This window comes from Mogibacterium diversum, assembly GCF_938028775.1.
GTDB lineage: Bacteria > Bacillota > Clostridia > Peptostreptococcales > Anaerovoracaceae > Mogibacterium > Mogibacterium diversum_A.
The window spans coordinates 1-57,671 of sequence record NZ_CALIZG010000012.1; the positions used below are offsets into that span (position 1 = coordinate 1).

Here is a 57,671-nt window from a genome sequence, read left to right on the forward strand (position 1 = left end):
CAGAACGTCGTGAGACAGTTCGGTCCCTATCCGCTGTGGGCGTTGGAAATTTGAGAGGAGCTATCCTTAGTACGAGAGGACCGGGATGGACATACCTCTGGTGTACCGGTTGTTCTGCCAAGGGCATAGCCGGGTAGCTACGTATGGAAGGGATAAGCGCTGAAAGCATCTAAGTGCGAAGCCCACCTCAAGATAAGATTTCCTCCGAAAGGTAAGACCCGTGAGAGACTATCACGTTGATAGGTCAGAGGTGTAAGTACGGTAACGTATTCAGCTGACTGATACTAATAGGTCGAACACTTGACCAAATGGTTTTAAGCATGAGGTGGTTATTCAATTTTGAGGGTACAGCTCTCAAAAGCGTAGAAGATGATAAAGTACATCTTACTACAAAATATGAGTAGATTGCGAAACGCGATTTACATAATCCGGTGACAATAGCAGAGAGGTTACACCTGTTCCCATCCCGAACACAGAAGTTAAGCTCTTTAGCGCTGAAGATACTTGGTGGGAAGCTGCCTGGGAAATTAGGACGTCGCCGGTTTTTTTATGCTTTTATTTAGTCTGCCTTTATTGGCAGACTTTTTGTTTATTTTTTCTGCATAATCTATACTTTAGTTTGCCCTATGTCTTACCTTCTTTACTCGACTTATATTTTAAGGTGTGTTACATTGAACTTAAGTATTTTATTATTCCATTTATGATATGAGAGGAGATTTATTATGTTACATGAATTTACTTTTAAATCCTACAACAAGATAGATGATATTCAGGCTTGGATTTATGTTCCTGCTTGTGAGCCTAAGGGTATTATTCAAATAATTCACGGTTTTGGAGAACATTCTCGTAGATATTTATATATGATAACTGGTCTAATGGATGAAGGTTATATTGTTACTGCTGATGACCATGTTGGACATGGAAAGACTGCTATTATCAACGATAGATGGGGTGATTGGGGTGATGAAGGATTCCATACTATGATGGAAGACGAACATGCACTTATGCAGGTTGTTAAAGAGAAGTACCCTAATCTTCCGTATATGCTTTTCGGCCATAGTATGGGATCGTTTATTGCTAGAGATTTTATGGCAAAGTACGGTAATGAACTCACTGCTGTTACCCTGTGTGGAACTTCTGGGGTATGGCCTGATCTCGAGGAGAGTATTAATAAGCTAAAGCAGCTTGTTGCAGAAGGCAAAGGTAAAGAGTCTGATCCAGCTGTTGCGAGTTCTCTTCTTGGATGGATGTTTGCTCGCTGTGATGAAGAAGTTACAATTGGTAACGAATGGATTTGTAAAGATAAATTTGTACAGATAGACCACGCTGAGGATCCTTTTGATGCGTTTACTAAGCCTACTACTAACCAGGCTTTTCTCTATTTCTGCCAAATGATTGAGTGCATAACTGGACCAGAATGGGCTTCAAAGGTTCCAACTGATATAAAGATTTATAACATCGCTGGTGATCAAGATCCTGTTGGACAGTATGGCAGAGGTGTCTATGAGGTTAGCAACTGGCTAATTGATTCTGGACATGATGTTAAAACTCAGCTATATTCTGGATATCGTCATGAAATACATAACTATCCAGATTTAAAGACAGAAGTTATGTGGAATCTTGCTGAGTTCTATAATAATGTGCTTGGCTGTGGATTTGAAAGCATGATAGAGAAATATAGCTCGTAAATCATTGGCGCTTTTTTACGTAATACATATCTAATATGAATTAGCCTGAGGGATAAATAGTGCGCTTTCTATATCCTTCAGGCTATTTTTTTGATTTAACTTAGTTAGTGTAATAAAGTTTGGTTTAGTGGATAACCTATTTCCACATTCACGTATAAATTTAATCTATAGCTAGGAATAATATATACGAATTAGACGGGGTTTTGTTTTCATTGTATCATTAGGACATCAAAGAGAGAGGAGATATCGCAATGACCTGCGTAACAAATTCACGAGAGATGCGAATGTGCATGTGGACAACAGAATATTTGAATAAGCAGAATGCCATTTGTGATGTTTTATCTGCAAAGAGTTATAGATAATCAAGTCAGCTAGTTACAATAAGAGCTGAATATTGGAGAGCGACTCTTAGCGAAGACAATCATCAAGACTGTAATCGAATGAGCTGTCTGCATGAGATTGTGGGCAGTTTTTTATTGCCTAAAAGTAAAATAAACACGTTAACACTAAATGAAAAAGAATAGCAAGTAAGCAAATAAGAAAGGAACAAACTAACATGAACATTAAGGGAAAATCAAAGATTAGAATTACAGCAGTTGCACTGCTAGTGGTAATACTCGCATCCGTAGGAGTCCTATCTGGATGCGGAAAGAAATCCGAAAAGGTAACAATTGCTATACCAAACGATGCAACAAACGAAGCAAGAGCACTTCTTCTACTTGAGAAGAATGGATACATCAAGCTAAAGAAGGGTGCTGGCATAACTGCTACTATTAAGGATGTTGAGGATGCTAATGGAATTGAGTTTAAGGAAGTGGAAGCGGCTCAGGTTTCAAATACTCTAAAGGATGTAGATTTCGGTGTTATCAACTCAAACTACGCAATCGAAGCTAAGCTTAACCCAGTTAAGGACTCGCTCATAAAAGAAGATAGTGCTGCTGATTACGCGAATATCCTTGCAGTTAAGGAAGGAAATCAGAACAGCGATAAGATTAAGGCGCTTAAGGCTGCTTTAGAGAGCAAAGAAGTTGCTAACTTCATTAAGAAGAAATATGATGGCTCCATAGTAAGCGTTGTTAAGAACCCAACTGATGGTTACGATTCAAGCGTTAACTATGCTGCACTAAAGGGCACAACTATCACAGTTGCTGCATCTCCAACACCACATGCTGAGATTCTACAGGAAGCTAAGAAAATTCTGGCTAAGAAGGGAATTAACCTTGAGATTAAAGAGTTCACAGATTACGTACAGCCTAACAAGGTGGTTGATAGTGGAGAGGTTGATGCTAACTACTTCCAGCACGTACCATATCTAGATGACTTTAACAAGAAGCAGGGTACAAAGGTAGTATCTGTAGCTGCAATCCACAATGAGCCAATGGGTCTATACGCTGGAAAGTCAGATTCTCTAGATAAGCTTAAGAAACTCAAGTAAATCAAAATTAAACTAATAATCCGGCGGACAACGCATGCGATGAGCAAGCTGCTTCTAGCAACTAGCGCGTACAAGATGCGATATGGCGCCGGATTGTTGAGTTTAGGGAGGATGATAGAGCATGATAGAGATAAAGAATTTAAACAAGACGTTCAAGACAGAAGTTGGTACTGTCGAGGCATTAAAAAACATTAATTTTACAGTAGAAGACGGTGAAATCTACGGAATTATCGGAATGAGTGGTGCGGGCAAGAGCACGCTCGTGCGCTGCATAAATATGATAGAAAAACCAACGTCGGGAGAGGTTTTAATCGATGATATTGATCTAACCAAACTTCAGGATTGGCAGCTTAGGAAAATTCGCCGTGATGTTACGATGATTTTTCAAAGCTTCAATCTACTTATGCAGAAAAACGTTAGAGAAAATGTCGCACTGCCATTAAAGTTTGCAGGCGTTAATAAAAAGAAGTCGAGAAAAGCTGTCAATGAACTTTTGGAGCTAGTAGGTCTAGAAGATAAGGCGTCTGTATTTCCAGCACAGTTATCTGGTGGACAGAGGCAGAGAGTTGCGATTGCAAGAGCGCTAGCAACTAATCCTAAGGTTCTGCTCTGTGATGAGGCGACAAGTGCACTCGATCCAAAGACGACAGGCCAGATACTAGACCTCATTCGTGATATCAATAAAAAACTTGGGATTACAGTGGTTATAATCACGCATCAGATGTCGGTTGTACAGAGTATTTGCGACAAGGTTGCCATAATCGATCATGGAGAGATTGTTGAACGCGGTAAGGTTTCTGAAATTTTCGCAAATCCAAAATCTGAAGCAGCGAAGAGATTAGTATTTCCCGAGAGACAGGAAGCTATTGTGGCTTCAGAAAGCTCGGAGACAATAGAAGTTTTATTTAATGAATCTGAGACTACACACGCTCCGCTGATCACTTCTCTCGCGCAAGATAAAGGGATTTGTGCTAGCATTATCTATGCGTCGACAAAGTCTGTAGAAGGAAAAGCTTTTGGAAGGATTGTGCTAGAGGTCCCAAATGATCCAAAGATTGTAGATGAAGCTGTTAAATATCTCAGTGCAGCTCATGGTGTAACTGTTACTGTTGGCAGCTCTAAATACAGAGGTGATAAAAAAACCATAGAAAACAATGATATAGGAGGTGAGGCGAATGTTTAGTCCCGAATCTACAAAACTTGCGCTTGATATATTGCAAAATGAAATTCCGTTCGCCATATGGGAGACTGTATATGTAACGATAATCTCGACATTCCTCGCACTAGTTGTAGGTCTTCCGCTAGGCGTATTGCTTGTAGTCGGAGAAAAGGACGGAATATTGCCATTACCAAAGCCTATACTATCGGTGCTTAATGCGGTCATAAACTTGCTTAGGTCCATTCCGTTTCTTATTCTGATGATTATGGTTTTTCCGGTTACAAGGTTTTTCGCACATACAGTTGTCGGGACAGTACCAACTATAGTGCCACTTGTATTTGCAGCATTCCCATTTGTAGCTAGACTTGTTGAGAGTAGCCTCAGAGAGGTGGATGGCAATATCATAGAAACCGCAGTGAGCATGGGGGCAAGTCCTTTTCAGATCATCTTCAGGGTTTTGATCCCGGAGAGCGTTCCATCGCTGATATCAAATATAACAATTGCACTTACAACAGTGCTTAGCTACTCTGCTATGTCGGGAATTATCGGCGGCGGTGGTCTCGGTAAAATTGCGATTAACTACGGTTATTACCGTTCAGAGAAGCTTGTAATGTTCATCGCTGTATTCTTACTCATTGTGCTAGTACAGATATTCCAGACTGTTGGAACGAGAATGGCAATAAATGATGATAAGCGGATAAGAAGGTAGTAATCTTGCGCAAATAATACGTAAAAGAAGGTAATTGAACATACAGATCGAACTAAAAAGGGGTGCTAATACTGGCAGAAGAGGCTGGTATTACGAAGTTCGTAAAAAGGGATACATAAAATAATGAAAGGAGAACCAGGGTGTACTTTGCCATGGTTCTCCTTTTGTTTTGCTGGTGTTCGATTCTGAAAATCTTTGCACTTAGATTAATCTGTGAGTGATGCTGGGTCTGGCGTTGGTGAGTTGAAGAGGTTTAGCATCTTTTGCCTCGATAAGTCGTTCCCGACAAATAAAATCACGTCGCCTACCTGCACCCTCTCATAAGGTCCAGGTGATATGTTGGTCTCGTCACCGCGCTTTATCGCTACGATTGTGGCTCCGGTCTGTTGCCAGATATCAAGTTCTCCAATTGACTGTCCTATAAAGTTGCAGTTAGCATCTATTTTCATATCGTGTGGAGTCAGGTAAGATGTGTTGTGATCTCTAGTGTTTCGAGCTACTAACTCATCAAGGAGCTTAGCGAGATGCTCAAGATCACGGCGCTGAGTAGCTATGGCATCGACAATCTGTTCCCTAGTCTGCGCTATTGATACAGCATCGTGGAATTTCTCAAAGTATAGCTGAGCTTTTTCACGGGAAGCTACATATGTTCCACTTCCGTGCTTTACTGTAACTATTCCCATATCAACGAGGACTTGCATGGCCTTTCTAGCAGTCTCTGGTGATACATGAAATGTTGTGGCTATAGTTGAGCGTGAGGTGATTCGGTCACCTACTTCATACCAACCTTCGGCGATTTTCTCAGCCATTTCAACAGCAATCTGCTGGTATCTCGATTCGTAAACTCTAGTATCTTCGATTGATGACATAGGGTGACCTCCTGTAAACACAAACCATGTTATTAATTATATCATAATAGTGGTAGGACTAATATAATTGAGGTTTCTTTTTAAAATAAAACAATCCCTTAAAGCGATAAAAGGGATTGTTTATAACATTCTTAGTCAAATAATTGAAAAACAAATACAAATGACCTATAGAATAACCTATTCAGACTCTTTGTTCTTTTCAGCTTCCTTTTTCTCAAGCTGTTCTCCCCAAAAAGATTTTTCAGGAGTGACAACTTTGCCTTTTATGTACTCGACTTTGAATCCCCAGTACTTAGCCCATTTTTCACCTTCACTACCCTTAGGAGTCTTGATTATTGGGCCTTTGGTGTCAGGTGCAGGGAGGTAAAGATTGCTGAAATCTGTAAGTGTACCAGGAATCCTGATGTACTTAAGAGGACGATCACTACCAATTGACTGTGCAATCTGATCGTTAAGCAAAGTATAATCGTTCAGCGTGTTACCCATATGCTGCATGCTGTCTGGAATATCTATGAACTCGATAGGAGAGTTTATAAATAATTTTCCGCCAGTTTTTTCCACAGAATCTCCTAGGTGAATAAATCTGAGCTTGTCATTATTAACAAAAGCACTATCACCGATTTCCTTCACAGTATTAGGAAGGACAATTGCCTCAGCCTTATCCAAATTGGAAAGACCTGATACTGCAACAACAGTTTTCTTAACGTTCCCATCAACTGTCTTAACGGTGATAGTCTTGGGAACTACAACAACCTTAAGTTTATCATCATCAGGAGTCTTTATACCTGTAATCTTGATATGATTAACATCTCCATCATCAGCAAGGGTGTACTCGAATAGTTTGCCATCAGTAGCAGGGAATTTCTTGAAGTTGCTCTTAGTAACTTTTGAGTTGTTATCAAGCTTCTTTGAATCTGAACTAGATCCCCCGCCACCGCCGCAGCCTGTCAGCATAACGATGCATACTATTAAAAATGCAATAAGTTTTCTTTTCATTGTTTCCTCCATAGTAAATAAAATCAATTTTATCAATTGAAAAACAATACCTTATTAAATTAATAAAGTATGTTAAAACAATTCTATTAGTTTTAAGCGACTTGTCAAGGTGATACAAACAATTAGAGCAAAATAATAAAAAGAATATAGATAGTAATAGATACAAAAAATCTTCACACAATAAACTTTTGACAAAGTGAACATATCAAGATACAATAATGTTGTCAGTAGATATTGTCACTTGGAAATCTTGCATTATAAATAGCTATTTCATGTTATTTCATTAATATAATACGTCTATCAATTAATGGTTTTATAGATTTAATTATATATCAAAGTATACGAAAGAAACATAACATCGATTATAAACATTTGAAAGGGTGTGTCTTAAATGACGAAAAAATCCGAATTCGACAAGGTATTATCTTCGAAAGATATATTAGTGATAGCTTTTGGCGCGATGATTGGTTGGGGATGGGTAATCTCAACTGGTGATTGGATAAGTAGAGGCGGTGCTCTAGGAGCAGCAATTGGATTCGCACTTGGTGGCATAATGATTTTCTTTGTTGGACTAACTTATGCAGAGCTTACTGCTGCGATGCCACAGTGTGGCGGAGAGCATGTGTTCAGTTATAAGGCGATGGGAGCAACTGGGTCATTTGTCTGCACATGGGGAATTATACTTGGGTACGTCGGGGTTGTTTGCTTTGAGGCATGTGCATTTCCAACGATTATCTCGTACATTTTTCCTGGATTCTTGAAGGGTTACCTATATACTGTTGCAGGCTTCGATATCTACGCATCGTGGCTTGCTCTGGCTTCTGTCACAGCTGCCTTGATGACTTTTGTCAATATCATGGGTGCTAAGACTGCGGCGATATTTCAGACAATACTTACGGCTATAATCTTTGGCGTAGGCGTGCTTCTCATCGGAACATCAACGGTTAGAGGTGATATGGGCAACCTTATGCCACAACTTTTTGCAGGAAAGGGAAACCAGTCGACTCTAAGCCATGTGATGCATGTAGCGGTAATGACACCTTTCTTCTTCATAGGTTTTGACGTAATACCACAGGCTGCTGAGGAGATTCAAGGCTCGCTCAAGAAGATTGGCAAAATTCTAATCATGTCAATTGTTATGGCGGTTGCATTTTACTCGCTCGTAATACTTGCAGTTGGATATATGATGAGTTCTTCGGAGATTAATGCATCGATGAGTGGAGCAGGGCTGGTAACGGCTGATGCCATGGCAAAAGCTTATGGAACGAAGAAGATGGCGGATGTAGTTATCATCGGTGGTCTGTGCGGGATCGTAACTAGCTGGAACTCGTTTATGATCGGTGGAAGCCGTGCGATGTACTCGATGGCTGATTCGAACATGATACCAAAGTTGTTCGCAAAGCTGCATCATAAGTATAAGACACCTGTAAATGCACTGCTATTAATCGGAGTTATATCGATGCTCGCTCCTCTTGCGGGTAGACAGATGCTCGTGTGGATATGTGATGCAGGCAATCTCGGGTGCTGTCTAGCTTACTGCATGGTGTCGATTTCTTTCCTAATACTAAGACGGAAAGCGCCAGATATGCCAAGACCTTACCGAGTAAAGCACTATAAGTTTGTAGGTATTATGGCGACTGTCCTATCTGGAGGAATGGTCTCGATGTACCTGATTCCAGGATCGGGAAGTACGCTTAAGGTACAGGAGTGGCTGATGGCCGGCGGATGGGCCCTGATGGGAGCAATATTCTTTGCACTAAACAAGAGGAAGTACGGAGAGCAGTTTGGTAAACATCTAGATATCGCGGTAGAGTATTCTGTAGAAGATCTCGAAGCGCTGAGATCTCATAGAGAAGTGCGTTTGGCAAATGATGTGAGAGTTTCGTAAATAGGAACAGAAGAGAGTAGATAAATCAAAAGAGATAGGTTGCTGTCAAGAGAAATGCTTGACAGCACTTTTCGCTTGTGTTATATTCTTACAGTATGAAAGAAAATATAGACAATGTTGAATATGCGAGCTTGATGTACGACTTTTATGGCAATCTTCTAGATGAGAACAAGCGCGAGATTATGGATCTCTATCATGAGGATAATCTGTCGCTGACAGAGATCGCAGAAGAACTCGGGCTCAGTAGGCAAGGAGTTCACTACGCGCTCAAGAAAGCAGAGAGTAGCCTTGAGAAGTACGAAGCTGCATTAGGGCTCGTTGCGGAGTGGAAGGCTAATAATGCTCTGATCTTTGAAGCTGATAACCTGCTGGAAAGCATGAGTTCGGTGGATGATGCGGAAGAGCTTCGCGGAGCACTTTCAAAGATGAATGAATTTATGCATAAGGCTCTGGGTCTATAAGAGCCTTCATATATGGAGAGATAAGATAAGATATGGCATTCGAAGGTTTATCGGAAAAATTACAAGAAACATTTCGAAATCTACGAGGCAAAGGCGTTGTAAGCGAGAAGGACATCGATGCAGCGATGCGCGAGGTAAAGCTGGCGTTACTCGAGGCTGATGTTAACTTCAAGGTTGTAAAGCAGTTTGTTGCTACTATTAAGGAGAAGGCGATGGGTGCAGATGTACTCAAGAGTCTTACCCCAGGACAGCAGGTGCTCAAGATCGTGAAGGAAGAGCTTGTAGACATGATGGGTGGTGCGAACAGTAAGCTCACCTTTTCGCCAAGTGGATTTACGGTTTATATGATGGTTGGTCTCCAGGGTACTGGTAAGACAACAACCTGCGGAAAGCTGGCAGCGTGGCTGAAGCAGAACGGCAAGAAGCCGATGCTCTGCGCCTGCGACGTGTATAGACCAGCAGCTATAGATCAGCTAGAGGTAGTTGGTAAGGCTGTAAATACTCCAGTGTTTACCATGAGGGAGTCGAATGAGCCACTAGTTATCGCTAAGGCTGCTTTAGAAGAAGCTCAGCGTAAGGGATGTAACGTTCTGATTGTCGATACGGCAGGACGTTTGCAGATAGATGAAGCGCTAATGGAAGAGCTGGTTCAGCTGAAGAAGGGAATTAGACCCCACGAGATTCTACTTGCGGTTGACGCACTCACAGGTCAGGATGCGGTTAACATCGCAGAGGGGTTCAATGAGAAGCTCGGCATAGATGGCATAATCATGACCAAGATGGATGGAGATTCCCGCGGAGGTGCTGCACTATCAACAAAGATGGTGACTGGCAAGCCAATTAAGTTCATGGGTACTGGTGAGAAGTATAATGCTCTCGAACCATTCCACCCAGACAGGATAGCTTCGAGAATTCTCGGAATGGGCGATGTCATGAGCCTCATCGAACAGGCTGAAAATGCTTACACCGAAGAAGAAGCTGCAAGAATGGAAGCGAAGTTTAGGAAGAATCAATTCGACCTCAATGATTTCCTAGAGCAGATGGGACGGATCAGCAAGATGGGCGGAATTGCGAAGCTTATCGATATGATTCCAGGAATCTCAGCAGCTGATAAGAAACAGATTGATTTCGAGAAGGGTAAGAAAGACCTCGATAGAATGAAGGCGATTATCCAATCGATGACCAATGCAGAGCGTGAGAATCCAAACATTTTAAACGCAAGTAGGAGAAAACGTATCGCGGCTGGAAGCGGCCAGACGGTGCAGAGCATCAACCAACTTATCAAGCAGTTTGATGAGATGAAGTCGATGATGAAAAAGTTTAATAATCCGGCGGCACTTAAGAAGAATAAGCTTTTTAGAGGACTAATGGGTTAGCTTATAACAAATTTATTTGTTAAGCATAAATATTATATTTTTAAGATAATCAGGAGGAACAAATGGTTAAGATCAGATTAAAGAGAATGGGAGCTCACAAGAAGCCTTTCTACAGAGTAGTAGTTGCAGATTCAAGAACTCCAAGAAACGGAAGATTTATCGAGGAGATTGGTACATACAATCCTCTTAAGGATCCAGCAGAGATCAATATCGATAACGAGGCTGCACAGAAGTGGCTTGCTAACGGAGCACAGCCTACCGACACTGTAAGAGCGCTGCTCAAGAAGTCGGGTTGCTTGAAGTAGGAAGGAAGAGATAATGGCCGGCTTAGTTGAATCAATTGCCAAAGCACTAGTATCAAGGCCTGCCGATGTTGTCGTGACTGAAGAAGTGAACGGCAACGAGATAGTGATTAAACTCAGCGTTGCAAAAGAAGACATGGGTAAGATCATAGGCAAACAGGGACGCATTGCCAAAGCAATTAGAACTGTTGTGAAGGCAGCCGCAATCAAAGAGAACAAGAGAGTCACTGTTGATATCGTTGAAGAATAGCGCGACTCGGGCAATTATCATTATCAAGGCATGCGTGGCTCACGCATGCTTATTTTCTATAATGAGGAAAATGGATTTTTAGTGTGGATAGAGGGTGTGAGTGCATCCAAGGAGGAGAATATGTCACTAGCAAAAGACAATACAATGGTTAGTGTTGGAAAAGTGGGAGCTGCAGTTGGCCTAAAGGGGGAGACCAAGGTACGTCTCTATGCGGAGGAATCCGAAAATCTCTATGAAGGGGCGGTTCTGCTTGTAGATGGCAAGAAATACAGAGAGCTTGGAGGAGATAATGCAGTTTATGGAGTAGATGGGTCAATAGAGCTCGAGGTTAAGAGCATAAGGTACCAAAAGGGAAGGCCTGTAGTGAAGTTCTATAATGTTGCAGATAGGACTGCAGCTGAGAAGCTAACAGGTGCAGAACTTTACATACCAGAAAGTGAACTTGCTGAACTTGAGCCAGGACACTACTATTACCGTGATTTAATCGGTCTACGTGCTCGCGATTCTGAGAGTGGGGAAATCATCGGGGATGTAAATGACATGATTGATAATCCATCTCAGACGTTACTAGAGGTGGTTCTAGCTGAGGATAGCAGGAAGGTGTTAATTCCGTATGTTGATGCTTTTATAAAGGAAGTTTCGCTGGAAGATGGCACTATTGATATCACACTAATTCCAGGGTTAATTTAATAATAGATAGAGAATGTAGTAGATGAAAATTAATATTATGACCCTCTTTCCAGAGATGTTTGAACCGATTAGGTCAAGCATGATTGGAAGGGCTGCCGATAATGGAATTATCGAGTTAAATATTGTTAATATAAGGGATTATACTGAGGATAAGCACTGCCGCGTCGACGACACGCCTTTTGGAGGCGGCGCAGGCATGCTTATGCAGGTTCAGCCTATCATTTCTTGCTATAGGCAGAATGAGTTCGCAGGCAGGATTATCTACATGTCGCCTCGCGGGCGCAAGCTCTCTCAGGAGGCTGCTGAAGAGCTTGCTGGTGAGGGCGAGCTCACAATCCTGTGCGGGCACTATGAGGGTGTTGATGAGCGAGCCCTCACCGAGCTCTCCGCCGAGGAGATTTCGATTGGTGACTATGTGCTGACGGGCGGAGAGCTGCCCGCGATGGTGCTAGTAGATGCGGTTGCAAGATTTATTCCGGGCGTGCTGGCATCAGACGAGTCAGTGCTAGAGGAATCAATCTATTCGGGACTTCTAGAATACCCTCAGTATACAAGACCTAGGACCATGGAAGAGGGTGAAGTTCCAGAGGTTCTGCTCAGCGGCGACCACAAGAAAATCGGTCTCTGGAGATTTGAACAAGCCATGAGATTGACGAAAGAAAGAAGACCGGATATGTGGCAGAAATTCGTTGAGAAATTTAGAGCGGATGAAAAGGCTTACTCTAAGAAAGAACGACTCTTAATCGAGTCTTTGATTAGGGATTAGCTGCTGATAAAGCATTGTTATAGCACGCTGTTTCGTGTAAAATCATTCTGTAGAGGTGTGAATGATGAAGAAAAAAAAGACTATGTTCTGGGGAGCGATATATGTGATTGCATTGATTACCGTTTTGGTAATCGTATATGTGCTGCCTTCGGTTGCAGGTCTTTTTGATAGATCTTATGTAGCTAAGTACGGAAACGTTGAAGTTAAAGACGAGACAGAAGGCTACATAGTGAGAAATGAGACTGTTTACACAGCTGGAAAAGCAGGGACTGTTAAGCGCACAGTTACTGAAGATGAACTGGTAAAGGGAAACTCTAAAGTTGTCAAGATCTCTGGAGAAGGAGCTAGTAGTTCTAGCGATAAGTATGATTCTCTTCTTAAGAAGATGAAGAAGGAAGATGCGGCTATAAGCACTGATAGTGGAAACACCGAACATCCAGGTTATATCATCTATAAGCTGGACGGACTTGAATACCTTAACTCAGATAATATTTTTAACATGTCAGAGAGCGAATTTGAAAAGCTGGGAAAGTCAAAAATTAATGAACTACCTGACGGGAAAGTAGCTAAGGGTGATCCTGTTTTTAAGGTAATCGAAAATGGTAGCTGGTGGTATATTTTTTATGCGGATTCAGAGACGGCCAACCACTATGCTAAAGGGCAAAATGTCAACATTTCCATTGCTAATAAGAATATGAATGCGGTTGTCGTTGGTCTCCACAAAGGAAAAGGGAAGAGTACACGCATAATCCTTAGATGCAGACAATATTTTGACGGTTTTACTACAGGTAGATTTGAGAAAGCTAATGTTACGGCAGCAAGTTCAGACGGCGTCGTGATTTTGACTAAGAGCATTGTCAAGAAAGATGGCAGAAAAGGTGTTATTACCAAGGATAAAATCGGCAGGCTGAAGTTCAAGGCAATCAGCATAAAAGCTGATAATGGTGAAAAAGCTGCCGTGTATGAAGATATATTCATGGATAGCAAAGGTAATTATGTCAAGACGATTAGCACTTATGATGAAGTTGTTAAATCGCCTAGCAGACGCGATATAAAAAATGCAAAGGATGTTAGCAAATAATGAGTATTCGGGATAATTACTTAGGAATATTAAAACGCAAGGATGCGGCTGCAAAGCGCTCGGGGCGTAATCCGGAGGATGTAATGCTCATGGCTGTAACGAAGAAACATGAGCCAGATGAACTCAGGGAAGCCATCGATGCAGGGGCTACTGACTTTGGTGAGAACAAGGTTCAGGAATTACTGAGCAAATATGATGAAGTCCATCCGAAGAGGTGGCATCTCATTGGTCATCTACAGACTAACAAGGTTAGGCAGATAATCGACAAGGTGACCATGATTCATTCGGTCGACTCGCTAAAGCTTGCAAGAGAAATCAACAAGAGGGCAGCGGCAGCTGGTGTCGTAATGGATATTCTGATTGAGATTAATCTTGCTGAAGAGGAGTCTAAAACAGGAATCTCCAAAGGAGAAGTTCAGGAGCTCATAGAGAGTATTGTGTCTGAATGCGAGTCTGTGCGAGTTCGCGGTATTATGTGCATTCCGCCTAGGGCAGATGACCCAGAGGATTCTCGTAAATACTTTAGGGAGGCGAAAGTGATTTTTGAGGAACTCAAGGAATTAGATTTTCCGAAGGACCGAGCAGATATCGACACACTGTCGATGGGAATGTCTGCAGACTTTGAAATCGCAATTGAGGAAGGTTCTACTATTGTAAGAGTAGGAAGTTCAATTTTTGGACAGCGCGATTACCGTTAATGTGGTAAAATAAGATGATATGGGTGAGAAAATCTCACGTAATTTTCATTGAACTATGAAAATTAAGCATATAATAGTATGGATATTAAATTGACGTAAATGGAGGAAAGAGTCATGGGTTTTAAGGATGCTCTTAAAGCGGCAATCGGTATGGAGTCAGAGGACGAAATCGAAGTTTCAGAAGATGAAATCGCTGAAGAAATGGACAAGATGAGAGGTGACGAGAAGCCAGTCGCTCCAATGAGCCAATCTCGTCCAGAGACCGGTATTCACAAGTCAGATGCGGCTTATGATAAGATTGAGCCACTAATTTCAAAGGGACCACAGAATAAAGCTTATTCGATGAATGGTTCTGGTCCTTTCAAGATGCTCGTAATCGAGCCTAAGAATTTTGACGAGTGTACCAAGCTCGTGGATAATCTTAAGTCGAGAAAGCCTGTGATTATTAACCTAGAACATGTTGAGACTGAACTGGCTCGCAAGATGTTCGATTTCCTTAGTGGCGCAACATACGCACTTAATGGAAATGTTCAGAGAGTGACATCTAACATATTTATATTTGCACCTGCTAATGTTGATATAGCAGCTAAGGTTAATCGCGAAAGCGCTGAAGGCGGACAGCTTGGTGAGAAAAGCAGCCCTTGGAGGTAGTCGATGGATTTAGTTCTGATAAGGGCCATCACGTGGTTTTGCTCAATACTACAGATGATGCTTGTAGTGACGGCGGTTTTAAGCTGGTTTGCAGGAACTAGTGAGTTCATGAGAGGCTTATATCAGATGGGAACCCAACTTACAAGTCCGCTTGTCGATCCGATAAGAAAGATCTTACATAAGAATGGCCACGTGCAGATGGGACTAGACTGGGCACCGATGATTGCATTTTTGCTAATCAGAGTTTTCCAGATGCTAGCTACAAGGCTGATAACGAATGTTTTTTAGGCGAAAGCCATGATCATATTTGATTAAGAGAGAAATAGAAGGGAAGGTACCGATACTATGATAATGCCAATAGATATCGATAAGAAAGATTTTACTCGTGACAAAAAAGGATATAACTCAAGAGAGGTTGACGAATTTCTAGATCTTATCATTGTCGACTACGAGAAGGTTCTTAACGACAATAGAAATATGGCTCATAAGATTAAGTTCCTCGAGAAGCAGCTTGAGGAGTCACAGAAGTCTGATACAGCAATGCTTGATACTCTTGAGACAGCTAAGAGACTTATGGCAGATATCTCTGCAAGTGCTGAGAGAAGAGCTGAGCTCATGATGAGAGATGCCGAGCTAGAGGCTGAGAGTATGCTTCTAGAAGCGAAGACTACTGTGAAGAAGCTCAATGATGAGCACCTCGTGCTTAAGCAGAAGGTTGAGAGACTGAGAGGAAATTACAGAGCTATGCTTAAGCTAGAGATGGAGAAGCTGGATAACGATGAGTATGGTCTTCTTCCTGACCTAGATAGAAGCGACATTCCTGATATTGATAAGGAGCTCAAGACTCCATTTGGCGGAGACGAGGCTGCAGTTACTCAGGATACTCTCGTTATCAAGAAGAAAGAGGAGAAAGCTGAGGAGAAGACTGAAAAGGCTACAGTTTCAGATCTCAGTGAGAGCCTCAAGAACCTAGCTAAAGAGCAGGGTTCAATCGACGACACTATTATCCTTAAGTAGAATAGAGAAGATTCATGATGCTGGTAATTATAGCGAGTGGGCTGCTGATTATAGATCAGATTACTAAATTCGCTGTGAGAAGCCGCATGGAGATTGGAGAAACGCTCCCCGTTTTCCGTGGCGTATTAGACTTTACATACGTCCAGAATCGGGGAGCTGCTTTTAGCTTATTCCAGAACTCGCAGCTCATCACAGTAATTTTGCCTGTAATAACAATGATAGCAGGGGTGATGTTCTTATTGCACCTCAGAAAGAAAAAAGAGAGGCTCGCAGAGCTTGGTGTACTTCTGATAATGTCTGGAGGCATTGGGAACCTCATTGATAGAACCGTCATGGGTTTTGTGACGGACATGATTTCAGTGGGAAGTTTCCCTGTGTTTAATGTTGCTGATATCTGCGTAACGGTCGGATGTGCAGTTTTGATACTGTGGGTAATAATTGGAGACAGGAAAGATGCTTAAGCCAAGACAGGATATACAAGCTAATAGACTTCGTGATGGGGATGATAAGCTAGAAAAAATTATATGCAAAGAAACTGAAGCTGAAGTTTTTACTCAAACTGAGATGGATTATACCGAAGATGGCGATATCGAAAGCGATGGCGATATTGGTGAAGGTTTCGGATCGCAAGCTGGTGAAATTCCAGAGGTGCGAACTGCAGAGGTCAAGACTCTTACCCCTTCAGAAGCCGAAAAAGGTAAGAGACTTGATGCCTATATAGGCGAAGTGACCGACCTCTCGAGGAGCTATGCTCAGAACCTCATCGAGGACGGTCTGGTCAGCGTCTCTGGCAAGAAAGTAGCTAAAAAGTACAAAATTAAGGCAGGCGAGACCATCATGATATCCATTCCAGAGGCGAAGCCAATCGGAGCTGCCCCTGAAGATATCCCAATAGATATAATATATGAAGATGAGGATGTAATAGTGGTTGAAAAGCCGCGCGGCATGGTTGTACATCCGGCTATCGGAAATCCTAGTGGCACGCTCGTCAATGCTATAATGTATCACTGTGGAGATTCGCTCTCGTCCATAAATGGAGCAATAAGACCAGGAATCGTCCACAGAATCGATAAGGATACGAGCGGGCTTCTTATGATAGCCAAGAATGACAGTGCCCACGAGTCGCTCGCCGCGCAGCTCAAGGAGCATTCAGTTACTAGAGAATACATAGCGCTAGTCTTTGATAATATCAAGAAAAATAAGCTGACCATAGATGCACTAATCGGCCGTGATGATATCAATAGACTCAGAAAGGCTGTTAATGGAATAGGCTCAAGAGATGCGGTCACGCATATTAGAGTACTGAAGCGTTACGGTAAATACACTCTTGTATCTGCAAGGCTTGAGACAGGGCGTACGCATCAGATTAGGGTTCATATGGCTTCTATCAAGCATCCACTTGTTGGGGATACACTATATGGACCGAAGAAGCAGCCATTTGGACTGAATGGGCAGCTCCTTCACGCCAGGCAGCTAGGGTTCGTGCATCCTAGGACTGGAGAGTACATGGAATTTTCTAGTGCGATACCTGAGTATTTTCAAGAAGTGCTTGATAAACTAGATGATACGGAGAATAAATGAGCAATAACGAGAAAATCAAGATAAAGCCAGGAACTCTGCTTTATCCGTTACCAGCTGTTATGGTGACTGTTGGTAACGCAGAGAATAATAATATTATCACGATTGCTTGGACTGGAATTATTAATTCTGACCCTGCGATTCTGTACATTTCTGTAAGAAAATCAAGGTACAGTCATGCGATGATTTCAGAGAATGGAGAGTTCGTAATAAACCTTACCACTGAGAAGCTCGCAAGAGCAACTGATTTTGCTGGGGTGAGATCTGGACGTAATATCGACAAGGCAGGCGAACTCGGTCTTACCTTGATCCCTGGAGTGACCAATGATACTCCGATGATTGCAGAATCACCAATTAACCTTGAGTGCAAGGTTCTGGAAGTTAGAGAGTACCCCACTCACGACATGTTCATAGCTGAAGTCGTAGACGCGCATATAAGTGCTGAATTTGTGGATGAGAACGGTAGCTATGACTTCGGACGTATGAATCTTATAGCTTTCAATCATGGTGGCTACTATGGACTTGATGATCAGGATATGGGGAGATTCGGCTTTTCTGTCATGAAGGAGAAGACTAAGCGCCGCAAGGAGAAGGAAGCAAGGGGCGCTAGAAGGCAGCAATCAAGAAATCGTAGGGGTTCCAGCAAGAAACATAATAATGCTATCAAAGCTTCTAGTGATATAAATAAAAGAAAAAACTATAAGTGATTAAGCATGGCAGCTTAATCACTTTATAACTATTGCTAAACAGAACACCTTATGATATGATGACACCGAAGAATAGTTAGATGAATCTAACTAAAAGGGTTTAAATATAAAGGGGGTTAAAAATCTCATGAGAGAAATTCCGCCATTCAATTGATCTTTCCAAATGCCGCGATAATTCGCGGCATTTTTTCATGCTTTTAGAACCCGAAGAGAAAGAGATAAATCCAAGAAAGTATTTAATTCAAAATCTCAGTTCAGTGAAAAATATGAATTAAAACCAATTAAAGCTTAAAGACATTTAAAAAAGATTTTAATATTCTATTTTTTTTTGATACAATAGAAAAGTAATTTATTAACAGTAATTATAGGAGGCGACTATGTTAATTATTGGAGTATTTATAGGTCTGTGGGTGGTGCTATTTGCTGCATTTATGGCTTTTTACAGCAAGAAAAAGAAGAACAATGCAAGTTTTGTAAGCGAAAATAGCAATAAGGCTATAGTTCATCTGCACTGCAAGAAGATTAAAATCAATGGACAGGATATTTCCACTTATAATCCTATAACAGGAGAGTATCTTGAAAAAGTGGTTGCACTTGAGCCAGGAAGGTACACAATCTCCGGTATATATCAGACTACAGATAATAGATTAAACAAAACTATAAATGTTAAGTCAGATGATGTTGAGTTTGAACTTGATTTAGAGGGAGGCTGCACTTATTCAGCAGCTATGTATATGTATTCTCCTGAAGAGAGGGAGCAGTACTATAACGGCGATACAGATGAAGCTGTAGCAAGTGTTCCTCTAAGCATTGTTGAAGGAAGCGACTTCATAAAGGCATATGTTATCTGCTACAAAGAAAAATAATAAACAAAAGGGAGCTATCACTGTGATAAAGTGCTTAGCTCCTTTTCGGTTTTATGTTTGTAATGCATTATCAGGATGATAATGCATTTTGTATTTTTTGCATTGAAAAAATTTAGATATGAAAAGCTAGTCCTTGGCGGTACTACCAGGTAGCTTCGGCGTGACATAAACCGTAGAATTATGCGTGAAAATCACCATTCCTGGCTTTGCGCCACTTGGCTTCTTGACATACTTTACTAGCGTGTAGTCGACCGGTACGTTGTCGCTGTCCTTACCCTTGCTGTGATAGGCAGCTATGGAAGCAGCCTCGTATATGGTCTCGGCTGTAATATCCTGAAGTGACTCACCTGACTCAGTTACGAGAATCACGTGTGAACCAGGAATTTCTTTGGTATGAAACCATATATCGGTACGACTAGCGGTTTTGGTGGTTAGCTGGTCGTTCTCCTTGTTGTTTCTACCGACGAATACATGGTGCCCATCAGACAGTCTATATTCGCGTGGTGCCTGCTTTTGTTTATTTCGTTTATGGCCCGGCTTACTTCGGTACCTGATGTAACCAGTCTCAACTAATTCTTCTTTAATCTGATCAATCTCTCCTTCAGTGCTAGCTGCCTCAAGGCTCTGCATTACGCTATCAAGATATGTTATGTCAGCCTCAACCTCTTCAAGCTGAACCGCCTTCTCCTTGATGGCTGTTCTAGCCTTCGAATACTTCTTGAAGTATTGCTGTGCATTCTTAGCTCCAGAAAGTTTCTCTGAAAGCGGAATAGTTATATTAGAACCATCGTAGTAATTTACAACCTCTACAGAGCGGGCGCCAGCCTGAATCAGATGGATGTTAGCTGTCAAGAGCTCGCCGTACAGGCGATACTTATCGGAGTTCTCGGCCTTCAGCAGGTCCTCGGATAGTCTCTTTTTCTTGAGTAATGCCTTGTCCAGCGCCGATTTCACAATCTTGTGTAAAGGTACTGATTTCTGCTTTATTATATTAGTACTTGCGCGGTGTTGATAGTAGAATTCAATGCAGCTGCTAAGGCTGTCAAATGCCTCTTGCCTAAGCCCGCAGTATTCCGACAAATCCGTTATGTGAAATTCGCGAGGCGCATCATCGTCGTCAAAATAGATAGTAGGTGTAAATGAACCAGTCTCCGCAGATTCAACAATCTCAGCTAGACGAGCTGCAGGCTCTTTAGAAGAAAGGAGCTCTCTAGCGATGGCTGGAGAAATTCCCGATATGCGGTTCATGATTAGTTTTTCGCTAAGAACCACACCTTCGCTGTTAACAAAGTCTTCTGTTGATGCTGATTTAAATGGCGTCTTGTCTTGCTTAGGCGGATACACGTATATAACGCCTGGAAGCAGCTGCCTATACCTATTTACATCTATGGAAATTCTCTTGATAGAATCTATGATTTTGCCGGATTCGATATCGATGAGAATTATGTTGCTGTGCTTGCCCATAATCTCAACTATTAGCCTCTTGGATGTGGTGAAACCGAGCTCTGTCTGAGCTTCGATGTCTATCTCTATGATTCGTTCAGAATCTTGCTGCCTAATCGCTGTTATGCGCCCACCTTGAATGTGCTTTCGCATTAACATGCAAAAGTTAGGAGGCCGCATCGGGTTACTATACTTGTCCTCAGTGAGGCATATGCGCGCCGACTGGCTGCCGCAAGATGCGAGGAGCTTTACATTGCCTTCTCTTGTATGAATCTGTATTAATAAATCTTCGCCAGTTGGCTGGTAGATTTTCTCAATCTTACCTAGCATAATGGTGTTCGACAGCTCTGTGGCTATCGCAGATGTGATGATGCCGTCAAATGCCAATTCGTATTCCTTTCTGGCATCAGAAAAATCAGCTCTGATGCCGACACGATGCTAAATAGCATATCACGGAGGTTCGCATTTTTCAAGCTACGTAGACTTTGCGCGCCGAGGATTTGATGATGATTTCATATGCAAGTTAGCATGGGGTTTTATAGATTTTCTAACATAATTCATATTTCTGTAACATTAGCGACTAAATCGTTAATTGTTTACTTTAAAGTGCGTAAAGGATATAATAAATTGGTTAAACACAAGGAGGTGGACACATGGTAAGAAGCATGACAGGCTACGGTAGAGGCATATATAGTGATAACCAGAGAAGTATAACCGTAGAGGTTAAAGCTGTAAATCACAGATACTGCGATATAACCGTAAAGATGCCTAGAAAATACTCTTTTGCAGAAGAGAAAATAAAAGCGGCAGCAAAGGAAGTCATGAGGCGTGGGAAAATTGAAATCGGTGTGTCCATAGATAATTTTGGCAAGAGTGAAACAGATGTAAATCTCAATCTAGAAGTGGCAAAGCGCTATTACGATGCGCTCACTGAACTGAGTCAGAGCTTTGAACTTTCTGGTGATGGGCAGGTGCCACTAAGCCTCCTCGCTGGGATGACAGACGTGCTGACTACCGTACCGGCTGCGGATGATGAAGAGGAATTTACAAGAGAGTTGATGGCGGCTCTCAAGGAAGCTCTCGAAGGCATTAGCGCGATGAGAACTGTCGAGGGAGAAAAATTGGCGCTAGATATACTCAAAAGAGCTGATATCATTGAAAATACCAAGAATCTTATAGCAGTGCGAGCGCCTAAGATTGAAAGGGAATACAAGGAGAAGCTAAAAGCGAGAATTACCGAGCTTCTAGATGGAAGTGTGGAGGTTCCAGAGGATAGACTTGCGCTCGAGGCGGCTATTTTCGCTGATAAAGCGAATATAACAGAAGAAATCGTGAGGCTCGGCAGTCACATAGACCAGCTCAGGACTTTCATAAATGGCGATGAAGAGACTGTGGGCAAGAAGATTGACTTCCTCGTTCAGGAGATGAATAGAGAGGCTAATACTATAGGATCCAAGTCAAATGATATGGATATTACATCATGGATGCTAGAGCTCAAAGCTGAGATAGAGAAAATACGTGAGCAGGTCCAGAATATCGAATAAAGGAGACGGTCTCGGAAAAGATATTATGGCATCTAGAGTGAGAAGTGTTTTTATGGTATAATATTAGCCAAATATTCAGTACAGGAGACAATGATGGGAAAGTCGAGTCACAATGACGGCAGACTCTTTGTTATATCGGGACCGTCGGGTGCAGGCAAGGGCACTATTTGTAAGAAATTGCTTGAGTCAGTAGATATTTCGATTTCAACTTCGATGACGACTAGGGCGCCAAGGACAGGTGAAATAGACGGTAAGGACTATTACTTCGTTACAGTAGATGAGTTCGAAGAGAAAATTGCTAATGGCGGGATGCTCGAGTATGCGAGAGTGTTTGATAATATTTATGGAACGCCTAAGGACATGGTAATTAAACAGCTCGAAAGAGGCAGAGACGTCATACTAGAGATTGATGTTCAAGGTGGACTGCAGATAAAGAAGAAGATGCCGGAGCAAGCTGTGCTTGTGTTCGTTTTACCACCAGACCTCACAACGCTTCGCCAGCGGATTATAGATCGAGGCACCGAAACTGAAGAAGTAATCGATAAGAGATTTAACGAGGCAATTAATGAGATAAAATTGATTGGTGAGTATGACTACTATGTGGTCAACGATGAGCTTGACGATGCAGTGTATGATCTCAAGGCCATAATTATGGCAGAGAGAAGACGTGTACCGAACAAGATAATGCCAATCGTTAGAGAATACGAGAAGGAAATCTAGGAGGAAATTCATCATGATGCTATATCCAGCAATTAACGAGCTCAACAAGCTAACAGACAGCAGATACACACTGGTTGTGCTGACGGCAAAGAGAGCTAGAGATATCATTGACGGCAAGCCGGTTCTTACAGATGTTGAAGCAGAGAGACCTGTTAGCCTTGCGACTAACGAGATTGCAGAAGGGCTCATCACTTACAAGAGAAGCGATGAACACGGTGAAGAGGCACCAGCATTTGAAAACTTTGAACTAGACATTAACTGTGAGGCTGCTGTGGCTTCCGAGGCAGCGCAGGCAGAGACAAGCGATGAGGTTCAGAGTGACGCTGAAGCAGAGGAACCAGCTGTGGATGAGACAGGTTTGGATGCGTAAGCTTCTGGATGTAATATGGTAACTGAAATGGAAGTCGCTTAGATTTCCATTTTTTATATATAGAATGTATCAGGCGGTACGATGGAGAATTACATTACAAATATTCCATTTAAATTGGCAAGCAGGGAGAATCACCCTGAGAATACCATAATAAGAGTCGGGGACGTCACTATAGGAGAGGGGCTTACGCTTATCGCGGGACCTTGTGCAGTTGAATCGGAGACTGCGCTTTTTGAGCTTGCACAGAAAGTTAAAGCATCTGGGGCGAGCATTCTTCGAGGAGGCGCATTTAAGCCTAGAACCTCACCATATGATTTTCAGGGTATTGGCAAAGAGGGCATAGAGATTCTAGTCAAGGTAAAGGAACTCACTGGTATGCCTGTTGTTAGCGAAATTGTGGATGCCACGGATATAGAACTGTTCAGAGACATAGATATCCTGCAGATTGGATCGCGTAATATGCAGAATTTTAGTCTGCTTAAAGCAGTTGGACGCACAGATAAGGCGGTTCTTTTGAAGCGCGGATATGCCTCGACCTATGAGGACTTACTGCTCGCGGCAGAGTATATACTAGCTGAGGGGAATGGCAAGGTTATCCTCTGCGAGCGCGGAATAAGAAGCTTTGAGAACTATACGAGAAATACTCTAGATATAAACGCTATTCCGGCGCTTCATGAACTGACTCATCTGCCCGTGATTGCAGACCCGAGCCACTCGACTGGGAAATCCTCGCTCGTTAGACCGGCATCTCTAGCAGCTGTAGCAGCAGGTGCTGATGGACTGATCATAGAGGTTCATCAGGAGCCACAGAATGCGTTATCAGATGGTGCACAGGCAGTTACACCAGAGCAATTTGATGAGATAGCAAGCACCGCAAAGAATATCAGAGAGATTGCTTATGGGAAATAGTGTAGAAGCAGACCTTATGAAGCTACTTGCCGCGCTCGGTGAGAAGCAGTCTGATGGTCAAGGCGTATTCATAGAAGAGAAGAAATATGGGCTGATTGGAGGCAGTATAAGTCACAGCTTGTCAAAGAAGCTACATGGATTAATAGGTGGCTACGAATATAAACTAATTGAACTGCGAGATAGTTCAAGGCTAGGAGAAGTCCTGCATATGGCGGGCTTTTACGGCTTCAATATAACTAACCCGTATAAGGAAATCGTGATTGAACATCTTGATGAGCTATCTGAAGAGGCACTGGCTATACAGGCTGTAAACACAGTAAAGGTTATGCCAGATGGAAAACTCAAGGGCTTTAATACTGATTATCTTGGTCTGATGAAGCTGTTTAAAACAGAGGCTGTAACAGGAAAAAAAGTTGCGATACTGGGAACTGGTGGAGCATCTTTATCTGCTGTATATGCTATGAAAAAGTTAGGCGCTGATGAAATTATAAGAGTGTCTAGAAACCGAGATAAAGTAGATAGTTTAGTACAGGTAGAGGAGATTGATAACTCGCAAAAGCTAAGTGAAATATTTAATTACGAAGATAGCGATTGGCGAGATGCAGAGATCATAATCAATGCTACACCGGTTGGTATGTTCCCAGATAATGGCAAGTCTCCGCTAGATGCTTATGATATAAACTGGGAATGCCTAAAGCAAACTGAGATGGCAGTTGATCTCATATACAATCCTCATAGAACAAAGTTTATGCAGGATGCAGAATTAGCCGGGGTAAAAACTATTGGCGGGCTCGGAATGCTCATATGGCAAGGCATACATGCAAAAGACATCTGGGAAGGCAGAGATATGGAGCCGGATTATTCGCTCGCAGCATCTGTCATGGAGAGGCTTCTTAGAGAACAGCTCAATCTGGTGACAGTTGGAATGCCCGGTAGTGGCAAATCATCTATATCAAGACAAGTAGCGCTTGCTATGAAACGCAAATTTATTGATATAGATAGAGCGGTTGCACATGAGGAAGGGTGTGCGATAAATCAGATAATTGAGAAATCTGGAGTCGAAGCATTTAGAAATCTAGAGAGCAAGAAGCTTCGAGAAGTGTGTGCTAGAAATCACCAGGTGATTGCAACTGGCGGAGGATCTATCTTAAAGGAAACCAATAGAGAAATAATTCGTGAGAATAGCCTAGTTATATATATTGATAGACCGACAAACCTCCTTGCTACTAAGAACAGGCCACTAAGCCAAGGGAAAGGTGTCTACAACCTGTACAGGGAAAGGGCGAATTTGTACCATGGGATTGCGGACATAAAGGTTAACAACAAGTATAGGTTTGGACGTGAAAGGCGTATGGCAGACGAACATGTAACCTTTAACAAAAAGCGAGAAGCGGATTCGAAACAATCACAGTACATGCGAGATATAAGAAGGTTTGCTAGAAGTGTAGCTAAAAGATATAAGCTGCATATAAGGCATATCGTTGAAAGAGATATCTATGGAATTGGCAGGTAACAGGCAATTCGGTAATTAAGGGTTATATGACAAAATTATTGGCACTAGCGAACAACACTTTTTGTCATATAATCCTCTAAAAAACGACCCTCAGCTCATGCTGAAGGTCGTTTTATATTATTTATTTAATTTACCGAAACGGATGTCTAAAATTCATTTAATATATAGCTTAGAATAGCTTTAATCCGAAGAATGTATTAAGCTGACCTATAAGTATGAAGAATGTGAATACAGGTGCAACCCACTTGAGGCAGAATCTGTAGAACTTCTCAGACTTAAACTCAGAACCGATATGTACTTCTTCAGGAAGCATATCTGGATGAATCCAGCCAAATATGATAGTAGTTATGAATGCACCTATTGGCATCAGCACACCTTCTGCAAGGAGGTCGAAACCATCTAACCAGCTGAATTTTCCGAACATAGGAGGGAGATACTTTCCAAGACCATCGTATGCAACGAGTAATCCCATGCAGAGGCAAACCAGTCCGAAGCCCCAAGCGAGCTTCTTACGCTGATTTCCATAGCCCTTCTTGAGACCGTAGTCGATGAACGAACCGATGATCGCTTCGAGTACTGACATAGACGATGTGATAGCTGCTATTACTACGAGTCCATAGAACAGAACACCAAATATAGGACCAAGCTTACCCATGCCATTAAATACTGTCTGTAGAGTCATATACAGAAGACCTGCACCACCCTGAGGGCTCTGTCCGCTTGCGAATACTGCAGGCATGATAGCGAGACCAGCCATAAGTGCGATTACTGTGTCGGCAAAAGGTATAACCAAGCTGCTCTTCTCTATGTTCTGATCCTTCTTCATGTATGATCCGTATGTTACAAGGATACCCATACCTAGTGATAGCGAGAAGAATACCTGACCGCCAGCTGCAGCAAGAACTGTTATCCAGCCTGTACCCTTAAACACTTCGAAGTTAGGCTTAAACAGGAATGAGAGACCTGCAGAAGCACCAGGAAGTGTTACACTTCTGATGATGATAACAACTAGCATTACGAAAAGTGCAGGCATAGCTACCTTGTTGAATTTTTCTATTCCTTCAGATAGACCACGTGCAACAACTATTATTGTTAAAACAAGGAATATAGCTGTATAAATTGCTGACTGGGTCTGGTCTGCTGATAGTCTTGCAAAGTACTCAGGGCCAGATACACCGTTTACACCCCAGCTTGCGCCGAATAAATCTCCGAGATTCGCTATGGTGTACTTCAGACAATATCCACCTAGATATGAATAGAATCCTAGTATGAAGAATGGAGCGAGTGCACCGAACCATCCTACGATCGTGTACTTCTTGCTCACCTCTCTATAAGCGAGGATGATGGAGCTGTGTGTCTTTCTTCCGAGAGAAAGCTCAGTCATAATCAGCACATATCCTGCGAATACCGCTAGCAATAAATAAAGTATCAGGAAGGCGAAGCCTCCGTTCATTCCCAGCTTATACGGGAATCCCCACATGTTTCCTAGTCCTACGGCAGAACCGATAGCGGCTAGCATAAAGCCCATCGAGCTACCCCAAGACTCTCTTTTTACTTCCTTTTTAGGCATTTTTGTTCCTCCAATTAAATTTCTCTTTTTCGAATGTTGGTATTATACAAGAAAATTTGATATGTTGTCAACATAAACAAAAAATAAACTCAAATTATTGATAAAAATACAAATTTATTCTTTATTGCGTATAAAAAAATTATCATCAATAAAATATATCTAACTTCAGATAATAATGTTTTAATTTACCTGTTGACACGCATAATAAGAGGTGCTAATATTACATCATCACATTACTACTTCACTGTGCTAAATTACAAAAGCGAAACAATTTAATGAGGTTTTCTCTATAAACTAAATGATGATTTTTATACATATTATATATGAAGGAAAAATGGTGGAGATTAAGCCTTATGCGAACAAGTAGTGACGTATATATGGTAAACAATTTAGTGATTCATTTAAAATCAGAGATGTAATGGAGAGAAGCTATGAAAAGTAAAATAATGAAAAAGAACATGATTAAATGCACAGCTCTTGTGTTAACTGTTATGACAGCAATAGGGCTTGCGGGATGTGGCAAGAATTCTAAATCTGACCTTGAGTATGTCAAGGATAAGGGGACTCTTGTTGTTGGCCTTGATGATACATTTGCGCCTATGGGATTTAGAGATAAGGATGACAAGCTTGTCGGATTTGATATTGACCTGGCTAGGGCTGTCACTAAGAAGATGGGTGTTAAGGTTAAGTTCCAGCCTATCGATTGGTCTGCTAAGGAAGGTGAACTTAAGGCTAAAAATATTGACTGCGTATGGAATGGCATGTCGGCAACTCCTGATAGACAAAAAAGCATGTCTTTATCAAATAAATATCTTAAGAATCGAATACTAATCATGTCGCTCGATCCAAATGTGAAGGTTAATAGTGCCGATGATCTTAAGAATATTAAAATCGGTACACAGGCTGATTCGTCAGCACTAGAGGCGATCAAGAAGAGTGACAAATACAAAGAGTTTAAGAACAATATTTCTGAATATAAGACTTATGACGAAGCTATTCTAGATATGAAGGCTGGCCGCATTAAGGCAGTTGCTATCGACGAGGTTTATGCGATTTATAACAATAAGAACAAGGACAAGCTATATGAGTCGCCGTTTAACTTCGGTGCTGACTACTACGCTGTAGGTTTCCGAAAGGGAGATACCAAACTCACTAAAGAATTTAATAAGGCGTTTAAAGAAGTTATTGACAGCGGTGAAGCTCAGAAAATTAGTGAGAAGTGGTTCGGTAAAAACTTGGTTGTATTTGAGGGATACGATAAATAGGAATATTGTTAGCATTTGGAGTTTGAATAGCCAATGCCTAGCTGGCATTGGCTATAGATATTGAAGGAGATTATGATGGCTTACGTAAAGGAGATTTTGCCTGTATTGATGAGTGGAGCGATGATATCGCTTAAGCTATTTGCGCTTACATTGATTTTGTCACTACCGCTTGGACTACCTGTATGCCTCGGAGAACAAAGCAAAATCGCACCAGTAAGGTGGATATGTAAGACTTTCGTCTTTATATTTAGAGGAACACCGCTTATGCTTCAATTGTTTTTCTTTTATTTCTTCTTTCCTATCCAGCTTGGGATTCGTATGGAGGCATTTCCAACGGCTGTGCTTACGTTCGCAATAAACTATGCTGCATACTTTGCAGAGATTTATAGAGGTGGATTTAACAGCATAGATAAAGGACAGTATGAGGCTGCATATTCTCTAGGGTTCACACAGAGACAAACTCTAACTAAGGTAGTGATACCGCAAATGTTCCGTATAGTAATTCCACCGATTTCAAATGAGGTAATCACGCTTATCAAGGATACCGCCCTCGCTTCAACAATCACGTTAGCTGAGATGATGAAGGTGTCTCAAGGAATTGTCAACCGTGATGGCACACTCATCCCATATGTAATGGCAGCAGGTATATATCTGTTATTTACATTTGTCATGACTCTTGGACTAGGAAGGGCGGAAGCAAAGTATTCACAGTACTAAAAGGTATTTGTTTTTTAATCAGCACGATAATAAAATTAAAAGTTATTGTTTGTATCCAAATGAGTACAAAGCAATTAAGTTGTGCTACAATATAAATAATTCAGAAAATAATTATTTATTTTTACAGAAAGAGATGCGGAGTATGAAATTAAGCAGAAATTCACAGGCGATGGAGTTCTCGCCAATCAGAAAGTTCAGCCCTATTGCAACTGAAGTAAAAAAGTCTGGTGTAAAGGTTTACCATCTTAATATCGGACAGCCTGATGTAAAGACTCCTGATTGTTTTATGGATGCCATTCGTGCATTTGACGCAGACGTTCTTATGTACCAGCAGTCTCAGGGAGATATCAAGTTCTTAGAGTCCATTTGTGATTACTATAAGAGAGAATATGATGTCGAGTATAAGCCAACTGATATCGTTGTTACAATGGGCGCATCTGAAGCTCTCACTATGACATTTACGACGATACTCGATCCTGGTGATGAGATACTAATTGCTGAGCCTTTTTACAGCAATTACCAGACGTTTGTACTTATGATCGGCGGTGTTATTAAGCCTATCCCAACAAGCTCAAAGGATGGATATCGCTATGCATCTAAGGAGAAGCTTGAGTCAGCTCTAACTGAGAAGACGAAGGCAATTGTCTGTATAAACCCGGGTAATCCAACTGGACTTGCACTAACTGCTGAAGAGATGGATGTCGTTGCAGATTTCGCTATTAAGCATGACCTTTGGCTTATCGCTGATGAGGCATATAGAGAGTACGTGTATGATGGTATGAAGCCGCGCAGCTTTGCAAATATAGATAGACTCAAGGATAACTTAATTGTAATCGATTCGGTGTCTAAGAGATTTTCCGCATGTGGAGCTAGAATCGGATTTGTAGCGTCTAAGAATGAAGAATTCATGACAGGAATAATCAAGCTTGCACAATCAAGACTTTGTGTATCTACACTAGAGCAGATCGGATCGACTGAGCTATTTAAGCTCCCTAGTTCATACTATGAAGAGATGAAAGAGGAGTATTGCAAGAGAAGGGATGCCGCTTATGAGGAGATTATGCAAATACCTGATGTAATCTGTCACAAACCTGGTGGAGCATTCTATATGATGATTGATCTACCAATTGAAGATGCTGAAGACTTCCTTATGTTCCTACTTACTGAATATAGAGATAATAACGAGACAGTTATGTTCGCACCTGCGGGTGGATTCTATGGAACGCCTGGTAAGGGCAAGAGCGAGATTAGAATTGCTTACGTGCTTGAGAGTGGATATATTAAGAGAGCTTGTCAATTGATTCGAACTGGCCTCGAGGCTTATAAGGCTAAGATATCCAAGTAACTTAGTTTATAAATGATATATGATAGACTTACATATATACTATTCAGCCGAGACCGCTTCCGTGAGGGAGCGGTCTTTTATTGGTTTTTATATGATTACTAATTATATAAACTCGATTAAGAGTGTATAATAAAACAATATATTTAAATAAAAAATGATTTAAGTCTTAGAAAATATAGGGAGACTCATAGAGTAGGTAGATGGCGAAGGTTAACAGTAAACGAAAAAATATAAATGGTAATGATATAGAGCTCCTGGTTCCAGCTGGAGGTAGAGAGCAGTTTCTGGCTGCGGTAGAGAATGGGGCAGATGCGATATATGTTGGCGGTCAGTTCTTTAATGCGCGTGCTGGTGCTCAGAATTTCAATAACGATGAATTAGTGCTAGCGCTAGATTATGCTCATAAGAGAGGTGTAAAGGTTTATGTTACTATGAATACCTTGCTAAGTGATGACGAGCTTGAACCAGCGCTTAGATACGCTTCATTTCTGCATGATTCTGGAGTTGATGCTATTATAGTGCAGGATCTTGGACTCGGGGAGCTAGTGCATAGAGCGCTTCCAGACCTTGAGCTACATATGTCTACACAAGCGACGATTACTGATGTGGGGAGCGCAAAGGTAGCTCACGAGCTCGGTTATAAGCGAATTGTGGTAGCTCGTGAGCTGGCCCTGCCAGAAATCACTGACATATGCAGGGCCGGATCAGATGGCGCATCAGACTTTGAAGTCGAGGTGTTCGTACACGGCGCCATCTGCATCTGCTACTCCGGCCAGTGCCAGTTCAGCAGATACTATGGCGGCCGGAGTGGCAATCGGGGAAGCTGCGCGCAGCCCTGCCGCCTCGCTTATACGAGCTATGGCGAGGGCGGCAGGCGGCTCGTGGCGGCGAGCCACCCGATGAGCCCGCGCGACATGTGCCTGCTCGATCAGCTAGGTGGGCTCATCGATGCTGGCGCAACTTCCTTCAAAATCGAGGGTAGGCTGAAGTCAGCCGAGTATGTAGCAATTGTGACTTCTATATATCGAAAATACATAGATATGTACCTACAGGAAGGATATATAGAAGTTTCTGATGAAGATCGAGATGCGTTGCTGCAGATATTTAATAGAGGAGAGTTCACTGATGCATATCTGAGAGGTGAAAGTGGAGAGTCTCTCATGTCCGGAGACATAGTCAAGAACCAAGGTATAGAGATAGGTAGAGTCGTTGCTACCAAGAAGGGCTCTACACTAGTGGATATAGAGGTCACTAGTGAACCAGCGATTGGAGATGGAGCCGAGATATATGGCAGCGGCGATGCTCCGCTATCTAGTACAGTGATGAGTTATGTGAAGGAACTGGGGCCTAATAGATATAGAGTTGGAGATTTTAGAGGCAGTATAACAGTTGGTGATACAGTGCGAAGGACCTCTAAGAAGTCTCAGCTTGAAGCTGCGAGGCAGTCATATAGAGGGGCGACCTTCTTTGAAGATGAGGATGCTAGAAAGGTTAAACGCCGCCGCAAGATCGATATGACCTTAAATATAGAAGGGAATATGCTTGTGCTTAAAGCGCACACAGTAAGGCTGGCGGACGATGACAGATGGCCTAGCTGCATAGAGAAGAGCGTAAGTGTGGAAGCTGGACCTTTTGACTTCGATTATGATAGCCCAACGCCACTTGATAGATACAAGTCAGCACTCTCTAAGACTGGTAATACCACATTTGAACTCTGTGAACTCAGGATAATAGGCGATTCTCAGATAAGGGTAAAGACTTCAGAGTTAAATTCGCTTCGCAGATACTGTCTATCTGAACTTAGTAAGGCACTGGAGTTTAGAAGAGATAGCCGTGATATAGGAGAGGCGGTTTCTAGGCTTCATGAAGTAATAGACCAATATTGTGAAGCAAATAGAGGGCAGCAAAAAGGCAAGCATCAAGAACCACAAACCTTTGAACTGTATTTTAGCAGCATGGGAGATTGGCGCACCTTCGAGGCGGATGGTGGGGCTACGAGTCTTAACTCGATAAATGACGATGCTACAGGATTCTCCTTTAAGGCTCTACTACCGATGGCAGGGATAGTGACTGAATTGTATATAGATGGTGAGCCTTTGCCACCAGAAATAGTCCCTTATATAGGAAGCGTGACAAGGGGACGCGAGGAACAGATTTTGCAGGAGAACTATGAATTGGTTGTAAAGCTTGCGCTTATGCGGGGGATATTCGTGTCAAATCTCGGTTGGCTTAACAAAATGGTCGGAATAGGGGCTGATGTTACCGCTGATTTTGGGCTGAATGCTTATAATCACATGAGCGTGCAAGTGCTTAAGGCACTTGGAGCGAGTGATGTCCGCTGGAGCCTAGAGAAGGCTGGAGTTTCGGAAGGGAACTACCCTCTGATGCAGACTGAACACAAATTCACTGCTGCTAGGCTAAAGAGCAGGCGTGAACATGATGTTAGGATTCTTAATAACGAGTTCAGTAGTCAGTCGGTCGTGCTACCTCATGGAGATGATAGCGATATAGGAGAACGAGTGATTAAATGCTTGCATGAAGGTCATTTTAGGCTATATGTTTAGAACAATATCGTAGTATCACTTCGTGCACTTAATTTTATAATTCGTTTGAAGGATACTGGGCACAAGCATATAATTACAGTTTGGAGAAAAGATATGGATACAGGAATCAAATGTTATAAAGAAATTACTGTGACGAAGGAGCTCACGGCAATAAGTTTGGGAAGTGGCGATCTCGAGGTATATGCGACGCCTGCAATGATCGCACTCATGGAGGAAACCGCGTCTGAATCCGTGAAGCCTACACTTGAGGTAGGTCAAGGCTCTGTCGGAACGTGTATCGCGATTAAACATCTTGCTGCCACACCAATCGGTATGCGCGTGAGATGTGAATCTGAGTTAGTCGAAGTGGATGGTCGCAGATTGGTGTTTAATATTACAGCATATGATGAGAAAGATAAGATCGGAGAGGGTACCCACGAAAGGTTTATAATCTCTAATGATAAGTTCCAGAGCAAGGTTAATAGCAAATTAATATAACACACTAGAAGTCTGATATACTGGCGGATAACTATGCTGCAAATGAGGTATGAAATGAACGAAAAGACTAATAGAAATGGAATAATCATCAGGACTAGCATCATCGGCATAATTGCCAATGTGGTTTTGGCAGGATTCAAGGCAGTCATAGGAACTGCTACAAACTCTATTGCTATCGTCATGGATGCTCTGAATAATCTGAGTGATGCATTATCCTCTATTATCACGATTGTGGGAACTCGGCTTGCTGGCAAGGCTCCAGACAGGAATCACCCAATGGGACATGGAAGATATGAAGACCTTACAGCTATGGTAATCGCGGTAATCGTCCTGTATGCTGGCATTACAGCTTTTCAAGAGTCGTTGAAGAATATTTTAAGCCCAGAGACACCGTCATATTCGAATATCTCGCTGGTCATTGTAGGAGCTGCGGTTGCTGTAAAGCTGTTGCTTGGAAGATATGTAAAGTCAGTTGGAACCAAGGTTAACTCAGAATCACTTATAGCATCGGGAAGTGATGCACTATTTGATTCTATTATCTCGATTTCCACACTAGTAGCTGCAGGGATATACATTGTGTCTGGTGTAAGTCTCGAGGCATATCTAGGTGCGCTTATCGCTGTATTTATCATTAAAGCCGGAATAGATATGCTTCGCGAGAACATAAGTAAGATTCTAGGTGAGAGAGCCGATAGCAGACTTACGAAAGAAATCAAAGATACAATCCTAGAGATAGATGGGATAAATGGGGCATACGATCTGCTCCTTCATAACTATGGACCTAATACTGTGATCGGAGAGATTCATATTGAGGTGCCAGATACAGTTACTGCCGCTACGATTGATGAGCTGACGAGACAGATTCAGGAAAAGGTTTATAATAAATACGGCATTGCCATTGCTACAGTCGGTGTATATTCGATGAATACGACTGATGATAAGGCGCTCAGAATCAAGAGCGATATCACGAGGCTCGTGATGTCGGAGGAGTTTGTGCTTCAGATGCACGGCTTTTATCTTGATGAAGAGAAGATGCTGATGCTATTCGATATAATTGTGGACTTCGACGCCCCAGACAGGATGCAGGTTCGCGATAATATACTAGATAAGATTAAGTCCAAATACCCAGAATACGAAGTGAAAATCACACTTGATCTGGATATAAGTGATTGATCAAAGCGTAAGGGGGTAAGGAATGGAAGTTATTGCTATTGTAGTGTTCGTGGTCGTTATCGGGCTTATAATCAGCGAAAAGGTGAACAGCGCAGCAGCCGCACTAGCAGGCGCTATGGCTCTGGTTGTCACCGGTGTTATGAGTGCACATAAGGCGCTCTCGTACATAGATTTCAATACTATCGGTCTGCTAGTGGGCATGATGGTGCTCGTTGCCATAATAAGGCAGTCAGGGTTATTCGAATATGTCGCAATTAAGGCGGCCAAGATGGTTCATGGAGATCCGTGGAAGATAATGATTGCATTTATACTGCTTACTGCGGTGCTTTCTGGAATACTCGATAACGTCACAACAGTACTCCTCGTAGGCCCGATGACTATCGCTATTGCCAAGATGCTAGAGATTAATCCAGTGCCATTTCTGATGACACAGATTCTCGCTTCTAATGTCGGCGGTACGGCAACACTCATTGGTGACCCTCCAAATATTATGATCGGTAGCGCAGCAAATCTATCATTCGTAGACTTCCTCAAAAACACGGGTGTAGCTGTGGTACTTGTAATCGTATTCATGATTGTGATGATGCGTTTCGTTTACAAAAAGGAAATTGAAGTCGAAGGGCTCGATACCTCTAAAATTATGAACCTTGATCCAGATAAATCGATTACTGATAAACCGCTGCTTATTAAGGGTATAGTTGTTATCGTACTGGTAATCCTAGGCTTTATATTACATGACCAGATTGGTATGGAGACATCTGTTATCGCGCTTACAGCCGCTGCAGTTATGCTGCTTATAGGTGGTGTAAATGTGGATAATGCTATTCAGGATGTAGAGTGGACAACGATTGCATTCTTCATGGCTCTGTTCGTAGTCGTTGGTGGGCTTACAGAAACCGGAGTTATCAAGCAGGTAGCTGCTGTCATAATAGAGAGGACTGCAGGTCATCCGGTTATGATGATGTTAATACTGCTTTGGGCGTCGGCGCTACTGTCGTCATTCTTAAACAATATACCGTTTATAGCGACATTGATTCCGTTGGTTCTAGCTCTCAAGGCAGATGGTATGGATGCAGAACCTCTATGGTGGGCTATCTCACTAGGCGCTTGCCTTGGTGGAAATGGAACGATGATAGGAGCTTCGGCAAATGTCGTTCTATCGGACATAAGTACTAAGCATGGATATCCTATTACATTTAAGAGCTATCTGCGCGTTGGAATGCCATTTATGCTGGGATCGGTGTTTATCTCGATGGTATTCCTGCTAGTTAAATATGCAATTTAGCGCTGATTGGGGGTAAAAAATATGATAAATACACTTACTGCTGATAAAGTCGCAAGCGACATGATCGATATGATGATGAAACAGCTTGGAGCGACAAGCATCAAGAACATGCCGGCCCATATCAATGTATATGAGTTTGATATAAATGGCGAACTGACTATAAAATACATGCTTGATTTGAGGCGTGACCATGCTATGTATCTGCGTAGGGTAACACCTTATCCGATGCTTCTCGGAGTTTTCTATGGGGAAACCGATGTAGTAGATTTTATAAAGCGTGATATAGCTAAATTTAGAAACGCTAGTAAAACTGACAAGTTCAACAAGTTCTTGGAGCTTGCAGATGGGCTCACTCAATTCAACAGAGAGATAGAACAGCTATTCCTAAATAGAAAGGTTCCAACTGCAGCGTTCGAAGAATTTTCAGAAGAGATGGAGCATATTAGAGCTACTATAGAACAAATAGCTCGTGACTGCCCAATGCTCTATGATGACGAAAGATTGATAGAAGACGGTATAAGAAAGTAATTAAACACGTGACAGTTAGCTGATTGTGTGGAAGAAGTTCCTCGCATGAAGAGAAAGTCGAGGTTAAAATGCCTGAATTCAAAGTTCATTCTGAATTTGAGATGATGGGTGATCAGCCCCAGGCTGTTGAGAAAATCGCTGAAAGCATAGAGTCTGGAAATCGTTTCCAGACTCTGCTTGGCGTTACTGGATCTGGCAAGACTTATACGATGGCAAAGATTGTCGAGAAGGTGCAGAAACCGACACTGATAATTTCGCACAATAAGACCTTGGCAGCACAACTCCACGGTGAGATGAAGGAGTTTTTTCCTGATAATGCCGTAGAATACTTCGTATCATACTATGACTTCTACCAACCAGAGGCGTATGTTGCTTCAACTGATACGTATATTGAAAAAGATTCCGATATAAACGACGAAATAGACAAGCTCAGACACTCTGCGACAGCGGCAGTCCTCGAGCGTAGAGATGTTATCATCGTTGCCAGCGTTTCCTGCATCTACGGTCTTGGTAGTCCTGATTCATATAGAAATCAGCTCCTATCCTTGAGACCGGGAATGGAAATGGACAGGACGATGATGATGCGCAAGCTCATCGATATGCAGTATGAACGAAATGATATCGACTTTCACCGTGGCACCTTCCGCGTGCGTGGTGACATCATCGATATATATCCTGCTGGCGGTGAAGAGGCTGTACGCGTTGAAATGTTTGGCGACGAGATAGAGGAAATTAAGGAGATGAACGCTCTGACTGGTGAGATCACCGGTGTTCGAAGCCACATATCCATATTCCCAGCATCCCACTACGTCACCAGCAAGGAAGATATGGAGCTCGCCGTAGGCACTATAAAGGAAGAACTCGATGAACGAGTAAAGTGTTTTAAGGAGAATGGTAAACTGCTCGAAGCTGAACGAATCTCTCAGCGTACAAACTATGATATGGAGATGATGATGGAAGTCGGAACCTGCAAGGGAGTCGAGAACTACTCGAGACATCTGAACTTTCTGAAGCCAGGGGAGAGACCTTATGTTCTTCTCGATTATTTCCCAGATGATTTTCTGACTATCATCGATGAATCTCACGTAATGCTCCCTCAGCTCCGCGCTATGTATAACGGAGATAGGGCTAGAAAGAGTTCGCTTGTTGACTTCGGCTTTAGACTTCCTTCGGCACTAGATAACAGGCCACTCAAGTTTGAGGAGTTCAATGAGGTTACGAACGACCTACTATTTGTAAGTGCGACGCCAGGCAAGTATGAGCTAGAAAATTCACACGGTGTAACGGCTGAGCAGGTTATCAGACCGACTGGACTACTCGACCCGATAATAGAGGTCAGACCGATTGAGGGTCAGATTGATGATATAATCAGCGAGATATATAAAACTGTGGATAAGGGAGAGCGAGTGCTCATCACGACGCTCACCAAGAGGATGGCAGAAGACCTGACGGGATTTCTCAGAAATGAAGGAATCAAAGTCAGATATCTGCATTCTGAAATAGATAATTTTGAGAGACTGGAGATAATTAGGGATCTCCGCCTCGGTAAATTCGACGTGCTCGTAGGCATTAACCTGCTTCGAGAAGGCCTCGACCTACCGGAAGTATCGCTTGTTGCCATCCTTGATGCTGACAAAGAGGGATTTCTCCGTACAGAGACCTCGCTTGTTCAGACTGTAGGCAGAGCTGCGCGTAACCAGAACGGTAGGGTTATCATGTATGCAGATCGCATCAGCAAGGCGATGAAGTACACAATTGATGAAACTGCAAGAAGACGTGAAATACAGGAACGATATAATGAAGAACACGGTATTACGCCACGGACCATCATAAAGCCTATACGCGATGTAATCGAGGCTACGAAGGCGTACACTGGAGACACAGAGCTCAAAAATCCAAAGGAGATGACGACAAAGGAGCTACAGCGTACGATTAAGAATCTCGAGAAGGAGATGAAGCAGGCTGCCAAGGACCTTCAGTTTGAAAGAGCAGCAGAGCTTAGGGACCTACTGTTTGACCTGCGGAGCAGCAAGAGAGCATAGATATTTTGAAAGGGTATTTCTATGGAGAAAAACATAGTTATTAAAGGTGCAAAGGAGAATAATCTTAAGGGCGTAGATCTTACGATTCCTCGTGATAAGATGATTGTATTTACCGGGCTCTCGGGCTCTGGTAAATCTTCGCTTGCATTCGACACGATATATGCGGAGGGACAGAAGAAGTACGTGGAGTCACTTTCCTCGTATGCGAGACAGTTTCTCGGCCTCATGAAGAAGCCAGATGTGCAGTTAATCGAGGGGCTTTCACCGGCGATTTCAATTGACCAGAAGACCACGAACAAGAATCCGAGGTCGACTGTCGGAACTGTTACAGAGATATATGATTATCTGAGGCTTCTATATGCTAGAGTTGGGATTCCTCACTGTCCAGTGTGCGGTAGGGAGATTTCCAGCCAGTCCGTAGACACTATTGTGGATCATATAATGGCTCATGATGAAGGTACCAGACTAACCATCATGGCACCGATTATTAAGGGGCGCAAAGGAGAGCATAAGAATGTAATCTCCCGTATCAAGAGGGATGGATTTATCAGAATCAGACTCGATGGCGAGATGGTTAGGGTGGATGAACAGGAGGAGTTTAGTCTCAATAAAAATATGAAGCACACCATCGATATAGTTATCGATAGAATTGTTCTCAGACCTGAAAATAGAAGCCGAATCGCCGAAGCGGTTGAACTCGCTGTCAGAGAAGGTGAAGGCTCTACTAACGTGTTATTTCAGTATAAGACTGAAGATGGCAAGACAAAGGATGCGGAAGAGACCTTTAGTACTCAGCTCGCCTGCCCAGAGCACGGGGTGGGAATCGAAGAGATGGAGCCGAGAATGTTTTCGTTCAACGCACCATATGGATCTTGCGAGACGTGTACGGGTCTAGGGTTTACGCTGAAGATTGATGATGATAACGTAGTGACTGAACCAAGCAAGAGCATCTTAGATGGTGCGATGGGACAGGTGTTCTCGACGATGGATGCTATGGGATTCTACCGTCAGATGCTAAACCAGCTAGCAGTAGACCATAAGACCGACCTCAGTGTCCCTTACAAAGATCTGCCGATAGATTTTAAAAATGAGCTACTGCATGGAACTGGTAATCGTAAGCTCAAGTACACGTATACCAGTAAGTCTGGACGAGTATCACATATGAACCATACTTTCGAAGGTGTGATTCCAAGTCTTGAGCGTAGATACGGTGAGACAAATTCAGATTACATAAAGGAAAAAATTGCTGGCATGATGACGGAGGCACTTTGCCCAACTTGTCATGGTAAGAAACTGAAGGATACGGTGCTAGCCGTCACAGTCGGTGGTAAAAATATCATCGAGCTGACTGATCTATCGGTAGAGCAGGCGATTCTATTCTTTGAGAATCTCGAACTGACTCCAAGGGAGCAGCAGATATCGAGGCTCATCACCAAGGAAATTAGAGAGAGGCTGAGATTTCTAAAGCAGGTAGGGCTCGGGTACCTGACGCTGTCACGTGCCGCAGGTACGCTCTCGGGCGGGGAATCCCAGCGAATTAGGCTGGCTACACAGATAGGATCGGGGCTCGTCGGTGTGCTGTATATCCTGGACGAGCCTTCAATTGGACTCCACCAGCGCGATAACGACAAGCTGCTCGGGGCTCTAAGAAACTTGACCGATATGGGTAATACCTTAGTCATCGTTGAGCACGATGAGGATACGATGTATGCTGCTGACCATATCGTGGATATCGGGCCTGGAGCTGGGATCTACGGTGGAGAGCTGGTTGCTCAGGGGACTGTAGACGATATCAAGGCATGCAAGGAATCTATAACTGGACAGTTCCTGTCCGGTGCGCGCAAGATTGAAGTTCCTAAGACCAGAAGAACTGGGAACGGTAAATACCTCGAGATTATCGGAGCTAAGCAGAATAATCTTCGCAATATAGATGTTAAGATTCCAGTAGGCAAGCTCGTATGTGTAACTGGAGTATCTGGTTCTGGCAAGTCATCGCTTGTAAATGAAATCCTTTACAAAGGTGTAGCAAGTGTTACAAACAAATTGCAGGAAAAGCCTGGTGCGCATAAAGAGATACGTGGTATTGAGAACTTCGATAAGGTTATAGATATTGACCAATCGCCTATCGGACGCACGCCGAGATCTAACCCTGCGACTTACACGGGAATGTTCGATCCTATTAGAGACCTCTTTGCACAGATGCCAGAGGCTAAGATGAGAGGCTATCAGAAGGGCCGCTTCAGCTTCAATGTAAAGGGTGGAAGGTGTGAGGCCTGCCGCGGAGACGGTATCACCAAGGTAGAAATGCACTTCCTGCCAGATGTGTATGTACCGTGTGAGGTGTGCGGTGGTGCTAGATACAATCATGAGACACTAGAGGTAAAGTACAAAGGTAAGAATATCTCGGAAGTCCTCGAGATGAGTGTGACAGAGGCACTGCCATTCTTTGAGAATCACAGATCCATCGAGAAATATCTGCAGACGCTCGATGATGTAGGCCTCGGATATATCAAACTCGGACAGCCATCAACTCAGTTATCTGGCGGTGAGGCACAGAGGATAAAGCTAGCGACGGAGCTTTCCAAGAAGAGTACCGGCAAGACTCTATACATATTAGATGAGCCGACGACGGGACTTCACTTTGCAGATGTTGAGAAGCTGATGTACGTGCTCAATAGGTTGACTGATGAGGGCAACACCGTGGTGGTAATAGAGCATAATCTTGATGTAATCAAGTGTGCGGATCATATTATCGACCTAGGTCCAGAGGGTGGCAGCGGTGGTGGAACCATTGTGGCTACAGGAACACCTGAAGAGGTTGCTAAGTGTGAGAAGTCGTTTACTGGACAGTATCTAAGAAAGATGCTTAGGTAGTATAAGAAGCTAATAAAAAAAGGACGAAGACCGCTATGCTTCGTCCTTTTATTGTGTGATTAATGGCTTATAACCCTAGAGAGCAATTAAAGTCTACAGGGTATAAGATACTAAGACTATAGAGCTATATAATATCCTCTCTTCGGTTCTCCAGATCAACCTGAATGCTTGCATTAGTTCCTGCTACTTCCTTGGTAACCTTGGAAGAGGTGTTCTTAAGGCAGCTGTCGTTATAGCTTCCCTTACCAGGAACAGGTGACTTATCAATCTCCGTGTAGTCTCCTATTCCTAAAGCTTCAGAAGCTACGCCGAGATTTGATACGATACTCGCCAAATCTGTAGGCATGAATATCTTGGTTGCACGACCATCTGAGATATCCCTCAGAGCTTCGAGTCCTTTTAGCTTTAGAACTCCCTCGTTGATATTAGCTTCCTTGAGTTTCTCAAGACCTTGAGCCTGGGCTTCGTAGACGAGCCTAATTGATTCAGCTTCACCGGCAGCGAGAGCGATTCTAGCTTCTTTTTCAGCTTCTGCAGCGAGAACCTTTGCTTCCTTGTCTCCCTCTGCACGAGATACTACAGATTCCTTGTGAGCCTGAGCTTCGAGTACAGTCTGACGTCTCTCTCTTTCTGCTCTCATCTGCTTTGTCATTACTTCTTCGATTTCTTCAGGTGGGATGATATTCTTGAGCTCTACTCGGTTGACCTTGAGTCCCCACGAATCCGTAGCTTTATCTAAAATTACCTCCATATCCTCGTTAATCTGCTCTCTTGAGGATAGGGTGGTGTCGAGCTCCATTCCGCCGATGATACTTCTTAGTGAAGTTGCAGATAGGTTCTGTAGACCGGCGATTGGATTTTCCACTCCGTATGTATAAAGTTTAGGGTCAAATACCTTTGCAAATACAACTGAGTCCACGCGAACAGATACGTTATCCTTCGTGATTACTGGTTGAGGAGGGAAATCTAGAACCTGCTCCTTAAGCGAAATCTTGTTGATTACGTTGTCGATGATAGGAAATTTAAAATGAAGACCTGCGTGCCATGTACATAAATATTTACCAAGCCTCTCAATAACGTATGCATGCTCTTGAGGAACTATTTTTATACAGGAAACGAACAAAAATAGTATAAGCAGAACTACTATTATAGAAATAATTGTAGTGATCATGGAAAACCTCCTTGTAGGTAATTGATTTAGCATCTAGTGATATTTTCTATTAACTTCATAATATGAGCATCATATAGAAAAGTCAATGCGAATAGCGTTTAAATTATGCAAGCAATTTATCCATTTTTGCACTAAAATAAATATATAAAATAACCAATTGCAGGGTGGCGAAAATGGTGAATATTGCTTGCGGATTAACCGATTTTTAATATATTGACATTGTTATACATGACAATATCAATAAAAAATACTGATATTATCAATAAGATTGTTTAATTTCACAATGAAATCTTTATTATTTTATTAACTTTTACTAAATACTATTGCAGAATAGACCTTGATGCTTTAGAATCAGAACATGTATTTTATATTACTATAAGGAGTTTTTTATGCTTAAAACGATTGTTTCTTACAACGACATGATTAATGCATTCATTTGGGGTGTGCCCTCGATGAGCTGGATTTTGGTAGTCGGAATTTGGCTGACGCTCAGCACGCGTTTTATTCAGTTCAGAAAATTCGGATATACACTTAAGCACACTTTCGGTGCTATGTTCGATAAAAAGGAAGCGGGAGATGGAGCGCTTACTTCATTCCAGTCCGTATGTACCGCGCTGGCGGGAACCGTTGGAACTGGTAACATTGCGGGTGTTGCGGGAGCTATCGCTTTAGGCGGACCAGGAGCTGTTTTCTGGATGTGGCTCTCTGCACTTCTAGGTATGTGCACAAAGTTCGCTGAGGTTACGCTAGCGGTACACTTTAGAGAGCGTAATAATCATGGAGACTGGGTTGGCGGCCCTATGTATTACATAAAGAATGGTCTCAGCAAGAGATGGAGCTGGTTAGCGATTTTGTACTCGACATTTGGAGTGCTTACGGTATTCGGCACAGGTAACGCAACTCAGGTTAACACTATTACGACAGCTATCGATTCAGCATTAACATCGACAGGTGCATTTAAGCATGGTCTTCCATCGGGGGTCAACCTCGGTATCGGCATAGCTATTACACTGCTTGTTCTGGTTATACTAATCGGAGGAATAAAACGTATCGGGCGTGTAACGGAGAAGCTAGTTCCATTCATGGCGCTTTACTACATAATCTTTGGACTTCTAGTAGTTATTCTGAATTACAAGAATGTTCCAGGCGTTTTCAGAGATATATTTGAAGGTGCGTTTGCACCAAGGGCTATAACAGGCGGTGTTGTGGGCTCTATGTTTATAGCTATGAGGAGAGGTGTTTCGAGAGGTATATTCTCAAATGAAGCAGGTCTTGGTACTGGTTCAATCGCTCACTCTTCAGCTGAAGTGGATCACCCTGTGCAGCAGGGATTATGGGGAATATTCGAGGTATTTGCAGACACAATCGTAATCTGCACGATTACGGCCCTCGTAATTCTCTGTAGTGGGGTGAAGATCAATTATGGTAAGACCGCAGGTGCAGAGCTCACCATCTCAGGATTCACAGCGACATTTGGAGGCTGGGTTTCAGTAATGTTGGCCGTAGCGCTTTGCTGCTTTGCTTTCTCGACAATATTAGGTTGGGGATTGTACGGTTCTAGATGTATAGAATTCTTGTTAGGAAAAGGTGCAATAAAGCCATTCATCGTTGTTTATTCGCTAGTGGCAATTGTCGGAGCAACTATGGACCTCGGGCTGATTTGGAACATCGCCGACACGTTTAACGGACTGATGGTAATTCCAAACTTAATCGCAGTCCTACTCTTATCAGGTACGGTCATCAGGCTTACAAAGGACTATTTCAGTAAAGAAAAGTCTGCTAAATATATTTGATTTTACAAGTACATAAGAACATTATAAAGACTCTCGTCCGAAAGGGCGAGAGTCTTTGTCGTAATAACGAAATCTCTCAAAAATACGAATTTTAGTGTATAATACAGTGAAGTAACCGCTGGTTGCAACCGTGAGTTGACAAATTTCCAAGTGTAGTTGGTGGTGATGGTGATATCGCTACCATAAAATAAAACCATAGAACGCAGCTGCTCTATGAAGTGAAAATTGAAAATGAGAAAGAAACTCTAAAGAAGTTCTAATGGATTTGGAAATTTAAAGGCTTCATATCTATAATATAGTATGGAGTCAATAGGAGGGTATTATGATAATTTCAGAAAAGATAATGAGCCTACGCAAGCAGTATGGTTGGAGTCAGGAAGAGCTGGCTGATCTAGTAGGTGTATCGAGACAGTCCGTATCTAAATGGGAATCTGCAGCCTCGATGCCAGATATACAGAAGATAATTAAACTGAGCGAAGTGTTCGGAGTGTCGGTAGACTATCTTCTTAAGGATGAGATGGATTTGCCAGAAAGTTCAAAAGTCGCTAGCACTACAGATATAGGAACAGATAATGACAATCACATTAGGACTGTATCGCTTGAAGAAGCCAATGATTATATGGCTGATACAGAAAAGCATGCGGCAAGAATTGCCGGGGCTGTGTCACTGTTTATTCTATCTCCGGTACCAAACCTCATAGTCGAAGCGATGGGAAGAGCAAATGATGGCGATATGCTTGAGCGTCTATCAATAGCTGTGTTATGCTTGCTGATCGGTGCAGGCGTTGCGTTATGCGTGATATCGGGCTTCGGTATGTCGAAATATGAATATCTGTCAAAAGAACATATAAAGCTTGGATATGGAGTTGAGGCAGCCTTTAAGCGTAAATATGAGCCGTTTAGACAGTTTATGGGACAGCGAATAGCAGGAGGCGTATTCCTTTGTATAGTCGGAGCTCTGCCAAGTATTCTCTTTGATGATAGCGATAAATATGCTTCTGGTCTAGCGAAAATTTCGGCACCGATTATGCTGGTTATGGTTGCGGCTGCAGTATATATGTTCGTAAAAGTGGGAATAATAAGTAGTGGCTATAGTAAGCTTTTCCAAGAAGATGATTATACACCGGAGCACAAGCGTGTTGAGCAGAAGATGGAGCCATTTGCCGGTATTTACTGGATTGCTGTAGCATTCATATACCTAATACCAGGATTTTTACTAGGTTATTGGAATAAGACATGGATTATATGGCCAGTTGCAGGGGTGATTTACGGAATTATCTATAAGCTATATGAGATGTATTTAAAGAGAAAGTTCGATAAGTAAGCCTCTGCCAAGAAAACAATTAGTTAAGTGAACGAGATATAAAAACTCCCTTTGAAGGATAACCTCAAAGGGAGTTTTGTTTTGCTGTTAAGTTAATATGAATTAGATTAAGCTGCTGCTTGACCCTTATCTGACTTCAGTGCATAAAGCACAAGTCCTACTACGAATCCAACTACAGCAGGTACAACCCAGTCCATTCCGATATCAGACAGTGGTAGGAAACCACCAACTGACTTTATGAATCCTTCTAGGTGAAGTGCTGAAACGGTTGCTGGAGGTAAACTCTTTATACCGTCAAATAAAGCAGGTACCATAGTGAATCCGATAGACCATCTGTAAACTGTTGAATGATAGTTGAACAGTCCACCGATGAGGCTGACCAGTATGATAACGATAGTTAGCGGATATAAGAACATCAGTACTGGTATCGAGTAAGCGATTATCTTAACCAGTCCAAAGTTTGCAAATGTGAACGAGATGAGTGTGAATACTACCGCCCAAGCCTTGTACGAAAGCTTGTTAGGGAACATCTCGCCAAATGTCTCTGCACATGCAGTTACAAGTCCGATAGCGGTCTTGAGACACGCAAGTGTGATCATTAAAGCTAGGAATACTCCGCCTACACCGCCAAAGTAGTGGCTAGCGAGCTTGTTGAGAAGTGTTCCGCCATCTGGCTGTACTTCGAATATTCCTCTTGACTGAGCACCTGCAACTACTAGAGCTAGGTAGATAACAGCCATAAGGAGCGCGCATCCTACACCAGCAAGTGCTGTGGACTTAGCTATGTTCTTAGGCTCTTTTACACCTAGATTTCTAACTGCATTGATTATGATGATTCCAAATGCAAGTGATGCAAGAGCATCCATTGTGTTATATCCTTCGAGGAATCCTCTGAAGAATGGGTGAGCAACGTACTCTCCTGTTGGAGCAGCGCTTGAAACAGAACCCATCGGCTTAACGAAGCACATAACGACTAGAACCGCAAGGAATGCGAGGAATAGTGGGTTGAGAACCTTACCAACGTTAGTAAGGATGTTCGACGGTCTTAACGCAAAGAATAGAACTACTGCGAAGAAGCACAGGGAGAAAACTCCAAGTACAACTGGAGAGTCCTTACCAACCACAGGAACTACTCCGACAGAGTAAGGTACAGTTGCGGTTCTAGGAAGCGCGAAGAACGGTCCTATAGTAAGGTATAGTAGACACGTAAAGAACAAGCTGTACGGTCTCGACACCTTGCATCCTAGGTCATAGAGACCCTCACTACGTGATAAGGAAATCGCAATAATACCGAGCAATGGCAATCCTACTCCTGTAATGATGAACCCGAAAGTTGCCGCTGCTGTGTGACTGCCTGCCATCTGTCCCATGAGTGCTGGGAATATCAGATTACCTGCTCCGAAGAATAGTCCGAAGAGGAGTGAGGCTAGAACTACATATTCCTTCATAGTGAATTTCTTATCCATTTTTTGTCCCCTTTTTCAAATAATTTGTATAAATTTAATAAAGAGCATAGCATGTTTTATTAAAAATCACAACATATTTTTGGTATTTTTAAAATTTAAACAATACAAAAAAGCATTAAAAAAGCTCAGATGCATTGAAAATTAAACGTTTATAGAGAGTGTACAAATTTTCGAAATTAGCTAGCAAACAATTAAACGATATAAGATAGATTGATATCGTTTGATTATAAATCTAAATGGTAAACTTAATTCGAATAATATTGCATTATTATTCGAACAAGAATATACTAATACTGTAGTTAGTCTAATCTAACTTACTGCAAATCAAAACTCGTGTATGTTACTTTTGTTTCAGTACCCACATGCATTTGAGTTAGATAGTACTAACTAAATTTTACAGTATTCTTTCCCTCATTATGTATAGCATGAAAGAGAACATTAATGTTTCAGGAGATAATGATGACTGAACTTACTTTAGCAGAACAGGTGAATAATGAGGATGGGAGACATCTTAACCGAAGAAAGATTAACCCGCTTACATTAATTATCATCAATGCAGTTCTTCCAGTTGTAACGATGTTCTTCCCCACTGATAAAAGCATAATCATCGGACTATGTCTAGGGTATACGGCGTTACTCATCGCTCGCAGATATAAGACTGCTCTTAAGACTCTTATATGGGTAGGGGTAGGGGTTCTGCTTATCCTTTTAAATAGCTTCTATATTAAGAGTAGCATTTTGGGAATGATGATCAACATGACTGTCTACTTTACACCGTGCATACTAATCGCGGTATTGATAGTCACCGATTATAATTCATCGGAAATACTCTCTGCTCTGCAGAGACTACATCTGCCAAAGATATTTATCATCGGACTTACTATCACTATCAGGTATATTCCGACTTTTAGAAGAGAATTTCGCATAATCAAGCAAGCTATGAATATCAGAGGAGTTGAATTCTCGGTTAAATATCCATTAAGGACCTTCGAGTACTTGCTCGTACCACAGCTTTTTAGATGCGAGAGCTTAAGCGCAGAGCTGACAGCAGCAGGGCTCACGAAAGGGATTGCTACAGAGGAGAAGCGGACGAGCTATTTTGATAATCGATTTCATGGAGTGGATTACATGATGTTTGCAATCGGAGGAGTAGGAATGGTCTTAATCATCGGAGGCTTAATATGAAGGATGTCATGGAGGCGAGAAATCTGACATTCGCTTATGAAGGTGAGCATATACCCGTACTTGAAGATGTGAACTTTTCAATTGCAGAAGGTAGCATAGTATTTATCTCCGGACTTAGTGGCTCAGGAAAATCCACATTAATCAATGTAATAAACGGCCTTATTCCAGAGATTATAGACGGGAAGCTACGCGGAGAACTGCTTATAGGCGGGAAAAGTAGCGTGACGATGACCGAGCGAAGCATGCTTATCGGAAATGTATTTCAAAATCCGAGGAGTCAATTCTTTACAACTAATACGACTGCGGAGCTCGTATTTGCGATGGAGAATTTCGGCGTATCGAAGCCGGAGATGGAGCGACGGCTTAAGGCTTTGGTTAAGAAATATAAGCTAGAGTACCTTCTCGATAGAGATATCTATGAACTTTCCTCTGGAGAAAGGCAGATGCTAGCACTGATGTCAGCCCTGATTATGAATCCTCATATAGTGATATTCGATGAACCGTCTGCAAATCTCGACTACGGAAACGCTATGAGGTTAAGAAGGCAGATTGAAGAACTGAAGAGTGAGGGGATTACCGTGCTAGTAGCAGACCATCGATGTTTCTATCTGCGTGGACTTGTAGACAAGGTGCTGCTTCTTAACGATAATACGGTAACGGAGTATGAAAGTGAAGAGGCTTACTTCAGTAGTGATTACGCGGCGAGAGCTGTAAAGCTCTTTGACGAGAAATATGAAAGCAGACTAATCGCAAGGGCAGGCCCTGTAGATGTAAGAATAGAGAACGTTTCTTACAAGGGAATCCTGCAAGGGGTGAGTGCTGAGTTTAGGCGCGGTGAAATCTCAACCATCGTAGGGGTAAATGGTGCAGGTAAGACCACACTTGCTAGACTCATCTCTCTCGTCGTTAAACCAGATGATGGCATCGTTGAGACTGAAGGTCAGGCTCTGTATATAATGCAGGATGCGGATTATCAGCTGTTTGGAGCATCTTGCATAAAGGAACTTGAGATCAGCAGTAGGGATGAAGAACTCAATACTGAAGCACTGAAAGCTCTAAATCTATATGAATTTAGAGATGCTCATCCGTACAGCCTTAGCGGTGGTCAGAAGCAGCGATTACAGATGGCGATAAGCAGGGTGAGTCAAAACAAGGTAATAATCCTAGACGAACCGACTAGCGGTCTCGACAAAAGGTCGATGCATCGTGTTGTAGATCAACTTGAATCGATGAAGCGAAACCACACTATCATAATTATCTCTCATGATTATGAGTTTATAAGAAACATTTCAGATAGAATTTTCTATCTCGAGGATGGGCGTATAAGGGGAAATTTTTATTTGGACGAGGATAACATAAGTCAGTTAAATAAAACTTTTGAAGAAATGGAGGCTTTTTATGAATAATAAGCTTAAGACTAAGGATTTTATACTCATTGCGCTGCTGACAGCCGTGTACATGATTATCTACATGGTATCGATGCTCGTAATCACCCCGCTTGGAGCACTCGGACACTCGGTAAGCCCGGGGATATGCGCTATTTTCTCTGGAACCGTCATATATTTTATGGCAAAGAAGCTCGGTAAGATGTGGCAGTACACGATTATGACGGTGCTCGTTATGGCGTGCTTTACACTTATGGGTGGCGGTTATATACCATGGTATATAACGTCAATTGGTATGGCTATAATTGCCGACTTCATCGCTTCAAGGAAAGGTAAAGAGGTTAGTCCTCACAGGGTTGCTATCGCATCTGGAGTTCTGCACGTAGGACAGGCTTGGGGTGCAATTATCCCTGCAAGCTTCTTTGTCAGCCGATACAAAAGCTATTGGATGCAGAAAGGGCAAACTGAAGCTGAGATGAACAATTACATCAAGTATACCGCAGGCACGTGGGGCGTGATATCGACAGCTGTTGTATTCGTGATGGCGGTGATAGGAGCTTATCTCGGATATCTGATACTCAGAAAGCACTTTAAGGAGGCTTAGAATGTGTGTATTTAAAAAACTATTTAGCTATGCGGAAGACCGTAAAGGATGCATGGTAGCAGCTTTGCTACTATCTGCCGTAGCGACGATTCTGTCGTTCATTCCGTATTATTTTCTATGGAAAATGCTTCATGAGATAACAGTAGATGCAGACTATTCGAGGATTAGCAAGCTGTCGTATCTGATATTTGCAACGACAATCCTATACATGTTCACGTATATCGCAGCGCTCATGTGTAGCCATCTATTTGCTTTCAGACTGGAAACGAACATGAAGAAGAAGGGGCTAAATGCTCTTCTCGACGGATCGTTCTCGTTCTTCGACATGAACTCATCTGGAAAGACTAGAAAAATTATAGATGACAATTCAGGAAATACGCACACAATAGTAGCGCATATACTGCCTGATTCCGTAAATGCAGTGCTGTTCCCTATATGCCTGCTGGTACTCTCGTTCATGGTGAGTAAGTACGTAGGTATCCTGATTGTTGCGGCGGTAATTGCGGCGAGCATCTGCTTTAAATTCATGTATTCTGACTCAGATATGATGAAAGAGTACATGGGTGCACTAGACGATATTAACTCGGAGACGGTCGAGTATGTGCGCGGCATACAGGTAATCAAGATATTTAATATGGTTATTGAATCATTTGAGCGTCTGTACAAGTCGATAATCAGATACTCTGAGGTTGTTAACAAGGAATGCCAGATGTGTAGAAGACCATACGTTATATTTCAGGTGTGCATGCTTTCTCTATCAGCACTAATTGTACCGGTTGCATATATCGCGATGCCAATATCACCACAAGCTAGTGAGACAATCAGCCTGGTTGTGTTCTTCGCAGCTTTTTCGGGGCTTCTGATGAGTGCCTTTATGAAGGTCATGTTTTTCAGTAAGAATTTTGAGATGGCTAACGATGCAATCAGCAAGCTGGAATCGCTATTTGACGAGATGGATAAGAACAAGCTAGCACATGGAGATGTCTCAGAAATGGCAAATCATGATATAGAGTTTGAAAGAGTTACATTTAGATATGAAGAGGGTGTAGATGTTCTAACAGACTTCAGTCTTAAACTTGAGAGCGGTAAGAAATATGCTCTTGTGGGATCATCTGGTAGTGGCAAATCCACTATAGCCAAGCTAATTTCTGGCTTCTACCCGGTATCTAGTGGGGAACTAAAAATCGGTGGATTGGACATCCCAAAGTATAAGAGAGAGACACTGGAGCATGAAATTGCCTTCGTATTCCAAAATGCTAAGCTATTTAAAACCAGCATCTATGAAAATGTAAAAATTGGAAGACCTGATGCATCACGTGAAGAAGTTATAAAAGCGCTTGACCTTGCAATGTGCGGAAGTATTCTTGATAAGTTTGAAACGCGCGAGGATACGATAATAGGAGCAAAAGGGGTTCATCTATCTGGCGGTGAGACGCAGAGGATTGCAATAGCTAGGGCAATTCTAAAGGACGCTCCGATAATAATCCTCGATGAGGCGAGTGCTGCCAGCGACCCGGAAAATGAGTATGAGATGCAGCAGGCTTTTTCGAAGTTAATGGAAGGTAAGACAGTAATCATGATAGCGCACAGGCTTTCAAGTATCAGGAATGTAGATGAGATATTGGTTGTAGAGGACGGAAAAGTCACTGAACGTGGTTCTCATGATGAACTTATCGCAAAGGATAGCAAGTACAAGAATCTGCAGAATCTATACAACCAGGCTAACGAATGGAGGCTATCATAATGAAACGAAAATTACAGAGACATTTTTCGCTTACAGACAAAGGGATTGACAACATGATGAGAGCGTCGAGAGCTTCGTTCTTCAAGTATGTGACCTTCATGTTTCCGCCTATGCTCGTGTTCATTTTTCTGAATGATATGATAAATAGTACTCTAAAGCCAATAGCGCACTATATCGGAATCATAGCTGTAATTGCCATTCTTATGTATCTAGCAACAGCTAGGGAATACAAGCTCACTTACGATGTCACTTACGAGGAGAGCGTAAATCTCCGCATTGAGCTCGCGAAGAAAATCAAGGAGCTACCGCTTTCGTATTTCTCAACACATAACTTGTCCGATCTCTCGCAGACGATTATGATGGATGTAAGCAATATAGAGATGGCTATATCTCATGCTGTGCCGGAATTTATAGGATTCGTGGTGTTCTTTGCGATTATAAGCATCATGATGTGTATCGGGAATCTTGCTTTAGGGCTTGCAGTGGTCATGCCTATCTGGATGGGGATAGCACTTATGTTTGTATTCAAGAATTTCCAGACCAGGAAAGTCAAGGTATATTACAAGCAGCTTCTCGACAATGCCAATGCGTTCCAAGATGCATTCGAAATGCAGCAGGAAATTAAGAGCTATTCCATGCAGGATGAAGTGAGACGCGATGTAACTTCTAAGATAGAAAGCACTGAGAAAATACATACTGCCGCAGAATTTACAATGGCGATAAGTGCTACAGTTTTGCGTGTAGTTCCGCTGCTTGGACCAGTGCTAGTAGCTGTAATCGGAGCAACTCTTTACGCAAAAGGTTCTGTAAGCCTTCTGTACTACGTGGGATATCTCATGGCAGTAACTACTATATCTCATCAATATGCTTCGCTCTCCGAGTTCATCGCCGCGATGTTTTTCTTCGAGGATAGTTATGACAGAATTCGGGATCTTATGGATGAGGAAGTGCAGCCTGGTATAGATAAGGAAGTGCAGAAGTTTGACATCTGCTTTAATGACGTAGAATTTCAATATGGTGACAATAAGGTTATAAATGGGGTTAGCTTTACAGCAAATCAGAATGCTGTTACGGCTATAGTAGGTCCTTCAGGGTGCGGAAAGACTACCGTGCTTAGGTTGCTCTCGCGTCTATATGATTACGATAAAGGTGAAGTCACTGTCGGCGGAGAGGATATAAAATCTATCAGTACAGCATCGCTGTTCAGCAAGATATCTATCGTATTTCAGAACGTTGAGCTCTTTAATACGAGCGTAATGGAGAATATCAGGCTAGGGCGCAAGGATGCTACCGATGAAGAGGTTTTGGCAGCTGCGAAGCTTGCTAATGTCGATGAGATAGTAGCGAAAATGCCAGATGGTTACGAAACCCAGATTGGCGAAAACGGATCCAAACTCTCGGGTGGGGAGAGGCAGCGTATATCTATAGCGAGGGCATTTCTGAAGGATGCGCCTATAATACTTCTCGATGAGATATCAGCATCGCTCGATGTCGAAAATGAGATGGAGATTCAAAATAGCATTAACAAATTAATCGAAAACAAGACTGTAATAATCGTATCTCACAGGATGAAATCGATTGAGAAGGCTGACAAGATTGTGGTAATGGATGATGGCAAAGTTGTTAGTGCTGGCAAGCACGAGGAGCTTATTAAGAGCTCGAAACTCTATGGCGATATGGTTAGAAAATCACAGTTAACCGAGGAGTACATCTATTAGATAATATCGCTGCTCAGAATCAGTACTAACTGTAGCATATGCTTTTTAATATTCTCTGCAAATGCATATGACAAGGTGTATACAGAATCAACTAAAAAGAGGCTGAACCAGCTAATTAAGCTAAGGTTCAGCCTCTTCAATTCTTTAAATTATGTAGCTCTAAATTTTACTTTTCTGCAGGCAACTCGTTGTATTTACTGAGTAGCTCATGCTTCATGTTCCAGAGCTTCTTGGATAGGTCAACGTAGTATGTCTGAGGATTTTCAAATCTAAGCATCTCGCTCCACAGAGTCTCAATTTGCTCCATGCAATATGAGCGTATGCTCTCGAGGTCTGGGGAATCGTATACGCAATCGCCCTTGTCGAAAACCTTTACCATCAGCTCCTTAACCGTGAAGTTGGTCAGCCTCTTGCGTTTCCAGATAGCATTAGGATCGAATATCTCAACGCCATCTCTCGTTGGAGCCTCTTCGTCGTGGAGCGCGATGAGGTCGCCCATGACCTTACCAGTCTCGTTGTCGAAAAACCTGTAAACCTTCTTGAAACCAGGGTTTGTAATCTTCTCAACATTTTCTGATATCTTCATCTTAGGAATCATCACACCGTTATGTTCGATGGCAGCGAGCTTGTACACTCCGCCAAATACAGGTTCAGACTTAGCCGTGATTAGGCGCTCGCCAACACCAAATGAGTTAACCTTAGCCCCCTCGAGGATGATATCTCTGATTAGCCACTCGTCAAGAGAATTGGAAACTACTATAGCACAGTCCTCGAGGCCGTTGGCATCGAGTATCTCCCTAGTCTTCTTTGTGAGGTATGAGATATCGCCGCTGTCGATTCTAACGCCCATCTTGGCAGGCTTCATCTCTTTAAATACCTTGATGGCATTAGGAAGCCCAGACTTTAGAACGTTGTATGTATCTATCAGCAGAACTGCGTTGTCAGGATAGATTCTCGCATATTCCTTAAATGCTTCGTATTCGCTGTCAAATGTCTGCACCCAGCTATGTGCCATAGTTCCGAGCGCCGCAACACCGTAGTCTCTATCTGCAATTGCGCAAGCGGTACCAGCACAGCCTCCGATATAGGCAGCTCTCGCGCCGTATATCGCACCAGATGCACCCTGTGCTCTTCTGGAACCGAACTCCATAACAGGTCTACCCTGAGCTGCTCTTACGACTCTGCTTGCCTTGGTGGCAACTAGACTCTGGTGGTTGATAGTTAGAAGTATAAATGTCTCAACAAACTGCGCCTGAATCAGCGGACCAGTCACCGTGATAATCGGTTCGTGAGGGAATATCGGAGTACCCTCGGGAACAGCCCATACATCACAAGTGAATTTGAAGTCGCGCAGGTAGTCTAGAAACTCTTCGCTGAAAATCCCCTTTGAACGCAGATATTCAATGTCTTCCTCTGTAAAATGCAGATTCTTGAGATACTCGATGACCTGCTCGAGCCCCGCCATAATCGCATATCCGCCCTGATCGGGAACTCTGCGGAAGAACATGTCGAAGCAAGCCTCGTAGTCGCGAACACCAGAATGGAAATAGCCGTTGGCCATAGTGATTTCGTAGAAATCAGTCAGCATCGTTAGGTTGTATTTATCAAGCATTGATTTTCTCCTATATATTAGCCTACCAAGTCTGAAATTACCGACTCGACAGACGCCCCTTTCTTAAATGAGTAAGTACCCGCATCGATGTCTGACACTTCGTGTCCCTGAGCCTTCACATCTGCAGTAAATTGCTTGTAATCTGTGAAAAGATTCTTGTCGATAAGATCGGATACATCAGCCTCACCACTGCCATTTATCGTGACACTCACGTCCTTCTTGAGAGCACCATTCTTAAACGCACTTCCATACTTGAGAGTGGAAGCGGAGTTCAGAGTTTCCTCGGACTGCTTGCGGCTTGACTGACTTGCAAGAACCTGTGGGTATTTCATAATTACATTGAAGCGCCACACTATAACTCCTGCTGCCATCATGACGATTACAAGTGCAATTATAATGTCATTGGTGTTATGAAATAGATCCTTAAAATTCTTCATTCTAAATTCTCCTTCATGCTGCGCCACCAGACGCAACTTTACAGAAAATTATACATTTTTTTGCTAACGATTGCAAACAATAGAAGCACTCCGACACCTTGTTAATAAGCCATTTGCATGGTACAATATACGGTACGATTTAGATAGAAAGCAGATATAAATGAAGCAAATTGAGATAAATTCTAACGACGCGGGTAGACGCCTCGACAAATTCATGCGCAGATACCTTTCGAAGGCGACTCTTAGCACCATTTACAAGGTTATTCGCAAGGATGTAAAGGTTAATGGTAAGCGCGAAGGCAATAATTATATGCTCGCTGAGGGAGACGTTCTGACACTTTATATCAGCGACGTCCTGCTCGAAGAGTGGAGCGCTCCAGCTAGGAATGACAAGAGACCTAAGGTGAGACGCAATTTCAAAATCGTTTACGAAGATGAGGATATCTTAGTTGCCGACAAGCCGTTTGGGTTACTGACTCATGGTGACAAAAGAGAGAAGAAGAACCATCTGGCTAACCAAGTTAAGGATTACCTTATAGAGACGGGTGATTATAATCCTCGGGAGAAGGTTTTTACACCTGCGCCCGCAAATCGCCTTGACCGCAACACGACAGGTGCGGTACTGTTCGGCAAGAATAGTGCTTCGCTGAAAGCTCTCGGTGAGATGATTCGCGAGGATAAGGTTGATAAGTTCTATATGACCATCGTGTATGGGCATCTCGAAAAGGAAATCGACCTAAAGGGTAGGCTTATCAAGGACCAGAACACCAACACCGTAAGGATTTTGGATACAGGTGACAGCAGAGGCCGGGAGATAGAGACTATCGCAAGACCTGTGCGCAGGATCGGTGATTTTACGCTCGTTGAGATCAGGCTCGTGACGGGAAGGACTCACCAGATTAGAGCGCATATGGCGTCGGTCGGACATCCTGTAATAGGGGACGTAAAGTACGCTAGAGGTAGAGCTGCTGATGTGAACCGAAGACTGAAGCAGAGATTCGGTCTCAGCACGCAGCTGCTGCACAGCTGCCGGATAACCTTCAAGGAGGGCGTGGGTCCGCTGGAGAGGCTCACAGGGCAGTCGATAAAGGTGGATTTGCCAGAGGAATTTGAGAGAATAATAAATGGACTGGAGCTAGCCGCTAGAAGGAGGAACGTTAACAATGAGTGATTTTACAAAGAGTTTAATCAAGGAGATTCTTTTAGCTGCTATACTCGCGGCAGTAGTTATATCGTTCGTCAGACCGACAATAGTGAAGCAGACCTCGATGCAGGATACGCTTAATCCAAATGATTACATCATCATGTACAGGAGGGCCTACTCAGGTGACAAGGAGCCAAAGCGCGGTGATATCGTCATCTTTAAGTCTGAGCTGCAGGATGAGAATGGCAAGAATAAGCTCCTGATAAAGCGCGTAATTGGACTCCCCGGCGACAAGATAACTATCAATGATGGTAAGGTCTATATAAATGACAAGGAATACGATGAAAGTTACCTCAAAGACGGCTATACAACAGGTTCTGTGAACAATTTCAAGGTACCAAAAGGTGAGTACTTCGTGATGGGTGATAATAGGGTAGTCAGCATAGACAGCAGATATAGCGAGGTTGGCTGCGTCAAGAAAGATGCGATTAAGGGACGGGCAGTTTTGAGGCTGTTCCCATTTACCAAGATAAGGAAACTATAATAAAAAACTATAAGAGGA

Annotated in this window: 52 protein-coding genes and 2 rRNA genes; 46 read left to right on the top strand and 8 right to left on the bottom strand. The window is 42.5% G+C overall.

Annotation, left to right across the window (positions count from 1 at the left end):
- The 6 genes from Q7O90_RS02570 to Q7O90_RS02595 all read left to right on the top strand — a co-directional run.
- Window positions 1–308 (top strand): 23S ribosomal RNA (locus Q7O90_RS02570); the annotation flags it as partial.
- Window positions 309–427: 119 nt separating this feature from the next.
- A 5S ribosomal RNA gene (rrf, locus tag Q7O90_RS02575) occupies window positions 428–544 on the top strand.
- A gap of 178 nt (window positions 545–722) precedes the next feature.
- Window positions 723–1,688, top strand: a complete 966-nt coding sequence (locus tag Q7O90_RS02580; protein ID WP_304127074.1) for an alpha/beta fold hydrolase — start codon at window positions 723–725, stop codon at window positions 1,686–1,688.
- Window positions 1,689–2,244: 556 nt separating this feature from the next.
- Entirely contained in the window at window positions 2,245–3,123 is an 879-nt protein-coding gene (locus tag Q7O90_RS02585; RefSeq protein ID WP_304127075.1) for a MetQ/NlpA family ABC transporter substrate-binding protein, read from the top strand.
- 121 nt (window positions 3,124–3,244) lie between these two features.
- A complete protein-coding gene (locus tag Q7O90_RS02590; protein WP_304127078.1) occupies window positions 3,245–4,306 on the top strand; it encodes a methionine ABC transporter ATP-binding protein in 1,062 nt (353 codons plus the stop codon).
- Window positions 4,299–4,991, top strand: coding sequence for a methionine ABC transporter permease (locus tag Q7O90_RS02595; RefSeq protein ID WP_304127080.1), 693 nt, complete (start codon window positions 4,299–4,301; stop codon window positions 4,989–4,991). Before Q7O90_RS02590 ends, Q7O90_RS02595 begins: the two co-directional genes overlap by 8 nt.
- Before the next feature lie 206 nt (window positions 4,992–5,197).
- On the opposite strand, the gene Q7O90_RS02600 is transcribed toward Q7O90_RS02595, so the two are convergent.
- Both Q7O90_RS02600 and Q7O90_RS02605 read right to left on the bottom strand, forming a co-directional pair.
- Window positions 5,198–5,860 carry a TrkA C-terminal domain-containing protein gene (locus tag Q7O90_RS02600; protein ID WP_304127081.1) on the bottom strand — a complete coding sequence of 221 codons (663 nt, stop codon included), beginning with the start codon at window positions 5,858–5,860 and terminating at the stop codon, window positions 5,198–5,200.
- A 177-nt stretch (window positions 5,861–6,037) separates the two neighbouring features.
- Window positions 6,038–6,856, bottom strand: coding sequence for a leucine-rich repeat protein (locus Q7O90_RS02605; RefSeq protein ID WP_304127083.1), 819 nt, complete (start codon window positions 6,854–6,856; stop codon window positions 6,038–6,040).
- A 391-nt stretch (window positions 6,857–7,247) separates the two neighbouring features.
- Between Q7O90_RS02605 and Q7O90_RS02610 the strand changes: the two genes are divergently transcribed.
- From Q7O90_RS02610 to Q7O90_RS02685, 16 genes are all read left to right on the top strand, one after another.
- Window positions 7,248–8,744, top strand: a complete 1,497-nt coding sequence (locus tag Q7O90_RS02610) for an APC family permease (protein WP_304127085.1) — start codon at window positions 7,248–7,250, stop codon at window positions 8,742–8,744.
- Between the two features lie 95 nt (window positions 8,745–8,839).
- A complete protein-coding gene (locus tag Q7O90_RS02615) occupies window positions 8,840–9,205 on the top strand; it encodes a sigma factor-like helix-turn-helix DNA-binding protein (protein WP_304127086.1) in 366 nt (121 codons plus the stop codon).
- A 32-nt stretch (window positions 9,206–9,237) separates the two neighbouring features.
- Complete coding sequence (ffh, locus tag Q7O90_RS02620) at window positions 9,238–10,581, top strand: signal recognition particle protein (protein WP_304127088.1); 1,344 nt, start codon at window positions 9,238–9,240, stop codon at window positions 10,579–10,581.
- 62 nt (window positions 10,582–10,643) lie between these two features.
- Window positions 10,644–10,886 (top strand): 30S ribosomal protein S16, encoded by a 243-nt coding sequence (rpsP, locus tag Q7O90_RS02625; protein ID WP_094234694.1) that lies wholly within the window; start codon window positions 10,644–10,646, stop codon window positions 10,884–10,886.
- A gap of 13 nt (window positions 10,887–10,899) precedes the next feature.
- Entirely contained in the window at window positions 10,900–11,133 is a 234-nt protein-coding gene (locus Q7O90_RS02630; RefSeq protein ID WP_106057443.1) for a KH domain-containing protein, read from the top strand.
- A 120-nt stretch (window positions 11,134–11,253) separates the two neighbouring features.
- Complete coding sequence (gene rimM / locus Q7O90_RS02635; protein WP_106057442.1) at window positions 11,254–11,823, top strand: ribosome maturation factor RimM; 570 nt, start codon at window positions 11,254–11,256, stop codon at window positions 11,821–11,823.
- A gap of 22 nt (window positions 11,824–11,845) precedes the next feature.
- The gene (gene trmD, locus Q7O90_RS02640) at window positions 11,846–12,589 is read left to right on the top strand and encodes a tRNA (guanosine(37)-N1)-methyltransferase TrmD (RefSeq protein WP_304127092.1); all 744 of its coding nucleotides are present in this window, start codon (window positions 11,846–11,848) and stop codon (window positions 12,587–12,589) included.
- A gap of 61 nt (window positions 12,590–12,650) precedes the next feature.
- Window positions 12,651–13,670, top strand: coding sequence for an HlyD family efflux transporter periplasmic adaptor subunit (locus Q7O90_RS02645; protein WP_304127094.1), 1,020 nt, complete (start codon window positions 12,651–12,653; stop codon window positions 13,668–13,670).
- Complete coding sequence (locus Q7O90_RS02650; RefSeq protein ID WP_304127096.1) at window positions 13,670–14,368, top strand: YggS family pyridoxal phosphate-dependent enzyme; 699 nt, start codon at window positions 13,670–13,672, stop codon at window positions 14,366–14,368. Before Q7O90_RS02645 ends, Q7O90_RS02650 begins: the two co-directional genes overlap by 1 nt.
- A 114-nt stretch (window positions 14,369–14,482) precedes the next feature.
- The gene (locus Q7O90_RS02655) at window positions 14,483–15,019 is read left to right on the top strand and encodes a cell division protein SepF (protein ID WP_158696702.1); all 537 of its coding nucleotides are present in this window, start codon (window positions 14,483–14,485) and stop codon (window positions 15,017–15,019) included.
- A 3-nt stretch (window positions 15,020–15,022) separates the two neighbouring features.
- Window positions 15,023–15,307: a YggT family protein gene (locus Q7O90_RS02660; RefSeq protein WP_304127099.1), complete on the top strand. Its 285-nt coding sequence runs from the start codon at window positions 15,023–15,025 to the stop codon at window positions 15,305–15,307.
- Window positions 15,308–15,364: 57 nt separating this feature from the next.
- Window positions 15,365–16,036: a DivIVA domain-containing protein gene (locus tag Q7O90_RS02665; protein ID WP_106057436.1), complete on the top strand. Its 672-nt coding sequence runs from the start codon at window positions 15,365–15,367 to the stop codon at window positions 16,034–16,036.
- A gap of 17 nt (window positions 16,037–16,053) precedes the next feature.
- Window positions 16,054–16,497 (top strand): signal peptidase II, encoded by a 444-nt coding sequence (gene lspA / locus Q7O90_RS02670; RefSeq protein ID WP_304127103.1) that lies wholly within the window; start codon window positions 16,054–16,056, stop codon window positions 16,495–16,497.
- The gene (locus Q7O90_RS02675) at window positions 16,490–17,617 is read left to right on the top strand and encodes an RluA family pseudouridine synthase (protein ID WP_304127107.1); all 1,128 of its coding nucleotides are present in this window, start codon (window positions 16,490–16,492) and stop codon (window positions 17,615–17,617) included. Before lspA ends, Q7O90_RS02675 begins: the two co-directional genes overlap by 8 nt.
- Window positions 17,614–18,321 (top strand): flavin reductase family protein, encoded by a 708-nt coding sequence (locus Q7O90_RS02680; RefSeq protein WP_304127109.1) that lies wholly within the window; start codon window positions 17,614–17,616, stop codon window positions 18,319–18,321. Before Q7O90_RS02675 ends, Q7O90_RS02680 begins: the two co-directional genes overlap by 4 nt.
- 377 nt (window positions 18,322–18,698) lie before the next feature.
- Window positions 18,699–19,187, top strand: coding sequence for a hypothetical protein (locus tag Q7O90_RS02685; protein ID WP_298876218.1), 489 nt, complete (start codon window positions 18,699–18,701; stop codon window positions 19,185–19,187).
- Window positions 19,188–19,313: 126 nt separating this feature from the next.
- Here Q7O90_RS02685 and Q7O90_RS02690 read toward each other — a convergent pair whose 3' ends face one another.
- Window positions 19,314–21,017 (bottom strand): Rqc2 family fibronectin-binding protein, encoded by a 1,704-nt coding sequence (locus Q7O90_RS02690; protein ID WP_304127114.1) that lies wholly within the window; start codon window positions 21,015–21,017, stop codon window positions 19,314–19,316.
- A 266-nt stretch (window positions 21,018–21,283) separates the two neighbouring features.
- On the opposite strand from Q7O90_RS02690, the gene Q7O90_RS02695 reads away from it, so the two are divergent.
- From Q7O90_RS02695 to Q7O90_RS02715, 5 genes are all read left to right on the top strand, one after another.
- A complete protein-coding gene (locus tag Q7O90_RS02695) occupies window positions 21,284–22,174 on the top strand; it encodes a YicC/YloC family endoribonuclease (protein ID WP_304127117.1) in 891 nt (296 codons plus the stop codon).
- A gap of 93 nt (window positions 22,175–22,267) precedes the next feature.
- Complete coding sequence (gene gmk, locus Q7O90_RS02700) at window positions 22,268–22,894, top strand: guanylate kinase (RefSeq protein WP_304127119.1); 627 nt, start codon at window positions 22,268–22,270, stop codon at window positions 22,892–22,894.
- A 13-nt stretch (window positions 22,895–22,907) separates the two neighbouring features.
- Window positions 22,908–23,264 carry a DNA-directed RNA polymerase subunit omega gene (gene rpoZ, locus Q7O90_RS02705; protein ID WP_304127122.1) on the top strand — a complete coding sequence of 119 codons (357 nt, stop codon included), beginning with the start codon at window positions 22,908–22,910 and terminating at the stop codon, window positions 23,262–23,264.
- Between the two features lie 81 nt (window positions 23,265–23,345).
- Complete coding sequence (gene aroF / locus Q7O90_RS02710) at window positions 23,346–24,173, top strand: 3-deoxy-7-phosphoheptulonate synthase (protein WP_304127124.1); 828 nt, start codon at window positions 23,346–23,348, stop codon at window positions 24,171–24,173.
- Window positions 24,163–25,686, top strand: coding sequence for a shikimate kinase (locus Q7O90_RS02715; protein ID WP_304127126.1), 1,524 nt, complete (start codon window positions 24,163–24,165; stop codon window positions 25,684–25,686). Before aroF ends, Q7O90_RS02715 begins: the two co-directional genes overlap by 11 nt.
- 169 nt (window positions 25,687–25,855) lie before the next feature.
- Here Q7O90_RS02715 and Q7O90_RS02720 read toward each other — a convergent pair whose 3' ends face one another.
- Window positions 25,856–27,256 carry a sodium-dependent transporter gene (locus tag Q7O90_RS02720; protein ID WP_304127129.1) on the bottom strand — a complete coding sequence of 467 codons (1,401 nt, stop codon included), beginning with the start codon at window positions 27,254–27,256 and terminating at the stop codon, window positions 25,856–25,858.
- A 431-nt stretch (window positions 27,257–27,687) separates the two neighbouring features.
- Here Q7O90_RS02720 and Q7O90_RS02725 point away from each other — a divergent pair, with 431 nt between their 5' ends.
- The 10 genes from Q7O90_RS02725 (at window position 27,688) to uvrA (ending at window position 41,526) form a co-directional block, all read left to right on the top strand.
- Window positions 27,688–28,521 (top strand): amino acid ABC transporter substrate-binding protein, encoded by an 834-nt coding sequence (locus tag Q7O90_RS02725; protein WP_304127132.1) that lies wholly within the window; start codon window positions 27,688–27,690, stop codon window positions 28,519–28,521.
- Between the two features lie 75 nt (window positions 28,522–28,596).
- Window positions 28,597–29,238, top strand: coding sequence for an amino acid ABC transporter permease (locus tag Q7O90_RS02730; protein ID WP_304127135.1), 642 nt, complete (start codon window positions 28,597–28,599; stop codon window positions 29,236–29,238).
- Between the two features lie 142 nt (window positions 29,239–29,380).
- Window positions 29,381–30,583 carry a pyridoxal phosphate-dependent aminotransferase gene (locus tag Q7O90_RS02735; RefSeq protein ID WP_304127138.1) on the top strand — a complete coding sequence of 401 codons (1,203 nt, stop codon included), beginning with the start codon at window positions 29,381–29,383 and terminating at the stop codon, window positions 30,581–30,583.
- A gap of 200 nt (window positions 30,584–30,783) precedes the next feature.
- Window positions 30,784–33,147 (top strand): peptidase U32 family protein, encoded by a 2,364-nt coding sequence (locus Q7O90_RS02740; protein WP_304127140.1) that lies wholly within the window; start codon window positions 30,784–30,786, stop codon window positions 33,145–33,147.
- Between the two features lie 93 nt (window positions 33,148–33,240).
- Window positions 33,241–33,624 (top strand): thioesterase family protein, encoded by a 384-nt coding sequence (locus Q7O90_RS02745; protein ID WP_304127144.1) that lies wholly within the window; start codon window positions 33,241–33,243, stop codon window positions 33,622–33,624.
- Window positions 33,625–33,678: 54 nt separating this feature from the next.
- Window positions 33,679–34,797: a cation diffusion facilitator family transporter gene (locus Q7O90_RS02750; RefSeq protein WP_304127147.1), complete on the top strand. Its 1,119-nt coding sequence runs from the start codon at window positions 33,679–33,681 to the stop codon at window positions 34,795–34,797.
- A 22-nt stretch (window positions 34,798–34,819) separates the two neighbouring features.
- Window positions 34,820–36,082 (top strand): ArsB/NhaD family transporter, encoded by a 1,263-nt coding sequence (locus Q7O90_RS02755; RefSeq protein WP_304127149.1) that lies wholly within the window; start codon window positions 34,820–34,822, stop codon window positions 36,080–36,082.
- Window positions 36,083–36,103: 21 nt separating this feature from the next.
- On the top strand, window positions 36,104–36,610 hold the full coding sequence (locus Q7O90_RS02760; RefSeq protein ID WP_106057417.1) for a hypothetical protein: 507 nt from the start codon (window positions 36,104–36,106) through the stop codon (window positions 36,608–36,610).
- Window positions 36,611–36,678: 68 nt separating this feature from the next.
- On the top strand, window positions 36,679–38,652 hold the full coding sequence (uvrB, locus tag Q7O90_RS02765) for an excinuclease ABC subunit UvrB (RefSeq protein ID WP_304127150.1): 1,974 nt from the start codon (window positions 36,679–36,681) through the stop codon (window positions 38,650–38,652).
- A gap of 21 nt (window positions 38,653–38,673) precedes the next feature.
- Window positions 38,674–41,526, top strand: coding sequence for an excinuclease ABC subunit UvrA (gene uvrA / locus Q7O90_RS02770; protein ID WP_304127153.1), 2,853 nt, complete (start codon window positions 38,674–38,676; stop codon window positions 41,524–41,526).
- A 124-nt stretch (window positions 41,527–41,650) separates the two neighbouring features.
- Here the strand turns inward: uvrA and Q7O90_RS02775 are convergent, their stop codons facing one another.
- Window positions 41,651–42,697: an SPFH domain-containing protein gene (locus Q7O90_RS02775; protein ID WP_304127156.1), complete on the bottom strand. Its 1,047-nt coding sequence runs from the start codon at window positions 42,695–42,697 to the stop codon at window positions 41,651–41,653.
- Window positions 42,698–43,086: 389 nt separating this feature from the next.
- Between Q7O90_RS02775 and Q7O90_RS02780 the strand changes: the two genes are divergently transcribed.
- A complete protein-coding gene (locus Q7O90_RS02780; RefSeq protein ID WP_304127159.1) occupies window positions 43,087–44,490 on the top strand; it encodes an alanine/glycine:cation symporter family protein in 1,404 nt (467 codons plus the stop codon).
- Between the two features lie 322 nt (window positions 44,491–44,812).
- Entirely contained in the window at window positions 44,813–45,814 is a 1,002-nt protein-coding gene (locus Q7O90_RS02785; RefSeq protein ID WP_304127162.1) for a helix-turn-helix domain-containing protein, read from the top strand.
- Window positions 45,815–45,921: 107 nt separating this feature from the next.
- Here Q7O90_RS02785 and brnQ read toward each other — a convergent pair whose 3' ends face one another.
- Window positions 45,922–47,280, bottom strand: coding sequence for a branched-chain amino acid transport system II carrier protein (gene brnQ / locus Q7O90_RS02790; protein ID WP_304127164.1), 1,359 nt, complete (start codon window positions 47,278–47,280; stop codon window positions 45,922–45,924).
- 459 nt (window positions 47,281–47,739) lie between these two features.
- Between brnQ and Q7O90_RS02795 the strand changes: the two genes are divergently transcribed.
- Genes Q7O90_RS02795 through Q7O90_RS02815 form a run of 5 tightly spaced genes read left to right on the top strand, consistent with a single transcriptional unit; the run spans window position 47,740 to window position 53,916 of the window.
- Window positions 47,740–48,465 carry an energy-coupling factor transporter transmembrane component T gene (locus Q7O90_RS02795; RefSeq protein ID WP_304127167.1) on the top strand — a complete coding sequence of 242 codons (726 nt, stop codon included), beginning with the start codon at window positions 47,740–47,742 and terminating at the stop codon, window positions 48,463–48,465.
- On the top strand, window positions 48,462–49,871 hold the full coding sequence (locus Q7O90_RS02800) for an ABC transporter ATP-binding protein (RefSeq protein ID WP_304127170.1): 1,410 nt from the start codon (window positions 48,462–48,464) through the stop codon (window positions 49,869–49,871). The genes Q7O90_RS02795 and Q7O90_RS02800 overlap by 4 nt, the downstream gene beginning before the upstream one ends.
- On the top strand, window positions 49,864–50,454 hold the full coding sequence (locus tag Q7O90_RS02805; protein ID WP_298877948.1) for an MptD family putative ECF transporter S component: 591 nt from the start codon (window positions 49,864–49,866) through the stop codon (window positions 50,452–50,454). Before Q7O90_RS02800 ends, Q7O90_RS02805 begins: the two co-directional genes overlap by 8 nt.
- A gap of 1 nt (window position 50,455) precedes the next feature.
- Complete coding sequence (locus Q7O90_RS02810) at window positions 50,456–52,198, top strand: ABC transporter ATP-binding protein (protein WP_304127176.1); 1,743 nt, start codon at window positions 50,456–50,458, stop codon at window positions 52,196–52,198.
- Entirely contained in the window at window positions 52,198–53,916 is a 1,719-nt protein-coding gene (locus Q7O90_RS02815) for an ABC transporter ATP-binding protein (RefSeq protein WP_304127178.1), read from the top strand. Before Q7O90_RS02810 ends, Q7O90_RS02815 begins: the two co-directional genes overlap by 1 nt.
- A gap of 166 nt (window positions 53,917–54,082) precedes the next feature.
- Here Q7O90_RS02815 and Q7O90_RS02820 read toward each other — a convergent pair whose 3' ends face one another.
- Both Q7O90_RS02820 and Q7O90_RS02825 read right to left on the bottom strand, forming a co-directional pair.
- A complete protein-coding gene (locus Q7O90_RS02820) occupies window positions 54,083–55,528 on the bottom strand; it encodes a nicotinate phosphoribosyltransferase (RefSeq protein WP_304127180.1) in 1,446 nt (481 codons plus the stop codon).
- 17 nt (window positions 55,529–55,545) lie between these two features.
- Window positions 55,546–55,965, bottom strand: coding sequence for a hypothetical protein (locus tag Q7O90_RS02825; RefSeq protein WP_304127183.1), 420 nt, complete (start codon window positions 55,963–55,965; stop codon window positions 55,546–55,548).
- Window positions 55,966–56,125: 160 nt separating this feature from the next.
- Between Q7O90_RS02825 and Q7O90_RS02830 the strand changes: the two genes are divergently transcribed.
- Entirely contained in the window at window positions 56,126–57,136 is a 1,011-nt protein-coding gene (locus tag Q7O90_RS02830; RefSeq protein ID WP_304127185.1) for an RluA family pseudouridine synthase, read from the top strand.
- Complete coding sequence (gene lepB / locus Q7O90_RS02835) at window positions 57,129–57,653, top strand: signal peptidase I (RefSeq protein ID WP_304127188.1); 525 nt, start codon at window positions 57,129–57,131, stop codon at window positions 57,651–57,653. Before Q7O90_RS02830 ends, lepB begins: the two co-directional genes overlap by 8 nt.
- Window positions 57,654–57,671: the final 18 nt, after the last annotated feature.

What these genes read in the sequence shown, in the direction of transcription:
- Q7O90_RS02580 (WP_304127074.1), top strand. Translation starts at nt 723, where the DNA reads ATGTTACATGAATTTACTTTTAAATCCTACAACAAGATAGATGATATT.
- Q7O90_RS02585 (WP_304127075.1), top strand. Translation starts at nt 2,245, where the DNA reads ATGAACATTAAGGGAAAATCAAAGATTAGAATTACAGCAGTTGCACTG.
- Q7O90_RS02590 (WP_304127078.1), top strand. Translation starts at nt 3,245, where the DNA reads ATGATAGAGATAAAGAATTTAAACAAGACGTTCAAGACAGAAGTTGGT.
- Q7O90_RS02595 (WP_304127080.1), top strand. Translation starts at nt 4,299, where the DNA reads ATGTTTAGTCCCGAATCTACAAAACTTGCGCTTGATATATTGCAAAAT.
- Q7O90_RS02600 (WP_304127081.1), bottom strand. Translation starts at nt 5,860, where the DNA reads ATGTCATCAATCGAAGATACTAGAGTTTACGAATCGAGATACCAGCAG.
- Q7O90_RS02605 (WP_304127083.1), bottom strand. Translation starts at nt 6,856, where the DNA reads ATGAAAAGAAAACTTATTGCATTTTTAATAGTATGCATCGTTATGCTG.
- Q7O90_RS02610 (WP_304127085.1), top strand. Translation starts at nt 7,248, where the DNA reads ATGACGAAAAAATCCGAATTCGACAAGGTATTATCTTCGAAAGATATA.
- Q7O90_RS02615 (WP_304127086.1), top strand. Translation starts at nt 8,840, where the DNA reads ATGAAAGAAAATATAGACAATGTTGAATATGCGAGCTTGATGTACGAC.
- ffh (WP_304127088.1), top strand. Translation starts at nt 9,238, where the DNA reads ATGGCATTCGAAGGTTTATCGGAAAAATTACAAGAAACATTTCGAAAT.
- rpsP (WP_094234694.1), top strand. Translation starts at nt 10,644, where the DNA reads ATGGTTAAGATCAGATTAAAGAGAATGGGAGCTCACAAGAAGCCTTTC.
- Q7O90_RS02630 (WP_106057443.1), top strand. Translation starts at nt 10,900, where the DNA reads ATGGCCGGCTTAGTTGAATCAATTGCCAAAGCACTAGTATCAAGGCCT.
- rimM (WP_106057442.1), top strand. Translation starts at nt 11,254, where the DNA reads ATGTCACTAGCAAAAGACAATACAATGGTTAGTGTTGGAAAAGTGGGA.
- trmD (WP_304127092.1), top strand. Translation starts at nt 11,846, where the DNA reads ATGAAAATTAATATTATGACCCTCTTTCCAGAGATGTTTGAACCGATT.
- Q7O90_RS02645 (WP_304127094.1), top strand. Translation starts at nt 12,651, where the DNA reads ATGATGAAGAAAAAAAAGACTATGTTCTGGGGAGCGATATATGTGATT.
- Q7O90_RS02650 (WP_304127096.1), top strand. Translation starts at nt 13,670, where the DNA reads ATGAGTATTCGGGATAATTACTTAGGAATATTAAAACGCAAGGATGCG.
- Q7O90_RS02655 (WP_158696702.1), top strand. Translation starts at nt 14,483, where the DNA reads ATGGGTTTTAAGGATGCTCTTAAAGCGGCAATCGGTATGGAGTCAGAG.
- Q7O90_RS02660 (WP_304127099.1), top strand. Translation starts at nt 15,023, where the DNA reads ATGGATTTAGTTCTGATAAGGGCCATCACGTGGTTTTGCTCAATACTA.
- Q7O90_RS02665 (WP_106057436.1), top strand. Translation starts at nt 15,365, where the DNA reads ATGATAATGCCAATAGATATCGATAAGAAAGATTTTACTCGTGACAAA.
- lspA (WP_304127103.1), top strand. Translation starts at nt 16,054, where the DNA reads ATGCTGGTAATTATAGCGAGTGGGCTGCTGATTATAGATCAGATTACT.
- Q7O90_RS02675 (WP_304127107.1), top strand. Translation starts at nt 16,490, where the DNA reads ATGCTTAAGCCAAGACAGGATATACAAGCTAATAGACTTCGTGATGGG.
- Q7O90_RS02680 (WP_304127109.1), top strand. Translation starts at nt 17,614, where the DNA reads ATGAGCAATAACGAGAAAATCAAGATAAAGCCAGGAACTCTGCTTTAT.
- Q7O90_RS02685 (WP_298876218.1), top strand. Translation starts at nt 18,699, where the DNA reads ATGTTAATTATTGGAGTATTTATAGGTCTGTGGGTGGTGCTATTTGCT.
- Q7O90_RS02695 (WP_304127117.1), top strand. Translation starts at nt 21,284, where the DNA reads ATGGTAAGAAGCATGACAGGCTACGGTAGAGGCATATATAGTGATAAC.
- gmk (WP_304127119.1), top strand. Translation starts at nt 22,268, where the DNA reads ATGGGAAAGTCGAGTCACAATGACGGCAGACTCTTTGTTATATCGGGA.
- rpoZ (WP_304127122.1), top strand. Translation starts at nt 22,908, where the DNA reads ATGATGCTATATCCAGCAATTAACGAGCTCAACAAGCTAACAGACAGC.
- aroF (WP_304127124.1), top strand. Translation starts at nt 23,346, where the DNA reads ATGGAGAATTACATTACAAATATTCCATTTAAATTGGCAAGCAGGGAG.
- Q7O90_RS02715 (WP_304127126.1), top strand. Translation starts at nt 24,163, where the DNA reads ATGGGAAATAGTGTAGAAGCAGACCTTATGAAGCTACTTGCCGCGCTC.
- Q7O90_RS02720 (WP_304127129.1), bottom strand. Translation starts at nt 27,256, where the DNA reads ATGCCTAAAAAGGAAGTAAAAAGAGAGTCTTGGGGTAGCTCGATGGGC.
- Q7O90_RS02725 (WP_304127132.1), top strand. Translation starts at nt 27,688, where the DNA reads ATGAAAAGTAAAATAATGAAAAAGAACATGATTAAATGCACAGCTCTT.
- Q7O90_RS02730 (WP_304127135.1), top strand. Translation starts at nt 28,597, where the DNA reads ATGGCTTACGTAAAGGAGATTTTGCCTGTATTGATGAGTGGAGCGATG.
- Q7O90_RS02735 (WP_304127138.1), top strand. Translation starts at nt 29,381, where the DNA reads ATGAAATTAAGCAGAAATTCACAGGCGATGGAGTTCTCGCCAATCAGA.
- Q7O90_RS02740 (WP_304127140.1), top strand. Translation starts at nt 30,784, where the DNA reads ATGGCGAAGGTTAACAGTAAACGAAAAAATATAAATGGTAATGATATA.
- Q7O90_RS02745 (WP_304127144.1), top strand. Translation starts at nt 33,241, where the DNA reads ATGGATACAGGAATCAAATGTTATAAAGAAATTACTGTGACGAAGGAG.
- Q7O90_RS02750 (WP_304127147.1), top strand. Translation starts at nt 33,679, where the DNA reads ATGAACGAAAAGACTAATAGAAATGGAATAATCATCAGGACTAGCATC.
- Q7O90_RS02755 (WP_304127149.1), top strand. Translation starts at nt 34,820, where the DNA reads ATGGAAGTTATTGCTATTGTAGTGTTCGTGGTCGTTATCGGGCTTATA.
- Q7O90_RS02760 (WP_106057417.1), top strand. Translation starts at nt 36,104, where the DNA reads ATGATAAATACACTTACTGCTGATAAAGTCGCAAGCGACATGATCGAT.
- uvrB (WP_304127150.1), top strand. Translation starts at nt 36,679, where the DNA reads ATGCCTGAATTCAAAGTTCATTCTGAATTTGAGATGATGGGTGATCAG.
- uvrA (WP_304127153.1), top strand. Translation starts at nt 38,674, where the DNA reads ATGGAGAAAAACATAGTTATTAAAGGTGCAAAGGAGAATAATCTTAAG.
- Q7O90_RS02775 (WP_304127156.1), bottom strand. Translation starts at nt 42,697, where the DNA reads ATGATCACTACAATTATTTCTATAATAGTAGTTCTGCTTATACTATTT.
- Q7O90_RS02780 (WP_304127159.1), top strand. Translation starts at nt 43,087, where the DNA reads ATGCTTAAAACGATTGTTTCTTACAACGACATGATTAATGCATTCATT.
- Q7O90_RS02785 (WP_304127162.1), top strand. Translation starts at nt 44,813, where the DNA reads ATGATAATTTCAGAAAAGATAATGAGCCTACGCAAGCAGTATGGTTGG.
- brnQ (WP_304127164.1), bottom strand. Translation starts at nt 47,280, where the DNA reads ATGGATAAGAAATTCACTATGAAGGAATATGTAGTTCTAGCCTCACTC.
- Q7O90_RS02795 (WP_304127167.1), top strand. Translation starts at nt 47,740, where the DNA reads ATGACTGAACTTACTTTAGCAGAACAGGTGAATAATGAGGATGGGAGA.
- Q7O90_RS02800 (WP_304127170.1), top strand. Translation starts at nt 48,462, where the DNA reads ATGAAGGATGTCATGGAGGCGAGAAATCTGACATTCGCTTATGAAGGT.
- Q7O90_RS02805 (WP_298877948.1), top strand. Translation starts at nt 49,864, where the DNA reads ATGAATAATAAGCTTAAGACTAAGGATTTTATACTCATTGCGCTGCTG.
- Q7O90_RS02810 (WP_304127176.1), top strand. Translation starts at nt 50,456, where the DNA reads ATGTGTGTATTTAAAAAACTATTTAGCTATGCGGAAGACCGTAAAGGA.
- Q7O90_RS02815 (WP_304127178.1), top strand. Translation starts at nt 52,198, where the DNA reads ATGAAACGAAAATTACAGAGACATTTTTCGCTTACAGACAAAGGGATT.
- Q7O90_RS02820 (WP_304127180.1), bottom strand. Translation starts at nt 55,528, where the DNA reads ATGCTTGATAAATACAACCTAACGATGCTGACTGATTTCTACGAAATC.
- Q7O90_RS02825 (WP_304127183.1), bottom strand. Translation starts at nt 55,965, where the DNA reads ATGAAGAATTTTAAGGATCTATTTCATAACACCAATGACATTATAATT.
- Q7O90_RS02830 (WP_304127185.1), top strand. Translation starts at nt 56,126, where the DNA reads ATGAAGCAAATTGAGATAAATTCTAACGACGCGGGTAGACGCCTCGAC.
- lepB (WP_304127188.1), top strand. Translation starts at nt 57,129, where the DNA reads ATGAGTGATTTTACAAAGAGTTTAATCAAGGAGATTCTTTTAGCTGCT.